At 41.3% G+C, this 55770-nt stretch carries 64 protein-coding genes, 1 tRNA gene, 2 riboswitches and 1 other annotated feature (2 of these 68 cut by a window edge); of the genes, 47 read left to right on the top strand and 18 right to left on the bottom strand.

What is annotated here, in order from left to right; genetic code table 11:
• Both QSJ46_RS16060 and QSJ46_RS16065 read left to right on the top strand, forming a co-directional pair.
• Nucleotides 1-376 carry the final stretch of a BMP family ABC transporter substrate-binding protein gene (locus QSJ46_RS16060; RefSeq protein WP_047201784.1) on the top strand. 587 nt of this gene lie to the left of the window's left edge, so the window shows 376 of its 963 coding nt (coding positions 588-963); its start codon lies off the left edge, out of view; it ends in the stop codon at nucleotides 374-376.
• Nucleotides 377-389: 13 nt separating this feature from the next.
• The gene (locus tag QSJ46_RS16065) at nucleotides 390-587 is read left to right on the top strand and encodes a ComZ family protein (RefSeq protein ID WP_024425054.1); all 198 of its coding nucleotides are present in this window, start codon (nucleotides 390-392) and stop codon (nucleotides 585-587) included.
• Nucleotides 588-597: 10 nt separating this feature from the next.
• Here QSJ46_RS16065 and QSJ46_RS16070 read toward each other — a convergent pair whose 3' ends face one another.
• The gene (locus tag QSJ46_RS16070) at nucleotides 598-831 is read right to left on the bottom strand and encodes a hypothetical protein (protein ID WP_285604998.1); all 234 of its coding nucleotides are present in this window, start codon (nucleotides 829-831) and stop codon (nucleotides 598-600) included.
• Between the two features lie 169 nt (nucleotides 832-1000).
• Between QSJ46_RS16070 and QSJ46_RS16075 the strand changes: the two genes are divergently transcribed.
• From QSJ46_RS16075 to QSJ46_RS16115, 9 genes are all read left to right on the top strand, one after another.
• Nucleotides 1001-1939: a beta-ketoacyl-ACP synthase III gene (locus tag QSJ46_RS16075; protein ID WP_024425052.1), complete on the top strand. Its 939-nt coding sequence runs from the start codon at nucleotides 1001-1003 to the stop codon at nucleotides 1937-1939.
• A gap of 21 nt (nucleotides 1940-1960) precedes the next feature.
• On the top strand, nucleotides 1961-3202 hold the full coding sequence (gene fabF, locus QSJ46_RS16080) for a beta-ketoacyl-ACP synthase II (RefSeq protein WP_047201786.1): 1242 nt from the start codon (nucleotides 1961-1963) through the stop codon (nucleotides 3200-3202).
• Nucleotides 3203-3279: 77 nt separating this feature from the next.
• Entirely contained in the window at nucleotides 3280-4083 is an 804-nt protein-coding gene (locus QSJ46_RS16085; protein ID WP_285604999.1) for a DUF2268 domain-containing putative Zn-dependent protease, read from the top strand.
• Nucleotides 4084-4232: 149 nt separating this feature from the next.
• Entirely contained in the window at nucleotides 4233-5213 is a 981-nt protein-coding gene (locus QSJ46_RS16090; RefSeq protein ID WP_285605000.1) for an ABC transporter ATP-binding protein, read from the top strand.
• Nucleotides 5210-6232: an ABC transporter ATP-binding protein gene (locus QSJ46_RS16095; RefSeq protein WP_041089820.1), complete on the top strand. Its 1023-nt coding sequence runs from the start codon at nucleotides 5210-5212 to the stop codon at nucleotides 6230-6232. Before QSJ46_RS16090 ends, QSJ46_RS16095 begins: the two co-directional genes overlap by 4 nt.
• Before the next feature lie 85 nt (nucleotides 6233-6317).
• Complete coding sequence (locus tag QSJ46_RS16100) at nucleotides 6318-7952, top strand: peptide-binding protein (protein ID WP_047201790.1); 1635 nt, start codon at nucleotides 6318-6320, stop codon at nucleotides 7950-7952.
• Between the two features lie 217 nt (nucleotides 7953-8169).
• Nucleotides 8170-9120, top strand: a complete 951-nt coding sequence (locus tag QSJ46_RS16105) for an ABC transporter permease (RefSeq protein WP_285605001.1) — start codon at nucleotides 8170-8172, stop codon at nucleotides 9118-9120.
• 33 nt (nucleotides 9121-9153) lie between these two features.
• Nucleotides 9154-10053, top strand: a complete 900-nt coding sequence (gene opp4C, locus QSJ46_RS16110; protein ID WP_080772319.1) for an oligopeptide ABC transporter permease — start codon at nucleotides 9154-9156, stop codon at nucleotides 10051-10053.
• A gap of 157 nt (nucleotides 10054-10210) precedes the next feature.
• Nucleotides 10211-10963, top strand: a complete 753-nt coding sequence (locus QSJ46_RS16115) for a YjbA family protein (protein WP_039177811.1) — start codon at nucleotides 10211-10213, stop codon at nucleotides 10961-10963.
• A 35-nt stretch (nucleotides 10964-10998) separates the two neighbouring features.
• Here QSJ46_RS16115 and trpS read toward each other — a convergent pair whose 3' ends face one another.
• Nucleotides 10999-11994 (bottom strand): tryptophan--tRNA ligase, encoded by a 996-nt coding sequence (gene trpS, locus QSJ46_RS16120; RefSeq protein ID WP_047201793.1) that lies wholly within the window; start codon nucleotides 11992-11994, stop codon nucleotides 10999-11001.
• 53 nt (nucleotides 11995-12047) lie between these two features.
• Nucleotides 12048-12268, bottom strand: a binding site (T-box leader).
• Between the two features lie 481 nt (nucleotides 12269-12749).
• Between trpS and QSJ46_RS16125 the strand changes: the two genes are divergently transcribed.
• From QSJ46_RS16125 to spxA, 8 genes are all read left to right on the top strand, one after another.
• On the top strand, nucleotides 12750-14387 hold the full coding sequence (locus QSJ46_RS16125; RefSeq protein WP_285605002.1) for a peptide ABC transporter substrate-binding protein: 1638 nt from the start codon (nucleotides 12750-12752) through the stop codon (nucleotides 14385-14387).
• Nucleotides 14388-14503: 116 nt separating this feature from the next.
• Entirely contained in the window at nucleotides 14504-15448 is a 945-nt protein-coding gene (locus tag QSJ46_RS16130) for an ABC transporter permease (RefSeq protein ID WP_047201795.1), read from the top strand.
• A gap of 3 nt (nucleotides 15449-15451) precedes the next feature.
• The gene (locus QSJ46_RS16135; protein WP_047201796.1) at nucleotides 15452-16369 is read left to right on the top strand and encodes an ABC transporter permease; all 918 of its coding nucleotides are present in this window, start codon (nucleotides 15452-15454) and stop codon (nucleotides 16367-16369) included.
• A gap of 12 nt (nucleotides 16370-16381) precedes the next feature.
• Nucleotides 16382-17461: an ABC transporter ATP-binding protein gene (locus tag QSJ46_RS16140; protein ID WP_024426479.1), complete on the top strand. Its 1080-nt coding sequence runs from the start codon at nucleotides 16382-16384 to the stop codon at nucleotides 17459-17461.
• Between the two features lies 1 nt (nucleotide 17462).
• Nucleotides 17463-18383, top strand: coding sequence for an ABC transporter ATP-binding protein (locus QSJ46_RS16145; protein WP_059374939.1), 921 nt, complete (start codon nucleotides 17463-17465; stop codon nucleotides 18381-18383).
• A gap of 104 nt (nucleotides 18384-18487) precedes the next feature.
• Nucleotides 18488-18775: a hypothetical protein gene (locus QSJ46_RS16150; RefSeq protein ID WP_285605003.1), complete on the top strand. Its 288-nt coding sequence runs from the start codon at nucleotides 18488-18490 to the stop codon at nucleotides 18773-18775.
• 137 nt (nucleotides 18776-18912) lie between these two features.
• Complete coding sequence (locus QSJ46_RS16155) at nucleotides 18913-19491, top strand: GNAT family N-acetyltransferase (RefSeq protein ID WP_024425040.1); 579 nt, start codon at nucleotides 18913-18915, stop codon at nucleotides 19489-19491.
• 193 nt (nucleotides 19492-19684) lie between these two features.
• Nucleotides 19685-20080, top strand: a complete 396-nt coding sequence (gene spxA, locus QSJ46_RS16160) for a transcriptional regulator SpxA (RefSeq protein WP_003211421.1) — start codon at nucleotides 19685-19687, stop codon at nucleotides 20078-20080.
• 39 nt (nucleotides 20081-20119) lie between these two features.
• Here the strand turns inward: spxA and QSJ46_RS16165 are convergent, their stop codons facing one another.
• Nucleotides 20120-20785: a TerC family protein gene (locus QSJ46_RS16165; RefSeq protein WP_047201799.1), complete on the bottom strand. Its 666-nt coding sequence runs from the start codon at nucleotides 20783-20785 to the stop codon at nucleotides 20120-20122.
• Between the two features lie 264 nt (nucleotides 20786-21049).
• Here QSJ46_RS16165 and mecA point away from each other — a divergent pair, with 264 nt between their 5' ends.
• The 4 genes from mecA to pepF all read left to right on the top strand — a co-directional run bounded on the left by mecA (nucleotide 21050) and on the right by pepF (nucleotide 26685).
• Nucleotides 21050-21715, top strand: a complete 666-nt coding sequence (mecA, locus tag QSJ46_RS16170; RefSeq protein WP_024425038.1) for an adaptor protein MecA — start codon at nucleotides 21050-21052, stop codon at nucleotides 21713-21715.
• An 85-nt stretch (nucleotides 21716-21800) separates the two neighbouring features.
• Nucleotides 21801-23321, top strand: a complete 1521-nt coding sequence (gene cls, locus QSJ46_RS16175) for a cardiolipin synthase (protein ID WP_224927966.1) — start codon at nucleotides 21801-21803, stop codon at nucleotides 23319-23321.
• Nucleotides 23322-23483: 162 nt separating this feature from the next.
• On the top strand, nucleotides 23484-24644 hold the full coding sequence (locus QSJ46_RS16180) for a competence protein CoiA (RefSeq protein WP_107163865.1): 1161 nt from the start codon (nucleotides 23484-23486) through the stop codon (nucleotides 24642-24644).
• Between the two features lie 214 nt (nucleotides 24645-24858).
• Complete coding sequence (pepF, locus tag QSJ46_RS16185) at nucleotides 24859-26685, top strand: oligoendopeptidase F (RefSeq protein WP_281733681.1); 1827 nt, start codon at nucleotides 24859-24861, stop codon at nucleotides 26683-26685.
• 106 nt (nucleotides 26686-26791) lie between these two features.
• On the opposite strand, the gene QSJ46_RS16190 is transcribed toward pepF, so the two are convergent.
• The 5 genes from QSJ46_RS16190 to QSJ46_RS16210 form a co-directional block, all read right to left on the bottom strand.
• Nucleotides 26792-26965, bottom strand: a complete 174-nt coding sequence (locus QSJ46_RS16190; protein ID WP_047201803.1) for a hypothetical protein — start codon at nucleotides 26963-26965, stop codon at nucleotides 26792-26794.
• Between the two features lie 295 nt (nucleotides 26966-27260).
• Entirely contained in the window at nucleotides 27261-28172 is a 912-nt protein-coding gene (locus QSJ46_RS16195) for a ClpXP adapter SpxH family protein (protein ID WP_041089848.1), read from the bottom strand.
• Nucleotides 28169-28567 (bottom strand): globin domain-containing protein, encoded by a 399-nt coding sequence (locus QSJ46_RS16200; protein WP_008355333.1) that lies wholly within the window; start codon nucleotides 28565-28567, stop codon nucleotides 28169-28171. The genes QSJ46_RS16195 and QSJ46_RS16200 overlap by 4 nt, the downstream gene beginning before the upstream one ends.
• A gap of 275 nt (nucleotides 28568-28842) precedes the next feature.
• Nucleotides 28843-29610 carry a lytic transglycosylase domain-containing protein gene (locus tag QSJ46_RS16205; protein WP_064498305.1) on the bottom strand — a complete coding sequence of 256 codons (768 nt, stop codon included), beginning with the start codon at nucleotides 29608-29610 and terminating at the stop codon, nucleotides 28843-28845.
• Nucleotides 29611-29631: 21 nt separating this feature from the next.
• Complete coding sequence (locus QSJ46_RS16210) at nucleotides 29632-30210, bottom strand: CYTH domain-containing protein (protein ID WP_099663159.1); 579 nt, start codon at nucleotides 30208-30210, stop codon at nucleotides 29632-29634.
• Between the two features lie 235 nt (nucleotides 30211-30445).
• Here QSJ46_RS16210 and QSJ46_RS16215 point away from each other — a divergent pair, with 235 nt between their 5' ends.
• From QSJ46_RS16215 to QSJ46_RS16230, 4 genes are all read left to right on the top strand, one after another.
• The gene (locus QSJ46_RS16215; RefSeq protein WP_024425029.1) at nucleotides 30446-30811 is read left to right on the top strand and encodes a UPF0738 family protein; all 366 of its coding nucleotides are present in this window, start codon (nucleotides 30446-30448) and stop codon (nucleotides 30809-30811) included.
• Nucleotides 30812-30844: 33 nt separating this feature from the next.
• A complete protein-coding gene (gene yjbM / locus QSJ46_RS16220) occupies nucleotides 30845-31474 on the top strand; it encodes a GTP diphosphokinase (RefSeq protein ID WP_039177834.1) in 630 nt (209 codons plus the stop codon).
• A 63-nt stretch (nucleotides 31475-31537) separates the two neighbouring features.
• On the top strand, nucleotides 31538-32338 hold the full coding sequence (locus QSJ46_RS16225) for an NAD kinase (RefSeq protein WP_039177835.1): 801 nt from the start codon (nucleotides 31538-31540) through the stop codon (nucleotides 32336-32338).
• 44 nt (nucleotides 32339-32382) lie between these two features.
• Nucleotides 32383-33249 (top strand): RluA family pseudouridine synthase, encoded by an 867-nt coding sequence (locus QSJ46_RS16230; protein WP_483298741.1) that lies wholly within the window; start codon nucleotides 32383-32385, stop codon nucleotides 33247-33249.
• 40 nt (nucleotides 33250-33289) lie between these two features.
• On the opposite strand, the gene prpE is transcribed toward QSJ46_RS16230, so the two are convergent.
• Nucleotides 33290-34033, bottom strand: a complete 744-nt coding sequence (gene prpE, locus QSJ46_RS16235) for a bis(5'-nucleosyl)-tetraphosphatase PrpE (RefSeq protein WP_058838852.1) — start codon at nucleotides 34031-34033, stop codon at nucleotides 33290-33292.
• A gap of 161 nt (nucleotides 34034-34194) precedes the next feature.
• Here prpE and QSJ46_RS16240 point away from each other — a divergent pair, with 161 nt between their 5' ends.
• The 10 genes from QSJ46_RS16240 to QSJ46_RS16285 all read left to right on the top strand — a co-directional run bounded on the left by QSJ46_RS16240 (nucleotide 34195) and on the right by QSJ46_RS16285 (nucleotide 43202).
• Nucleotides 34195-36036, top strand: a complete 1842-nt coding sequence (locus QSJ46_RS16240) for a monovalent cation:proton antiporter family protein (protein WP_047201806.1) — start codon at nucleotides 34195-34197, stop codon at nucleotides 36034-36036.
• Between the two features lie 59 nt (nucleotides 36037-36095).
• A riboswitch (TPP riboswitch) is annotated at nucleotides 36096-36205 on the top strand.
• A gap of 78 nt (nucleotides 36206-36283) precedes the next feature.
• Nucleotides 36284-36994 (top strand): thiaminase II, encoded by a 711-nt coding sequence (gene tenA, locus QSJ46_RS16245; protein ID WP_047201807.1) that lies wholly within the window; start codon nucleotides 36284-36286, stop codon nucleotides 36992-36994.
• Nucleotides 36969-37586, top strand: a complete 618-nt coding sequence (tenI, locus tag QSJ46_RS16250) for a thiazole tautomerase TenI (RefSeq protein WP_269103938.1) — start codon at nucleotides 36969-36971, stop codon at nucleotides 37584-37586. Before tenA ends, tenI begins: the two co-directional genes overlap by 26 nt.
• Nucleotides 37570-38682: a glycine oxidase ThiO gene (gene thiO, locus QSJ46_RS16255; RefSeq protein ID WP_285605005.1), complete on the top strand. Its 1113-nt coding sequence runs from the start codon at nucleotides 37570-37572 to the stop codon at nucleotides 38680-38682. The genes tenI and thiO overlap by 17 nt, the downstream gene beginning before the upstream one ends.
• On the top strand, nucleotides 38679-38882 hold the full coding sequence (gene thiS / locus QSJ46_RS16260) for a sulfur carrier protein ThiS (protein WP_039177840.1): 204 nt from the start codon (nucleotides 38679-38681) through the stop codon (nucleotides 38880-38882). Before thiO ends, thiS begins: the two co-directional genes overlap by 4 nt.
• 4 nt (nucleotides 38883-38886) lie before the next feature.
• Nucleotides 38887-39654, top strand: coding sequence for a thiazole synthase (locus QSJ46_RS16265; protein ID WP_107163870.1), 768 nt, complete (start codon nucleotides 38887-38889; stop codon nucleotides 39652-39654).
• On the top strand, nucleotides 39651-40664 hold the full coding sequence (locus QSJ46_RS16270) for a thiazole biosynthesis adenylyltransferase ThiF (protein ID WP_269773424.1): 1014 nt from the start codon (nucleotides 39651-39653) through the stop codon (nucleotides 40662-40664). The genes QSJ46_RS16265 and QSJ46_RS16270 overlap by 4 nt, the downstream gene beginning before the upstream one ends.
• Nucleotides 40665-40680: 16 nt before the next feature.
• The gene (gene thiD, locus QSJ46_RS16275) at nucleotides 40681-41487 is read left to right on the top strand and encodes a bifunctional hydroxymethylpyrimidine kinase/phosphomethylpyrimidine kinase (protein ID WP_107163872.1); all 807 of its coding nucleotides are present in this window, start codon (nucleotides 40681-40683) and stop codon (nucleotides 41485-41487) included.
• A 149-nt stretch (nucleotides 41488-41636) separates the two neighbouring features.
• Nucleotides 41637-42413, top strand: coding sequence for an enoyl-ACP reductase FabI (gene fabI, locus QSJ46_RS16280; RefSeq protein WP_039177844.1), 777 nt, complete (start codon nucleotides 41637-41639; stop codon nucleotides 42411-42413).
• A gap of 114 nt (nucleotides 42414-42527) precedes the next feature.
• Nucleotides 42528-43202 carry a CotO family spore coat protein gene (locus tag QSJ46_RS16285; RefSeq protein ID WP_047201812.1) on the top strand — a complete coding sequence of 225 codons (675 nt, stop codon included), beginning with the start codon at nucleotides 42528-42530 and terminating at the stop codon, nucleotides 43200-43202.
• A gap of 34 nt (nucleotides 43203-43236) precedes the next feature.
• On the opposite strand, the gene QSJ46_RS16290 is transcribed toward QSJ46_RS16285, so the two are convergent.
• The 5 genes from QSJ46_RS16290 to QSJ46_RS16310 form a co-directional block, all read right to left on the bottom strand.
• The gene (locus QSJ46_RS16290) at nucleotides 43237-43680 is read right to left on the bottom strand and encodes a CotY/CotZ family spore coat protein (RefSeq protein WP_047201813.1); all 444 of its coding nucleotides are present in this window, start codon (nucleotides 43678-43680) and stop codon (nucleotides 43237-43239) included.
• A 203-nt stretch (nucleotides 43681-43883) separates the two neighbouring features.
• Nucleotides 43884-44375 carry a CotY/CotZ family spore coat protein gene (locus tag QSJ46_RS16295; protein WP_003211658.1) on the bottom strand — a complete coding sequence of 164 codons (492 nt, stop codon included), beginning with the start codon at nucleotides 44373-44375 and terminating at the stop codon, nucleotides 43884-43886.
• A 146-nt stretch (nucleotides 44376-44521) separates the two neighbouring features.
• Nucleotides 44522-45025 (bottom strand): spore coat protein, encoded by a 504-nt coding sequence (locus tag QSJ46_RS16300; RefSeq protein ID WP_039177849.1) that lies wholly within the window; start codon nucleotides 45023-45025, stop codon nucleotides 44522-44524.
• A gap of 88 nt (nucleotides 45026-45113) precedes the next feature.
• Entirely contained in the window at nucleotides 45114-45449 is a 336-nt protein-coding gene (locus QSJ46_RS16305; protein ID WP_039183064.1) for a hypothetical protein, read from the bottom strand.
• Nucleotides 45450-45493: 44 nt separating this feature from the next.
• Nucleotides 45494-45889 carry a spore coat protein gene (locus QSJ46_RS16310; protein ID WP_224426357.1) on the bottom strand — a complete coding sequence of 132 codons (396 nt, stop codon included), beginning with the start codon at nucleotides 45887-45889 and terminating at the stop codon, nucleotides 45494-45496.
• 167 nt (nucleotides 45890-46056) lie between these two features.
• Between QSJ46_RS16310 and QSJ46_RS16315 the strand changes: the two genes are divergently transcribed.
• The 5 genes from QSJ46_RS16315 (at nucleotide 46057) to spoVIF (ending at nucleotide 47537) form a co-directional block, all read left to right on the top strand.
• Nucleotides 46057-46407, top strand: a complete 351-nt coding sequence (locus QSJ46_RS16315; protein ID WP_039177852.1) for a DUF1360 domain-containing protein — start codon at nucleotides 46057-46059, stop codon at nucleotides 46405-46407.
• A gap of 71 nt (nucleotides 46408-46478) precedes the next feature.
• The gene (locus QSJ46_RS16320) at nucleotides 46479-46607 is read left to right on the top strand and encodes a hypothetical protein (RefSeq protein ID WP_254967544.1); all 129 of its coding nucleotides are present in this window, start codon (nucleotides 46479-46481) and stop codon (nucleotides 46605-46607) included.
• A 90-nt stretch (nucleotides 46608-46697) separates the two neighbouring features.
• Entirely contained in the window at nucleotides 46698-46919 is a 222-nt protein-coding gene (locus tag QSJ46_RS16325; protein WP_047201815.1) for a hypothetical protein, read from the top strand.
• Nucleotides 46920-47003: 84 nt separating this feature from the next.
• Nucleotides 47004-47141 carry a YjcZ family sporulation protein gene (locus tag QSJ46_RS16330; RefSeq protein ID WP_024426457.1) on the top strand — a complete coding sequence of 46 codons (138 nt, stop codon included), beginning with the start codon at nucleotides 47004-47006 and terminating at the stop codon, nucleotides 47139-47141.
• A 138-nt stretch (nucleotides 47142-47279) separates the two neighbouring features.
• On the top strand, nucleotides 47280-47537 hold the full coding sequence (gene spoVIF, locus QSJ46_RS16335) for a sporulation-specific transcription regulator SpoVIF (protein ID WP_008348417.1): 258 nt from the start codon (nucleotides 47280-47282) through the stop codon (nucleotides 47535-47537).
• 16 nt (nucleotides 47538-47553) lie between these two features.
• Here spoVIF and QSJ46_RS16340 read toward each other — a convergent pair whose 3' ends face one another.
• Entirely contained in the window at nucleotides 47554-49866 is a 2313-nt protein-coding gene (locus QSJ46_RS16340; protein WP_285605006.1) for a UvrD-helicase domain-containing protein, read from the bottom strand.
• Nucleotides 49867-49992: 126 nt separating this feature from the next.
• Between QSJ46_RS16340 and QSJ46_RS16345 the strand changes: the two genes are divergently transcribed.
• On the top strand, nucleotides 49993-50250 hold the full coding sequence (locus QSJ46_RS16345; RefSeq protein WP_003210759.1) for a hypothetical protein: 258 nt from the start codon (nucleotides 49993-49995) through the stop codon (nucleotides 50248-50250).
• 82 nt (nucleotides 50251-50332) lie between these two features.
• On the opposite strand, the gene QSJ46_RS16350 is transcribed toward QSJ46_RS16345, so the two are convergent.
• From QSJ46_RS16350 to QSJ46_RS16360, 3 genes are read right to left on the bottom strand one after another with little or no spacing between them, the layout of a single operon-like run.
• Complete coding sequence (locus QSJ46_RS16350; RefSeq protein WP_039177857.1) at nucleotides 50333-50767, bottom strand: GNAT family N-acetyltransferase; 435 nt, start codon at nucleotides 50765-50767, stop codon at nucleotides 50333-50335.
• Nucleotides 50768-50773: 6 nt separating this feature from the next.
• Complete coding sequence (locus QSJ46_RS16355; protein ID WP_039177859.1) at nucleotides 50774-51289, bottom strand: YjcG family protein; 516 nt, start codon at nucleotides 51287-51289, stop codon at nucleotides 50774-50776.
• Nucleotides 51290-51341: 52 nt separating this feature from the next.
• Complete coding sequence (locus QSJ46_RS16360; protein WP_285605007.1) at nucleotides 51342-52082, bottom strand: alpha/beta hydrolase; 741 nt, start codon at nucleotides 52080-52082, stop codon at nucleotides 51342-51344.
• Nucleotides 52083-52303: 221 nt separating this feature from the next.
• Nucleotides 52304-52425: riboswitch (SAM riboswitch) on the top strand.
• 78 nt (nucleotides 52426-52503) lie between these two features.
• On the opposite strand from QSJ46_RS16360, the gene QSJ46_RS16365 reads away from it, so the two are divergent.
• From QSJ46_RS16365 to QSJ46_RS16380, 4 genes are all read left to right on the top strand, one after another.
• On the top strand, nucleotides 52504-53622 hold the full coding sequence (locus QSJ46_RS16365) for a methionine biosynthesis PLP-dependent protein (protein WP_058838862.1): 1119 nt from the start codon (nucleotides 52504-52506) through the stop codon (nucleotides 53620-53622).
• On the top strand, nucleotides 53619-54797 hold the full coding sequence (gene metC, locus QSJ46_RS16370) for a cystathionine beta-lyase (RefSeq protein ID WP_039177864.1): 1179 nt from the start codon (nucleotides 53619-53621) through the stop codon (nucleotides 54795-54797). The genes QSJ46_RS16365 and metC overlap by 4 nt, the downstream gene beginning before the upstream one ends.
• Nucleotides 54798-54929: 132 nt before the next feature.
• A tRNA-Val gene (locus tag QSJ46_RS16375) sits at nucleotides 54930-55002 on the top strand.
• A 158-nt stretch (nucleotides 55003-55160) separates the two neighbouring features.
• Nucleotides 55161-55770, top strand: the 5' portion of a protein-coding gene (locus QSJ46_RS16380) for a tyrosine-type recombinase/integrase (RefSeq protein ID WP_285605008.1). 434 nt of this gene lie beyond the right edge of the window; only the first 610 of its 1044 coding nucleotides appear in the window; the start codon lies at nucleotides 55161-55163; its stop codon lies beyond the right edge, outside the window.

Genomic DNA, 55770 nt, shown 5'->3' on the forward strand with positions numbered 1-55770 from the left:
GGAGCTCTATCAAAAATTAAAAAAGCAGGGTGTAGATGTTGTGTATCCAGCAGGTGATGGTTATAATATCCCTGTCATTGAACAAATCAAAACCGATAATTTATCAGCGATCGGGTACGTGACCGATCAATCCAACCTCGGAAGTCATACGGTTTTAACGAGCACTGTCCAGCATGTTGATAAAGCGTACAGCATCATTGCAAAGAAGTTTAATGAAGGCAAGCTAAATGAACAAGGTGAGTACTCCTTTGATTTTAAAGAAGGAGTGATCGAGATGGGGAAATTTAGCACCACCATTGACGACGCTTTTGTGAAAGACATTGAAAGTGATATTGCGTCTTACAAAAAAACTGGCAAACTGCCAAATGAAAAGTGAGGAGACGACGATCATGCAGCACGAAAAATCGATGGAATTTTTACAAATTGCCATGAAGTATTTTCCGCAGGCAAAGGAAGAATTAGATAAAGCAGGGATTCAGCTTGAGCCTGAAGCGCTTCAGCCGCTGCTAACATTATTTACATCTGTCATGCAGGAAGCATACGAGCTTGGAAAAGCAGATGCAGAATCAGAAAAAGCCACAGAATAGTGGCTTTTTTTTATGATAATTTTTTCTTGAAGGCACTGATCATAGGACCAACATCTTTAAACACAGGCTTCAGCTCATCAATGGAGTTCATAATGTTCCCAATTTGATTCATGACATGCATGTAGTCAATTGAGTCATCACTTGAAGATGTCTCCGCACGTTCCTCCTTTGCTTCTGTCTTTTTTTTCTCCTTTTCAAGCGGCTGCCTAAACATCATCGTTGAGAAAATATCTTTTTGCGCCATATCACATGTTCCTTTCTATTATTGGTATATCATTAATCTATGAAAAAAGTGAGAGGAAAGGTTAGACGTTTGTATTGCCAAGGAGAAAAAAATAAGGTAAAATTAGTACCAGATACTAATATAAGATCACAATATCACATGCTCGTATGAGTAAAAGGAGTCTTATTCAATGAATGCTGGAATTATTGGCCTTGGCCGCTATATACCTGAAAAAGTATTAACAAATCATGATTTAGAAAAAATGGTTGAAACTTCTGACGAGTGGATTCGTACTAGAACAGGTATAGAAGAAAGAAGAATTGCATCTGATGATGTCAATACATCTCATATGGCGCTTGCTGCTGCAAAAAAAGCATTAGCTGACGCAGATGTGGCTGCAGAAGATATCGATATGATTCTTGTGGCGACAGTCACGCCAGATCAAGCATTTCCGACAGTCGCTTGTATGATTCAAGAGCAGCTCGGTGCACATAAAGCATGTGCAATGGATATTAGCGCTGCGTGTGCTGGCTTTATGTATGGGCTTGTTACTGGAAAACAATTTATCGAATCAGGAACTTACAAACATGTGCTTGTTGTTGGCGTTGAAAAGCTTTCTCGCATTACCGACTGGGATGACCGCAATACAGCTGTATTGTTCGGAGATGGAGCTGGAGCTGCAGTGTTAGGAGAAGTCAGCGAAGGCAAAGGAATACTATCATTTGAACTAGGAGCCGATGGAAGCGGCGGGAAGCACTTGTACTTAGATGAAAAAGATCATACAATCATGAATGGAAGAGAAGTATTTAAATTTGCTGTAAGACAAATGGGCGAATCAAGCGTAAACGTCATTGAAAAAGCTGGGCTATCTAAAGAAGACGTTGACTTCTTGATTCCGCATCAAGCAAACATTCGCATTATGGAAGCAGCACGCGAACGCTTAGAGCTGCCAGTTGAAAAAATGTCGAAAACAGTCCATAAATATGGAAACACGTCAGCAGCATCCATTCCAATTTCACTATGTGAAGAAATCGAAGCCGGAAAAATTCATGACGGCGATGTGATTGTAATGGTTGGTTTTGGTGGCGGATTAACGTGGGGCGCAATCGCTATGCGATGGGGCCGATAAAAGAGTGGGGTGCACAAATTAATGGATAAGAAACGAGTAGTTGTTACAGGATTAGGTGCTTTGACACCACTTGGCAACGATGTAGAATCAACATGGAAAAATGCTTTAGCGGGTGTATCAGGGGTTGGACCGATCACACGTGTCGATTCAAGTGAATATACCGCAAAAGTAGCTGCAGAATTAAAGGATTTTAACATTGAAGATTACATGGAGAAAAAAGAAGCGCGAAAAATGGCACGCTTCACGCAATATGCAGTCGTTGCAGCTCAAAAGGCGCTAGAAGATTCACGTCTTGAAATCACAGATGAAATCGCACCTCGTGTTGGTGTATGGGTTGGATCTGGTATTGGCGGACTTGAAACATTTGAAGAGCAATTCGAAGTGTATTCAAATAAAGGGGCAAGACGCGTAAGTCCGTTCTTTGTTCCAATGATGATTCCAGATATGGCGACAGGCCAAATTTCAATTGCACTTGGCGCAAAAGGGGTTAACTCTTGTACAGTGACAGCATGTGCAACAGGTACAAACTCAATTGGTGATGCATTTAAAGTGATTCAGCGCGGAGATGCAGATGCAATGATCACAGGCGGTACGGAAGCGCCATTAACAAAAATGTCGTTTGCAGGTTTCTGTGCGAACAAGGCCCTTTCGACAAATCCTGATCCAAAGACAGCAAGCCGTCCGTTCGACAAAAACCGTGACGGATTTGTCATGGGTGAAGGAGCAGGGATTATTGTTCTTGAAGAACTTGAGCATGCGTTAGAACGTGGTGCGACCATTTATGCAGAAATCGTTGGTTATGGTTCAACTGGAGATGCATATCATATCACAGCACCAGCTCCAAATGGAGAAGGCGGCGTCCGCGCTATGAAAGAAGCGATTCGAGATGCAGGTTTGTCTGTGGAAGAAATTGATTATATCAATGCCCACGGAACAAGCACACCTTACAATGATAAATTTGAAACAATGGCGATTAAAGAAGTGTTCGGAGAGCATGCGAATCAGCTTGCGATCAGTTCGACAAAATCAATGACAGGTCACTTACTTGGCGCAGCAGGCGGAGTAGAAGCTATTTTCTCTGTTCTTGCGATTAAAGACAGCGTCATTCCTCCAACGATTAACCTTGAAACACCGGATGAAGAATGTGATCTTGATTATGTAGCAAATGAAGCACGTTCAAAAGAAGTACAAGTTGCTTTAAGTAACTCACTTGGTTTTGGCGGGCATAATGCGACAATTATTTTCAAAAAATACGAAGCGTAATACTTCATGAGAAAGCGGCGGTCGATAAACAGATCGCCGTTTTTTTGCATATGATGAAAATGGAGGTGTTCAGCGGTATGGGTCTGATCAATACACAATATCTCATTCATCAATCATCATCATTTCAGGAGCTTGCGCCGCGCTTTGTTCCTTATTTTAAAGGGGCAGAGGAAAAAGAATGGTCGTCTATCCTCGCTCACCTGCAGCATCACGGGATGGTTCGATCTTGGAGCTCGTGTAAAAACATGATCGACAAGCTCAAAGAAAAAGGGTACTTCAAGCTTGTCATGAAAGAATACCAAACGCTGCAAAAAGAGTGGGAAGGTCCTGACATTCCCGTATTTATTTTACCTGTCAACGAGAGCAGCAGAGAAATCAGAGAGCAATTTTATTATCAATCCGGTATGGCCTTTGATGACAAGGTCTTTCTCTTTTTGTCTCCAAATACCCCGAAGGAGCGAATCGGTACATTGCTGACTCATGAATATCACCATGTATGCAGGCTGCATTTTCTCTCAAAAGAAGAAAAAGACTTTACATTCCTCGATACAATCATGATGGAGGGGCTCGCTGAATATGCTGTGTATCATAGATATGGAGAAAGCTATACAGCGAAATGGACCACCTTCTATAGCGAATCCCAGCTTCAGCGCATGTACAAGAAATGGGTATCCAGTCATCTTAATCAAAAAGTCCAGGACGACGAAAGGCTGATACAGAATCTTCTTTATGGAAAAGGGAACTACCCTAAAATGCTTGGTTACGCCACTGGGTTTTATATCGTGAAAAAATATTTTAATGAGCACCGAATCAGCGAGGAGTCTATGATTGCAGAGCCGTCAGAAACTTTTTTAAAGGCGATAGAATCAAAAAGTGAGTAATTCACATAAAAAGAGTCATATTACAAATTTACTAAATAATCCTTGATTTAGTCATAGCGATGTAATAATATACAAATAATTCTTTTTATTTTAAAAAGACGGAATATTCAGGTTCAATTCTATTGATCTTTGGAGAAAGGGGCGAATGAATGAGCACGCTGCTTGAAGTGCAAAACTTAAAAACATATTTTTTTCGAAAAAAGGAACCGATACCTGCTGTTGATGGCGTTGATTTCAGCATCAACAGAGGAGAAACTGTCGCATTAGTCGGTGAGTCTGGATCTGGCAAAAGCATTACGTCCTTATCCATTATGGGTCTGATTCATGGAACTGGTGGGAAAATTATGGACGGTTCTATCAAACTTGATGGAAAGGACCTTGTTACATATAGTGAAAAGGAATTATGCAGCATCCGTGGTAATGAAGTATCTATGATCTTTCAGGAACCCATGACCTCACTTAATCCCGTCTTAACCATCGGAGAACAAATAACAGAAATCCTCATCTATCACAAAAAAATTTCAAAAAAAGAAGCGGTCAAAAAAGCGGTTGATCTGCTGAAGCTTGTTGGTTTTTCCCGTCCGGAGCAAATCATGAAAGATTATCCGCATCGATTATCAGGCGGCATGCGGCAAAGAGTAATGATTGCCATAGCGCTCAGCTGTGATCCGAAGCTTCTCATTGCAGATGAACCGACAACAGCCCTGGATGTGACCATTCAAGCACAGGTACTCACATTAATGAAAGATTTATGCTCTACCTTTGGTACTTCTATTCTTCTTATCACACATGATTTAGGTGTCGTGTCTGAAGTAGCAGATCGAGTGATTGTCATGTACTGCGGACAGGTTGTTGAAAATGGGACCGTCGAAGAGTTGTTTGAACAACCGCTTCATCCTTACACAGAAGGGCTGCTTGAATCAATTCCTGTTATTGACGGAGACATCCAGCCGTTAACAGCAATCAAAGGGAATGTTCCTGCGCCAGATCAGCTTCCAGCCGGCTGCCGCTTTGCTCCTAGATGTCCGCAAGTGAAGGAACGCTGCCTAGGTGAACTGCCTAAGCTGAGAACATTTGAAGGTGGCAGAAGCGTCAGATGTTTCTTATATGAGGAGGCAGATCAAACATGACCCTTGCTCAAAATCAAACACAAATAACGGAATTACCAGAGAAAGAAACGATCCTTGAACTGAAACAGATTCGAAAACATTTTCCGATTAAAGCGGGCGTCTTTCAGAAAAAAGTCGGTGCAGTAAAAGCTGTTGACGGCATAGACTTGAAGATTTATAAAGGTGAAACGTTAGGTATTGTCGGTGAGTCAGGATGCGGTAAATCCACATTAGGACGGACGATGATTCGTCTATATGAACCAACAGACGGTCAAATCTTTTTTAAAGGGCAAGACATCACGCGCGTATCAGAATCAAAGTTAAGACAATCTACACGAAAAAACATCCAAATGGTTTTTCAAGATCCCTTTGCATCACTCAACCCTAGAAAAACACTTCGAAGCATCATCAAAGAACCCTACAAAACACATCACTTATATTCCTTAAAAGAAAGAAATGAAAAAGTAGAACAGCTTTTATCAAAGGTAGGCCTTCATCCAAGCTTTGCGAACCGCTATCCCCATGAATTTTCAGGCGGGCAGAGGCAGCGAATCGGCATCGCTCGTGCGCTTGCCATGAATCCCGACATGATCATCGCAGATGAGCCTGTATCAGCACTTGATGTATCCATTCAGGCGCAGGTCATTAATCTAATGGAGGAACTTCAGGAGGAATTTGATCTTACCTATCTATTTATCTCTCACGATTTAAGTGTGGTCAGGCATATTAGCGATAGAGTCGGCGTCATGTATCTCGGCAAAATGATGGAGCTTGCCGATAAACATAGTCTGTACGATGAGCCGCTCCATCCATATACACAGGCCTTGCTTTCTTCCGTTCCTGTCACCCGTAAAAAAGGGCAGGTGAAAAGAGAACGCATTATGCTGCAAGGCGATCTACCGAGTCCTGCAAATCCACCAAAAGGTTGCGTATTTCACACAAGATGCCCGCATGCCAAAGAAATCTGTAAAGAAAAAGTACCAGCATTTCAGGAGTTAAAAACGAACCACTTTGTTGCCTGCCACCTCTACAACGCTTGATCAAGCTTGTATGATCTCATCTTTGAGAGGGGGGATGACACAGGATTCTGTCATTATTTTTAAAAAAGAATAGGGGGAATTGTCTATGAAAGTTAGAAATAGAAAGTCCATATTGGTCAGTTTACTGCTGATTTTCACATTAATCCTAGCTGCTTGTTCTGGTGGAAATAAGACGTCAGGAGACAGCGAAAAGAAATCCACAGGTAAACCGGTACAAGGCGGAGATCTTGTCATCGGTTCAATTGCAGAGCCAACACTATTTAACTCTCTGTATTCTACAGATGTGGCAAGCTCTGATATTGAGGAAAGAATCTACAGCTTCTTACTTCAAACAGACGGAAAGCTCAACCCTCAGCTATCGCTGGCAGAGGATATTAAAGAATCGGATGATGGCAAGCAGTTTGATGTCACCATTAAAAAAGGTGTGAAGTTTCATGATGGGGAAGAACTGACTGCTGATGATGTTGTGTTTACATACAGCATTCCAATCAATAAGGACTACAATGGGGAGCGCGGATCAGGCTTTGAAGTATTAGAGTCTGTTAAAAAGACAGGGGACTACTCGATCGAATTTAAGCTTAATAAAAAAGATCCCTATTTTTATAATGTCACATTAGGAAGCTATGGCATTTTACCTAAGCATATTTTAGGCGATGTGCCTATAAAGGATCTCGGTGAAAACGAATTTAACCGAAAAAAACCAATCGGTTCTGGTCCATTTAAATTTGCAGAGTGGAAAGAAGGAGACTACGTCAAACTAGAAGCCTTTGACGATTATTGGGATGGACGTCCATACCTTGATACCGTCACGATTAAAACGATTCCTGACCAAAATGCAGCCATTGCTCAGCTGTCAGCAGGCGATATTGATTTCTTTGCTGTACCAGGAGCGGAGCTGCAAACAGCTGAAAAAGTCAGCAACATTAAAATTGAATCTGACCTAGGCCTGAATTATTCATACATTGGCTGGAACCAGAAAAATGACCTTTTTAAAAGTAAAAAGGTCCGCCAAGCGCTGACACATGCCATTGATCGTCAAACAATTGTTGACCAAGTGCTAGATGGAGACGGCAAAGTAGCCAACATTCCAGAAAGTCCGCTGTCCTGGAATTATCCAAAGGATGAAAATGTTCCAGTGTTTGAATTTGATCAAGAAAAAGCGAAAAAAATGCTGAAAGAAGAGGGATGGGAGGATACAGATGGAGATGGCTATCTTGATAAGGATGGCAAGAAGTTCTCCTTTGTATTAAAGACCAACCAAGGTAATAAAGTTCGTGAAGATATCGCTGTCGTTGTCCAGCAGCAGCTTAAAGAGATTGGTGTAGAAGCAAAGCCGCAAATTGTGGAATTCAGTGCACTCATTGAGCAGACGACAGCACCTAAATGGGATTATGATGCACTGCTGCTCGGCTGGAGTCTTGCGACATTCCCTGATCAATTTAGCATCTTCCACTCGAGCCAATCAGAAAAAGGCTTAAATAACATCTGGTATAAAAATAAAGAGGTCGATAAGCTGTTAGTTGATGCTAAAAAATTAAGCGATCGAAAAGATTATTCAAAGGCATATGAAAAAATTTATAAACTGATTGCAGAGGATCAGCCGTATACGTTCCTTTACTATGCTAACTCACATCGCGCTATGCCATCTAATCTTCAAGGCTATTCTTACCACCCGAAAGATGAGTATTACAAAATCGAAAAATGGTGGCTTGAACAGTAGGCTGATAGTGAAGAGGGGGAGGATTCTCCCCTTTCACCGTGAGAACAATCCCTTGCATTTGGTGTCAGGTCTTTGCGTGGTGCTAATCGCGCTCCCGTATCAGCACGAGAATTCAAGGGGGTTCATATCACGCTGAAAAGAAGACAAAGGGCTAAAATAACATCATTTTAGCCTTTTTTTCACAGAATGGCGATCCGATGAAAAAGGAGTTGTGCATATGGTTACATATATCATTAGAAGGACATTGCTCTCTATTCCTATTTTATTAGGGATTACCATTTTGTCCTTTGCCATTATGAAAGCAGCACCAGGCGATCCGATGTCACTCATGATGGACCCTACCATTAGTGCGGCAGACCGGGAAGCCTTTATTGATAAGTACGGCTTGAATGATCCTGAATATGTGCAATATATGAAATGGCTTGGCAATATGCTTCAAGGTGACTTTGGCACATCCATTGTCAAAAAGGGAACGCCCGTGGCTGATTTGATTTTTGCCCGGCTGCCAAATACCCTCATCCTCATGATTTTTTCTACATTAGTTGCCCTGCTGATCGCCATCCCATCTGGTGTTCTTTCAGCAAAACGTCCGTATACAAAGCTTGACTATGGGATTACGGTTACATCTTTTATCGGACTGGCTATTCCAAACTTTTGGTTTGGTCTTATCCTCATTATGGTTTTATCCGTGAACCTAGGCTGGTTCCCAACTGGAGGAGTCTCTACCATGAATGCCGATTTTAATGTGTTTGACCGGCTCCATCACATTATTTTACCTGCCTTTGTTTTAGCAACGGCTGATATGGCAGGGCTGACCCGGTATACAAGGTCGAGTATGCTTGATGTCATGAGGCAGGATTACATTCGCACCGCAAGAGCGAAAGGCTTTAGAGAAAACAAAGTTATTTTTAAGCATGGTTTACGAAACGGTCTTATGCCTGTCATAACGATTTTCGGATTGATGATACCATCCTTTATTGGCGGCGCGGTTGTGGTGGAACAAATCTTCACCTGGCCTGGACTCGGAAAGCTGTTCATTGATTCTGCCTTTTCGAGAGATTATCCGGTCATTATGGCGATGACCGTTATTTCTGCAGTGCTCGTGGTGGTTGGAAATTTAATAGCGGATATTTTATATGCGATCGTTGATCCGCGTATTGAATATTAGAAGGGAGCTGAAGTACTATTGGCACAGCCTAATATGGGAACACCTCCTGTTGATATCAAATTAAAGGAGGGCCTTCCGCCAAAGCCAGAGACAATGCTGCGTTTATTTTGCGAGAAATTTTTCAAAAATAAATTGGCGGTTGCCGGCTCCGTGATCTTATTGGTCATTATTTTTTCTGCCATTTTTGCTCCAGTGATCGCTCCATATGCACCAGAGCATCAAGATTTATTGAAGCGGCTCCAGCCGCCAAGTGCTGAGCATTTTATGGGCACAGACAAGTTTGGCCGCGATATTTTCTCAAGGGTGCTATATGGCGCGCGCGTTTCTTTATTGGTCGGTTTCGTCTCGGTGGTTGGTGCAATCACTATTGGAACTGTCGTTGGCGCGGTCGCGGGGTATTTCAAAGGATTTGTTGATTCCTTGTTAATGAGGTTTGTTGATGTCGTGTTGTCGATTCCAGACATTTTTCTATTGATCACGCTCGTCACCATTTTCAAACCGGGCATTGATAAATTAATTTTAATCTTTGCTTTGACAGGCTGGACAACAACCGCCAGGCTCATCCGCAGTGAATTCTTATCACTTCGAACAAGAGAATTCGTACTTGCGGCAAGAACCATTGGAACGAAAAATCATGTCATTATCTTTTCGCATATTTTACCGAACTGTATCGGTCCTATTATTGTGTCAGCTACATTAAAAGTAGGCTCTGTCATTTTAGCTGAATCAACGCTCAGCTACCTTGGCTTTGGTATTCAGCCGCCAACGGCAAGCTGGGGCAACATGCTGCAAGATGCACAAAATTTCTCGATTATGGTGCAAGCGTGGTGGTACCCGCTTTTCCCAGGTTTACTCATTTTGCTGACTGTTTTATGCTTTAATTTTTTAGGAGATGGTCTGAGAGATGCGCTTGATCCTAAAAAGCTGAAGTAAGGTTTAAAGGGGCTCTGCGTGCGCTCTCCGTTTCCTGAATGAAATAAAGACACGAAGCCGTCATTCATCCAGTTTGAAGTTTTGATAAAGTTGGAATAATTTCTCTATCCCTTGCCCATACTGTGGACAACAGTTTTTATAAAGTGAGGGATTGGTTATGTTATTTCTTCATGACGTATGGGTGAATTGGTTTGAAGGGGAAGAAAATGGCTACAATGTGTGTCATTTTCATGAGTGGCGTAAGGAGGACAGTGTTGAACTGTTAGATCAAGTGCCTTTACTTAAGGTGCAGAGTCCTTTGTTTGATTACATAGAGAATGATCTTTCAGAGCTGCCAAAGACGCTGCTAGAGTCCGTATTTGAGAAATCATATATTCGAAAAAATCATGAGCGCCGAAAATTAGAGTATTGCTTTGTAGTCACAGACGGCATACGAATCATTGCCGTGGATACGATTGGGTATTCCATTCCTGTGAGAAAAAGCCGCTTGATCCCAAGGCAGGAGCAATTGGTCTATGAAATGGTGAAAGATGTGAAGGCAGAAGAATATGAATTCTCTAAGGACAGTCTTGAATCGACAAAGGAGTACCACATCCTATCATTGCCGCCGCAGCATATCAGCGGATTAACGAGAAAAGAAAGACAGCTGAAGCAGCTGATGTTTATGGCGCTCGATCAATTAAAGGGGCTCCAAAACAGGGCGGAGATTGCGTATTGGTATACGGAATGGAACCCACGCATGTACAACCAAATCAAACGAATGTCATTCGAAGAGATTTGGAACATGCTTTACAATGAAACGATTGATGGGTGGTCAGAGAATCATTTAGCCTTCTGTGAAAAAATGATTAAAGGACAGCCATTTTTCGAAAAACTTTGGGAAATGGAAAACGAATCAAAAGTAAATTAGAAAAAGCTTGCAGCGAGTAGTGCTGCAAGCTTTTTTTATTTGCGTTTTCTGCCAAGACCCATCGCATTCTCCATTTTTTTCAGCATTTTGTTTGCTGCGCGGTTTGCTTTTTCAGCACCTTCGTCTAGAATACGATCAAGCTCTTGTGATTCAATAAGTTCATAGTAACGATCTTGAATTGGTTTTAAAGCATCTACGACAACGTTCGCAAGATCTCCTTTAAACTCACCATATCCTTTGCCTTCGTACTTTTGCTCCAGCTCTGCAATCGATATGTTGCCTAATACAGAATAAATCGTCAGCAAGTTGGCAATTCCAGGCTTGTTCTCTTTGTCATACTTGACGATGCCTTCTGAATCCGTCACAGCACTTTTGATTTTCTTTTCAAGCTGCTTTGGTTCATCTAATAAGGTAATGAAGGATTTTTGGTTCGGATCGGATTTGCTCATTTTTTTCGTTGGATCTGTTAAAGACATTATCCGAGCGCCTTCTTTTGGAATTTTCACTTCAGGCACAGTGAAGATGTCATTGTATTTTCGGTTAAAGCGTTCAGCAAGCGTTCTAGTCAATTCAAGATGCTGCTTTTGGTCTTCTCCAACAGGGACTAAATCAGTACCATATAATAAGATATCGCCTGCCATTAATGGGGGATACGTTAATAGGCCTGAAACAACCGCTTCCTTACCAGCGGATTTGTCCTTAAATTGGGTCATTCTTTCTAATTCTCCAATATAAGCAACACATTGCAGCATCCATCCTGCCTGGGCGTGAGCAGGTACCTCTGATTGGATAAACAATGTCGCCTTCTCTGGATCAAGTCCAACAGCTAAATAAAGAGCTGCTAAGCTTCTAATATTTTGGCGGAGAGCTAATCGGTCCTGACTCACTGTAATCGCATGCTGATCTACGACACAAAAATAGCCATTATAGTCATGCTGCAAATCGACAAATTGCTTCATTGCTCCAATATAGTTCCCTAATGTGACAGAACCGCTCGGCTGAATGCCAGAAAAAATTGTCTTCTTTGTCATACTAAAACCTCTTTTCTTCAATATAAAAAGGCCCACCCATCACTTTTCAACAGAAAAGGGACGAATGAACCGTGGTACCACCCTTGTTATTTCACATAGAAATCACTCAAGACGTTGATAACGGAGACTGCTCCGTCTAAGCCTACTCACTTTTTTAGAAGTGTTCGGTTAGCTGCTCCAAAGCCCATTCCATACATGCCATTATCTGCTCACACCGGCCGCAGACTCTCTGTAAATGGTGAATATATGTACTCTTCTTTTTCATCGCAACAATATGCTATCTATTATAAAGGATGACCATGAAAAAGTCACGAAGCCATTATGTGACCTTCTCATCATGCCTATAGACACTTAAAATTTTAGATAAAATAACAAAAATCTGTCAGAATTTTTTAAAAAAGGATGATTAATTATATGTATAAAACATTATTCCTGCTGAATTTGTTAAATTATTTTAATCAATTTACGCTTTAATTTGTTGAAGTGATTGAGACTTTAGTTTATAAAAATCCCTCTTTATCCCCATTTACGTTTTTAAAAAATATATGAAATTGATATTGCAATAAATTATTCTATTCATTATAATGAATTTGTTCACACGTTTGTGCTAGGCTCTTTACATAGTGAAAATTCAGAAAAAACAAAAGAAATAGAAAGTGGACTATTTAGGGACTTTTTTACGCTATTTCTTAAATCTGAATCTCATCTTCTATCGAGACCTTTGAACTAAAAACATATTATAAGGGGGAATACAGTTGAAAAAGCGTTGGTCTGTTGTTACTTTAATGCTTATTTTCACACTTGTATTAAGCGCTTGTGGTTTCAGCGGAAACAAATCAGGCGACAGCACGAGCAGTTCTGGAGAGGCTAAAACAACATTAAATGTGAATATCTCCACTGAGCCTTTTTCTCTACATCCGGGATTGGCAAATGATTCAACTTCAGGTAGTGTCATCCGTCAGACTTTTGAAGGATTAACAAGAATTAACGCTGAAGGAAAGCCAGAAAATGCAATGGCTTCTGATATTAAAACAAGTGCTGATGGTAAAACATACACATTCACACTACGTGATGCAAAATGGTCTAATGGTGACCCTGTTACAGCTAAAGATTTCGAATATGCTTGGAAATGGGTATTAGATCCTAAAAATGAATCTCAATATGCTTACCAGCTCTACTATATTAAAGGTGCTGAAGCAGCGAACAAAGGGAAAGCGAAAGTTGCTGATGTTGGCATTAAAGCTAAAGACGACAAAACGCTTGTAGTTGAGCTAGAGAACCCAACACCGTTCTTTACTGAACTAACTGCATTCTATACGTATATGCCAGTCAACAAAAAAGTGGCTGAAAAGAATAAAAACTGGTACACAAATGCTGGTGAAAACTACGTATCTAACGGACCATTCGTTCTTTCTAAATGGAAACATGGCGGTTCTATCACGCTTGAAAAGAACAATGAATACTGGGATAAAGATACTGTGAAATTGAAAAAAATCAACATGTCTATGATCAAAGATACAAACACTGAGCTTAGCATGTTCAAAAAAGGCGAGCTTGACTGGGCTGGTATGCCAACTGGAAGCCTTCCAACTGAGTCTTTAAAAACATTGAAAAAAGAAGGCGGTCTGAAAATCCAAACGATCGCTGGTATCTATAACTACAAATTCAATACAAAAGTAAAACCTTTAAACAATGTAAACATCCGTAAGGCCCTGACATACTCAATCAACCGTCAAGCGATCGTTGACAAAATTACGCAAGGTGAACAAGTTCCAGCAATGGCAATTGTTCCACCAACAATGGATGGTTTCGAGGGCAACAAAACTGGCTACTTCAAAGATCATGATGTAGACACAGCTAAAAAACTTCTTGAAAAAGGTGCGAAAGAATTAGGTTATAAGTCTGTTTCTGATCTTCCAACATTGAAACTTTCTTACAACACAGATGAAGGCCACCAAAAGATTGCACAAGCAATTCAAGAAATGTGGAAAAAAGATTTAGGTGTGAAAGTGGAACTTGATAACTCTGAGTGGAACGTATACATCGATAAAATCCACAGCGGAGACTACCAAATCGGACGTATGGGCTGGTTAGGTGACTTCAACGATCCAGTGAACTTCCTTGAGCTTTACAAAGATAAAGACGGTGGAAACAACGATACTGGATGGGAAAGCAAAGTGTACAAACAATTGTTGAATGATTCTGCAAAAGAAACAGATAAAACAAAGCGTGAAGAAATGCTGAAAAAAGCAGAAGAAATTCTCATCAATGATATGCCTGTAGCACCAATTTACTTCTACACTCAGCCTTGGGTACAAGATCCAAAACTTAAAGGTGTAGTTGTATCTGGACTAGGTGATGTTCAATACAAATGGGCACATTTCGAAAAGTAAGAGTTATAGTGTAAGAGATCTACGGCAAGGATCTTAAGGTATATGGAGGATGTCTCTCCATATACCTTTCTTGCTGATTAGAGAATTTGTTGTAAAATCATGGAGGTGCAATTCCGTTGCTTAAATATATCGGTAAGCGATTAATATATATTTTAATCACACTGTTTGTTATTGTAACTGCAACTTTCTTTCTCATGCAGGCAGCACCTGGTGGTCCATTCTCTGGAGAGAAGAAACTTCCTGCTGAAATTGAAGCAAACCTAAACGAGCACTACGGATTGGACAAGCCCTTATTTGTTCAATATGTAAGCTACTTAGGTTCAGTTGCAAAATTAGATTTTGGTCCCTCATTTAAATATAAAGGACAAACCGTAAATGACTTAATCAGTTCTGGATTCCCCGTTTCCTTTACCCTCGGAATTGAGGCAATTCTCCTCGCATTAGCATTTGGTGTATTGTTTGGGGTCCTTGCAGCGCTCTATCATAACAAGTGGCAAGACTATACGATTGCCATTTTAACGATCTTTGGAATCTCAGTTCCAAGTTTCATTTTAGCGGCGCTACTACAATATGTATTTGCATCTGAGGCAAGCATTATAGCGATCTTCCCAGTTGCAGGATGGGAGTCTTGGGCCAGCACCGTACTACCTTCTATTGCACTTTCCTTCATGCCAATGGCATTTATCGCTAGACTTGCACGGTCAAGTATGCTTGAAGTACTAAATAGTGACTACATTAGAACGGCTAGAGCGAAAGGATTAACAAAATCAGCTGTGACGATCAAACACGCCATCCGAAACGCATTGTTGCCTGTTATCACATACATGGGACCAATGGCTGCTTCAGTTTTAACAGGTAGTTTTGTCGTTGAGAAGATATTTGGTATCCCTGGCTTAGGCTCTCACTTTGTCACAAGCATTACAAACCGTGATTACACTGTCATCATGGGTGTAACAGTCTTCTACAGTATTATTCTATTAGTCAGTATTCTAGTCGTTGACGTTCTCTACGGTATTATCGATCCTAGAATTAAACTGACGAAGGCGAAGAAAGGGGTCTAACACATGGAAGAGATGAGAAAAGATTTATTTGTGCCTGCGACAGCTGACGCAGCAGAATCTGAAAAAATTTCTAAACCTAGTCTATCTTTATGGAAGGATGCTATGCTTCGCTTCCGTGCCAATAAACTTGCAATGGTTGGACTCACAATCATTTTTATTATTGTGATGCTGGCCATCTTTGTTCCGATTTTTTCTAAATATGATTACTCTACGACCGATTTATTGAATGCTGACCAGCCGCCTTCAAAAGAGCACTGGTTCGGTACAGATGATTTAGGACGTGACATGTTTGTCCGTACATGGGTCGGGGCAAGAATTTCGATCTTCATCGGTCTTGCTGCAGCGCTCCTTGACGTAATCATCGGTATTATCTGGGGAAGTATTGCTGCGTTCAAAGGCGGCCGTACAGATGAAGTGATGATGCGTATTGCAGACGTTTTATGGGCAATTCCAACACTATTAATGGTTATCTTAATGATGGTTGTTCTGCCAAAAGGATTATTAACGATTATCCTCGCCATGACAGTCGTAGGCTGGATTAACATGGCACGGATTGTTCGGGGACAGGTTTTACAATTAAAGAGTCAAGAATACGTTCTTGCAGCACAAACATTAGGTGCGAAAACATCTAGACTTTTATTTAAACACTTAATTCCAAACTCAATGGGACCAATTCTTGTGACGATGACATTAACGATTCCTTCTGCTATCTTCACAGAGGCATTCCTAAGCTATTTAGGGCTTGGTGTACCTCAGCCATTAGCAAGCTGGGGAACAATGGCGTCTGACGGCATTCCAGCCATGACGTACTACCCTTGGAGATTATGGTTCCCAGCCGCATTTATCTGTATTACAATGTTTGGTTTTAACGTGGTTGGAGACGGACTAAGAGACGCTTTAGATCCGAAGTTGCGTAAATAAGGAGTGATTAGGATGGAACGTGAACGTATTCTAGAGGTGAAAGACCTTGCAATCTCATTTAAAACATATGGTGGAGAAGTTCAAGCCATTCGTGGTGTGAACTTCCACTTAAATAAAGGCGAGACACTGGCTATTGTAGGTGAATCTGGCTCTGGTAAAAGTGTGACATCACAAGCTATCATGAGACTAATTCCGATGCCGCCGGGTTATTTCAAGCGCGGACAGATCCTGTTTGATGGCCAAGATATTGTCAAGAAAACCGAGAAACAAATGCAAACCATTCGAGGAAAAGATATCTCAATGATCTTCCAAGATCCGATGACGTCTTTGAATCCAACGATGAAAGTCGGGAAGCAAATTACAGAAGTGCTGTTCAAGCATGAACAAATTTCAAAAGAAGCGGCTGAAAAAAGAGCCATTGAACTATTAGAACTTGTTGGAATTCCAATGCCTGAAAAAAGAATTAAACAATATCCGCACGAATTTAGTGGCGGGATGAGACAAAGGGTTGTCATCGCCATGGCGCTTGCAGCAGATCCAAAGCTGTTGATTGCCGATGAGCCGACGACTGCACTTGATGTAACAATTCAAGCACAAATTTTAGAATTAATGAAAGAAATTCAGAAAAAGGTTGACACTTCGATTATTTTTATTACGCATGATCTAGGTGTTGTTGCAAACGTTGCTGATCGTGTAGCTGTTATGTATGCAGGACAGATTGTGGAGACAGGGACTGTTGATGAAATTTTCTACAATCCAAAGCATCCGTATACATGGGGACTTTTAGCATCAATGCCGAGCCTTGACACTGATGGCGGAGATGAAGGAAAGCTGACTGCTATTCCAGGAACACCGCCAGATCTGACAAACCCGCCGAAAGGAGATGCATTTGCACTCCGCAGCGATTATGCAATGAAAATTGACTTCGAACAAGAACCACCAATGTTCAAAGTATCAGATACGCATTATGTGAAATCATGGCTACTTCATCCGAATGCACCTAAAGTTGAACCGCCTGCTTCTGTAAAGGCGAGAATGCGTGAACTAGAAGGTAGCTACGAAAAACCTGTATTAGTAAAAGAGGGTGAATAGCATGGCAGAAAAACTGTTAGAAATCAAAAATTTGAAGCAGCATTTCCATACAGCAAGAGGAACTGTGAAAGCAGTAGATGGGGTTTCATTTGATATTTACAAAGGTGAAACGCTTGGTCTTGTAGGTGAGTCTGGTTGTGGTAAATCCACTACGGGCCGTTCGATTATTAGACTTTATGATGCGACAGACGGTGAAGTTCTTTATAAAGGGGAAAATGTACACGGGAAGAAATCAAGACAAAAAATGCTTGAATTCAACCGTCAAATGCAGATGATCTTCCAAGATCCATATGCTTCACTCAACCCTAGAATGACAGTGCTTGATATCATTGCAGAGGGCATCGATATTCATGGTCTTGCGAAAACAAAAAAGGCGCGTAAAGAGCGTGTGATCCAATTACTTGAAACGGTTGGCTTGAACAAAGAGCATGCGAACAGATATCCGCATGAATTCTCAGGTGGTCAAAGGCAGCGTATCGGAATTGCACGTGCATTAGCAGTAGAGCCAGATTTCATCATCGCCGATGAACCAATCTCTGCATTAGACGTGTCGATCCAAGCGCAGGTCGTCAACTTATTGAAAGAGCTTCAAGAGGAAAAAGGCTTAACGTATTTATTCATTGCGCATGACCTGTCCATGGTAAAATACATCAGCGATCGTATCGGCGTGATGTATTTCGGAAAATTGGTTGAGCTGGCACCAGCGAATGAATTATACGAAAACCCACTGCATCCATATACAAAATCATTGCTGTCTGCGATTCCGCTTCCAGATCCTGATTATGAGCGTAACCGCAAACGAATCAAGTATGATCCATCTGTTCACAAAGGAACAAACACCGAGTTCCGTGAAGTGAAGCCAGGTCACTTTGTGAGCTGCACAGAGGAAGAATTCAAAGAGCTTCAGGCGAAACAATCATAAGAAGAGAGAAGTACTGCTAATGCAGTACTTCTTTTTTTATTTTACAAAAAAACAAGATGATGGTAATTTTTAGTTAAGTACAAGCAAATACCGGAGGAAATCAAATGTACAATTGGAAAACCTATCGTTATTCATTGCTTCATGTTCTCATTGTATTCATACTATTTTCAACGTCTTTTTTCAGGAAACCAAACGGAGGAAAGTGGATGCTCTTGTTTATGGTGCTCATTGGGATTGTGTCTTTTTCAGTGGAATATATGCTTAACCGAAAGACAAGGGGGCAGAAGCAAGAAGCACGGCGTGTAAAATATCTTTATTTCATCATGTTGCAAATCACGATGACACTGATCTTGTTTGTCTGTATTCAACTAGTCATGAATCGTTCGTTATAAAACTTTTTTTACGTTAATTGAAAAAAAGTGAAACTACTGAAGACTTTGCTGCGTCTTACTAGTACAGGCGTTTAAATAGCAGGAAATCGGGAATATCTAAGGAAGTGGTTCTTAACTATAGCATAAGGAGCAGATCCATGAATTGGTATGAAAAGCTCAGTGAATACTTCCCGATAGAAGAAATGAAGTCAAAAGAGCATATGGAAGCTTTATTAAAGGAAAGAAGTGATATTTATCATAAGGAGGAAGGACCTCATCATGTGATGATGTACGCCGAATTTGATTCTTTCATCTTTATTGATTATTTATTTGTTTCCAAAGATGCAAGAGGTGAAGGCCTCGGATCAAAGCTGATCCATAAACTGAAGGAAAAAAAGAAACCGATCTTGCTTGAAGTCGAGCCTGTAGATGAAGATGATGCAGATACTGCAAAACGCCTAAAGTTTTACCAAAGAGAGCACTTCAAGCATGCAGAATCAATCGGTTATAAACGCAGGTCACTTGCAACAAATGAAGTGAACCGCATGGAAATTCTTTATTGGTCGCCTCTTACAAATCACGAGGAAGAGATCATGGAAGCCATGAGGAAGACCTATGAACGAATCCATACGTATAAAGATGAAGAATGGTATGGACAATCGTATGAGGATGTTGATGATGTATTGAAGATCATTGAAAATAGAAAGCAAAAAAATATTTTCGATCATCTCGACTAAATGAGAATGTTCTGACATCAAGCAGCACCACAAAATGAATGAAATTGTCTAGTTTTTGTCACAAAAATTGCAAGAAAATCTGTTCACACTTACTTTTTTATAGTATAATCACTATAAAGATTACTTATTTAGAACAATTTTAATTTAAGAATACAGATCAATATTCATTCTACAAATTGAGGAGTGAAGATTTATGGTAACATTATACACATCACCAAGCTGTACATCATGTAGAAAAGCAAGAGCGTGGTTAGAAGAGCACAATATCCCGTATCAAGAGAGAAACATTTTTTCTGAGCCTCTTTCAATCGATGAAATCAAAGAAATTCTTCGAATGACAGAAGACGGTACAGACGAAATTATCTCAACACGTTCAAAAGTATTCCAAAAACTAAATGTCAATGTTGAGACAATGCCGCTTCAACAATTGTATAAACTAATCAATGAGCATCCAGGTCTTTTACGTCGCCCAATTATCTTGGATGAAAAAAGATTACAAGTTGGATACAATGAAGATGAAATTAGACGTTTCTTACCAAGAACGGTTCGTACATTCCAACTAAGAGAAGCTCAACGACTTGCTAACTAATATAAACACGAAAAGCTGCCGATCATTTGGCAGCTTTTTTTATTTGTTTTCAGCCGTTTGTTCGTAAAAGAGGCTGGCTAATATGACTACTATGACGGTTAAAAACGGAAGCAACAATTCAAGTGCTGCATGCTGTGACATAAATTCAGTCAATTTCACATCACGCACAATCATTTCTCCGCCAGTAAAGGCCAAAAGCGCACTTCCTCCGTATAAAAGAAACGGAAATTTGGTCAAAGCTGCATGAATCAGCTTACTTCCCCAAATAATAATCGGTACAGAAATCATGAGGCCAAAAGCGGTCAGAAGCATGTTGCCTTTTGCCGCACCTGCAACTGCGATGACATTATCAAGTGACATAAAGAGGTCAGCAATCACAATGGTTTGCACCGCACGCCAAAGGGAGCCGCTGCTCTTAATCCGAATCGATTCCTTCTTTTGTTCAATTAACAAATTGTATCCTATATAAAGGAGAAAAAGACCACCAATAAACTGCAAATAAGGGATTGTCAATAAATAAACGGCGGCACCAGTCATTGTAATTCTCATCAGTACGGCTAAAAGTGTGCCGATCCAAATGGCCTTATTGCGTTTATCATGTGATAAACTTCGACTGGCCATTGCAATGATGAGCGCATTATCTCCGCCTAAAATCAGGTCTATGCCAATAATCATCAGTAAGGATACGATCCACTCTGTTTCCATCCAATTCACCTCATGTCCCAAATAGAGCTCGTACAACCAATATATGAAGACAATTCAAATATATGTTTCTGCAAGTTTTCTCTGCAAAAAATGCGTTTTTATTTCTTTTATTCATGTTTTATCATAAAATAGACAGTACGAAGCAATACCTCAATTCTTTAAACGGTTAACATGTAGACGGAACGGGTAAAGTGTAGTAAAGTACTATTAATTGGGAGCTTGTATGTCCCTTCAACATCTTATATAGAAGGGAAGGTTGGCAAAATGGAAATCGAAAGAATAAATGAACATACAGTAAAATTTTATATTTCCTACGGTGATATTGAAGATCGCGGATTTGACCGTGAAGAGATTTGGTATAATCGTGAGCGCAGTGAAGAGTTGTTTTGGGAAGTAATGGACGAAGTGCACGAAGAAGAAGAATTTGCAGTAGAGGGACCGCTATGGATTCAAGTGCAGGCACTTGACAAAGGTCTTGAAATTGTCGTGACAAAAGCCCAACTTTCTAAAGATGGACAAAAGCTCGAATTGCCGATTCCAGAAGATAAAAAAGATCAAACAGATGAAGAAAGCTTAGACGCACTGCTTGATGATTTTCATAAAGAAGAGCAAGATCAAGAAGACCATAATGAGAAGGACAAAAAACTTCAACTTCAATTCGTGTTGAAAATGGATGATTTTGAAGATTTGATTGCACTTTCTCAATTAAATATGCAGGATTTTACCACAAGTTTATATTCGTTTGAAAACCGTTATTATCTATATGTTGACTTCCACGAGGATTTGTCAGATGAGCAAGTGGAGAATAAGCTCAGCATTTTGCTTGAATATGCTCATGAATCAGTTGTCAGCATCTACAGACTGAAAGAATACGGTCAGCTGATTATCGAAGGGAATGCCCTTGAAACGATTCAACAGCACTTCTCGTAACTACAAAAAGTCGATTTCTATAGAGGAATCGGCTTTTTTATCTGAATGAATAGGTAAATAAAGAGATCGGCAAGGAGAAAATGAAATGAGAAATGTAGTCAAAGTTCTATTTTTTCTAATCATTACGATAGGTGCTTATTTAATCGTCCAATTGATTGCCGGTGATTTAGCGGTAAGTGTATTAAGTTCAGTCAGTGTTCTATTTACTTTATCGATTATTTTCATCGGATTTGTTATTTTCTTGGAGAACCGGAATCCGTCTCACACGATTACATGGCTTGTCCTGCTGGGCAGCTTTCCGTTATTCGGCTTTTTGTTCTACATTTTCTTTGGACGCAATATCAAAAAGCGCCGGCTATTTGAAAAGAAAGCGGTATTGGATGAGCAGTTAATCCAGGAAGATGAACGTATTCATAGAGAAGCGATTGAAAAAATGACGCATATGGGTGATCATCAGCAGCTTTTATTTAAGCTGGCCCACAGACTTGGACATACCCCTATTACATATCGCACGTCCTCTAAAGTCCTAACCAATGGTGAAGAAACATTCTCTCATATTTTTGAAGAGATCAAAAAAGCAACACATCACATTCATTTAGAATATTACATTCTCCGCCACGATGAACTTGGCCAAGAATTAAAGGACATTCTAATTGAAAAAGCGAAAAATGGCGTGATTGTCCGCTTTTTATATGACGATGTAGGAAGTTTAAAGCTTTCTCGTCAATATATTGCTGACCTAGAAAAGGCTGGCGTTCAGATCGTTCCATTTTTACCAGTAAGGCTCCCCCTTTTAAATAATAAAATTAACTTCCGAAATCATAGAAAAATTGTTGTCATCGATGGAGAAGTGGGATTTGTCGGCGGGCTTAATATCGGTGACGAATACATGGGCAAAAGCAGACAATATGGATTCTGGCGTGATACACATCTGATGATTAAGGGTGAAGCTGTTCGTGACCTCCAGCAGATTTTCATGCAGGATTGGTATTATATGACGAATGAAAGATGCTCAGGTGTGGACTATTTCAAAGATTTCAGCCACCTTGAGAGTACAACAGAAGGCGTACAAATGATTGCTGGCGGGCCTGACAAGCAGTGGGAGGTCATTAAAAATCTCTTTTTCTCTATGATCATCTCCGCTAAAAAGTCCATTTGGATCGCTTCACCGTATTTTGTTCCGGATGATGATATTTTGTCCGCATTGAAAATTGCCGCATTGAGCGGAGTAGATGTCCGGATTATTGCTCCAAAGAATCCAGATAAACGGATTGTGTTCCATGCGTCTCGTTCATACTTCCCGGAGCTTCTTGACGCAGGGGCGAAGGTGTACGAGTATGATCAAGGCTTTATGCATAGTAAATTTATTATTGTGGATAATGAACTGGCTTCGATTGGAACGGCAAACATGGATATGAGAAGCTTTCATTTGAACTTTGAAGTGAATGCCTTCCTCTATAAAACGAAAAGCACAGAGAAGCTTGTCAACGATTTCTTAGGTGATTTAGAGCAGTCACATGAAATTGTGTCAGAAGAGTTCGCAAAGAGACCTTTGAGGGTCAGACTGTTTGAATCAACTGCAAGATTATTATCACCACTTTTATAAAGATTGTATTTTCCCTCTTTTCTATAAGGGGGATTTTTTATTTTACGGAAGTTATGATCAGTAAAATCATTTTTTGACACGGTAAAAATTCATTTTCCCTTTTCGCTTTCTTATAGACGAACAAGCTATAATACGGGCATCAAAGAGCGAGGGGCGAACTGAATGAATGCAGCAATGATGGATAACGGTAAGCTTATCCGAATTACACATCATCTATCGAAAAGCCGGCTGGAGCATGTAAGAACGACGTGCAAATTTTATTGTCCTGAATGTAGGGAAGAGGTGCAATTAAAGCTAGGGGAGCATCGTGTCTATCATTTTGCGCATAAACAGCTGACAGCATGTTCGTTAGCCTCAGGCGAAACGGCTTATCATCAGGCGGGAAAGGAAGCCATTATGAATTGGCTGAAGCGGCTTGGACATAACCCGGCGCTGGAAAAGTATATGTCAAAGGTTCATCAGCGTCCTGATGTGACCGTCTCTATAGGAAATGAAACCTATGCATTCGAATTTCAATGTGCTAATATTTCCCGGCAGGAGCTGCGCAGAAGAACAGCAGGTCTCCGTGAAGCAGGTCTCTTTCCTATATGGATAATAGGGGCAAATCGTTTGAAACGAAAATCTGCCCAGCTTTTTTCTTTCTCCTCCATTCATTGGGGAATTTTAAGGGAATCAGAGAAAAGGCGGTTGCTTTTTTTCTGCCCGCTTCAAAATAGGTTCATCCATCTTGAGCAATTTCTCGTGTTTCAACCAACGAAAATATGTGCGGCAATGACTGTCAGACCACCTTCAGCATACAGCAAAATACCGGCACTCCTATCTCCGCCCTCAAGCAAGCGTCAAGTAAACCAACAATGGCTTAAATGTATACAGCAATTTAGGCAGCGTCCTCCTCGCATTTTATCAAATGAAAGCAAACGTTTGAGAGATATTTTTTATGAGCATCATCAAACAGCATTTCCTTTTTTGCCGACTGTATTATTTATCCCGGTGCAAGAAGCGTATATCTTTACAAGTCCCGTATATGTTTGGCAGGGATGTCTCTATGATTGGATGATGAGGAAAAAAGGAAGCAGGCGAGTAACGATTCAACAGCTGATGAAAGAAATCAACCGGTGTGTGCAGATGAAAGAAGTGAAACTCCGATATAGTGATGTGTCAAGAGAAGAAATAAAAGTGGTGGTCACTGCATATGTAAAGGCGCTTGTAAGACAAGGGTTTTTACATATGACGAAAGAGGGTAATTATGAAGTATCGTCCAATCAAATGCCAATACAAACACTTGATGAAGTGCTAAAACGAGATGCTTTCTTATTTCATTAGCATGTTTCATGACCACTTTGATCATGATAAGAAAAAGGTGGTGCTGCTATTGAATCGAAAGAAACGCTTTTTTCTCATTTTTTTAGTCTGTTTGGTATTTATTTCTGCATATGATTTGACAAATATAGTTCAAAACAAAGAAGATAAATACAACACCAATTTCTTTCACTTTCCGAAAGGTTGGTTCAACACAACTCATGCAAGGGGGATTCATATGACTTCACAAAACAAAAACAATCATCTACCAGACAGAAGCGAAGTAAAAGAAGAAAACAAATGGCGCCTTGAAGATATTTTTGAAAGCGTCGATGCATGGAACAAGGAATTCGAAGCGGTCAAAAAAGAAATTCCGAAGCTGGCACAATTTAAAGGCAAGCTGGCCCATTCTGCTGATGTCCTGTATGAAGCCCTAACCTTTCAGGATCAACTTTCTGAAAAGCTTGGCAAGCTTTATACATATGCTCACATGAAATACGATGAAGATACAACGAATTCATCCTTTCAGGCGTTAAATGATAAAGCGTCGAATCTATTTACACAGCTGTCTAGTACATCTGCTTATATTGTTCCAGAGATTTTATCAATTCAAGAAGATAAATTGCAGCAATTTATTCTGGAAAAAGAAGAATTAAAACTGTATTCACATGCTCTCGAAGAAATTAATAAAGAGCGTCCACATATTTTAAGTGAGGAACAAGAAGCTTTATTAGCTGAGGCCTCTGAACCACTTTCATCTTCATCTACTACTTTTAGTATGTTTAACAACGCCGATATTTCGTTTCCTTCTGTAAAGGATGAGAATGGGGAGGAAAAGAAAATTACCCACGGCAACTTTATCACATTTTTAAATAGTGATGATCGTGAAGTGAGAAAGAATGCCTTTAAAGCTGTGTATAAAACGTATGATCAGTATAAGAATACACTTGCTTCTACACTAAGCGGTTCAATTAAAAAGGATAATTTTTATGCAAAAGTACGAAATTACAAATCGGCAAGAGAAGCAGCACTATCACGAAACAGCATCCCAGAAGAAGTGTATGACAATCTAATTGATACAGTTCATCAATATTTACCGTTATTACACCGCTATATTGAATTACGCAAAAAGGTATTAAAGCTTGATGAAGTGCACAATTACGACTTGTATACACCACTTGTGAAAGATGCTGGCATGAAACTCACCTACGATGAAGCAAAGGATTATATGCTGAAAGGGTTAGCGCCTTTAGGAGAAGAATATGTGTCCGTGTTAAAAGAAGGACTCGAAAATCGCTGGGTAGACGTTTATGAGAATAAAGGGAAACGAAGCGGTGCTTATTCATCTGGCAGCTATGGTACAAATCCATATATCCTCATGAACTGGCAAAATAACATTGATAATTTGTTTACGCTGGCTCATGAATTTGGGCACTCTGTCCACAGCTACTACACAAGAAAACACCAGCCATATCCGTATGGAAACTATAGTATCTTTGTAGCTGAAGTGGCTTCCACTACAAATGAAGCGTTACTAGGCGAATACCTGCTGAATCATTTAGACGATAAAAAACAGCGCTTGTATGTATTAAACCACTTGTTAGAAGGATTTAGAGGAACAGTATTCAGACAAACGATGTTTGCTGAGTTTGAGCATCTTATTCATGTGAAAGCACAAGAAGGAGAGGCTTTAACGCCAGAATTTATGACGAACCTTTATTATGACCTGAACAAGAAGTATTTTGGTGACGGCATGGTGGTTGATAAGGAAATTGGATTAGAGTGGACGAGAATTCCTCATTTCTATTACAACTATTATGTGTATCAATATGCGACAGGCTATAGTGCGGCGCAGGCATTAAGCAAGCAAATCTTACAAGAAGGAAAACCAGCGGTAGAGCGCTATACAGATTTCCTTAAAGCAGGAAGCTCTGATTATCCAATCAATGTGCTGAAAAAAGCTGGGGTTGATATGGCTTCTAAAGAACCAATTGAAGCAGCATGCCAATTGTTTGAAGAAAAACTGAAAGAAATGGAAGAGCTCATCTCCAAAACAGGTGAGTAATGAAAAGACTTCTGTCAGACGTGTGAGTGCCAGCTCATCTTTTGACAGGAGTTTTTTTCTCATAAAAAAGACCTCTTCAGATACAGAGGCCAATCCTTTTTAATGATCAACCTTTAAAACCTCTAAAGGTCTTACGGTGATTCATTCGGTAAAGCGTAAAAAGAATCGCAGCAAATAAGAGTGGAGACGTCACATAAAGAGGAAGCATTTTCATTAAGCCTAATATATTTAAAAAGAAACATAAGCCAATGGCAACAAGTCCAATGGTTGTGCTGCGCATGTAAATCCCCCCATTTTTTGTTACTTTCACTATATGAAAGTGACAACCCTCTTATGTTTTGTGACAAAAATATGAACATCTAGCATATCTGTTGTCATAAGTCGACAAAATTTGATATACTACAGATGTGAAATTAATCACATACAAACATTACCCCTTTGTTTGACCGTGAAAAATTTCTCCCATCCCCTTTGTTGTCGTTAAGACATAGTGAAACCGCGCTTATCCCGGCGCGGTTTCTTCGTGTCTATAAATGGAACAAACGTTCCTTTTTAGAGTAAAGAAAAAACATGGGTCAGCACCCATGTTCATTTTCACAGCGATATACATCAAGATCTGTATGGTGGTCATTCTCTTTATAACGCCAAAACATTTCTTGCTGCACTTGTACACGTTCTACCTTTTGAGCGAAAGCCAGCTTCTTCATTTCTCGTTCAACTTCTTCAAGCGTCAGGTCATAAACAACGGCTATCTCTTTTGCGGATGCAAATTGAAAGTATGCAATAAACCATTCAATTGGAGGCCGTTCAGATGGTGTTGGTTTTTCACCAATCATTTCAAAAAGGATTTCCTCGTATATATCATAAGAGTAGGCACCTGAAATTTTTAATCCTTCATCTCCATTTACGGTATTAAAAAAGGCGAAGGTCGGAAGCTCAGATACGTCCATTTCAGCTGCAATTTTCATATCACATTGTAGTGCTTTCACCGCACTTTGAGAATGAATGTCGCGCTGGAATTCCTCGATGTCCAGACCAGCACTTTTTGCATTTTCTATCAGCACTTGCTCACTTGTGACATCTTGCTGATGGCAAAAAAGCGATTCTTGAATGAGACGCAAAAATTTCATTCCGCATTTTCTTCCTTGAAGCTCCGCTGCTTTTAATGCGAGTGAGGCGAGGTAGGGTGATGTCACAATTTGTTCAGACAGCATTTGTTCTTTTTTGGTCTGCGTTTTAGTGGCAAATTTCCCCCATGCTTCAGTCAGTAAATGTTTCTTTCTTTTCCGATTCAATGCATTAATACTAGAACTTGTTACCGTTCGTAAAGTGAAAAAACGGCCATATTTCATTTTTAATTTTTTAATGGATGGCTCTAATAACCAGCAGTCTGGGCTTAGAGGATCAATGAATACATAGATTTCAATCGGCTTTTGAGGATGTCCGTGACAGTGTGAGAAATATTGATCGTGCGAATTGCAGCTCAAGATCGTCCATCCTTTTCAGGTGTTTGGTTGACCATATGACGAGCCGTCAGAGAAAGCCGTTCAAATAAAAAGTCACGAATATCGCCGGTTAGTCCTACTTGATCCATTGCATCCTCCATGCATTCAAGCCATGCGTCCGCCCGCTCCTCAGTAATCGGAAAAGGGAGATGTCTCGCCCGCAGCATTGGGTGGCCATGCTCCTCTGTATAAAGCGGTGGTCCGCCTAAATATTGCGTTAAAAACTGTTTTTGTTTTCTTGCTGTTTCTTTTAAGTCATCCGGGAAAATAGGATGAAGCAAAGGATGACACTTTACATTTTCATAAAAAGTATCAACAAGTTGCGATAGAAGTTCCTCTCCAACCGCTTCGTAAGGTGCGTTAAACGATTGTACCATGTTGACTACTCCTTTTACTCGTAGTTAATAGGATGACTCACCCTATTGCGCATTTCATTTATTTCAAAAGTGATATTCAGTTTGTTCTATTTTATTGTTTCTATTCTTGTACTTATTTTAACAACCTCATCTCAATTCCACAAACAAACAGCTTTGGTCTGCTCGAAATAAAGAGTGGGGCGGGTTCCGTGATCAATTGACCATATCATAACACATTCAGTCAAAAAAGGGGGAAAAGCGACATACAAAAAACCGAAGAGGTTATTCTCTTCGGTTTAAGCGAAATATTGGGCTGTGATTTTCTTTACATAATTTTGTGTTTCTTTAAATGGAGGGATGCCCCCGTATTTATCTACATTTCCTGAACCTGCATTATAGGCAGCTAAGGCGAGTGAGATATTTCCGTTATATTTCTGAAGCATTTGTTTTATATACTTCGTACCGCCTTCAATGTTTTGTGCAGCATCAAAGGCATTGTTGACGCCAAGTGACTTAGCCGTAGATGGCATGAGCTGCATGAGACCAAGCGCACCTGCATGGCTGACAGCATTCGTGCGATAGCCGGATTCCTGCTTAATGACTGCGTGAATAAGCTTTTCAGGAACGCCATGCTTTTGAGCCATTTGTGACACGATTTGATTAATCTCTTTTGATGATGAGCCGCTGGAGACAGCCTTTTGAAGCGGCGGTGTGTAGCTGTTGTTTAAGACATTTCCAATGCCATTCGCTGTATTTAATTGACTGTCATTTGCATACAAAGATTGAGCCTCAAGCTGATCACTGCTGGCAATCGCAGATAAATATGGGTTTGTACGCGCATATTGCGTGTTCGGAGCCGTTGATGGGTCCGTGCCCATAAAAGCAGAGATGGAAAGCGGGAGACGTGATAATTCTGATCCGCCTAAAAAATCTTGCAGCAGCGACTGAAATGAAGCTTGGGCATTCGATTCTTGACCCGCAGACATTTGCGTTTGTGCTGGATCTGTTTGTAACGTTTTAAGCGCTTGAAGCTGCATAAAGGATTGAAGTTGATTAACGTTCATCATGTTCCTCCTTCAAGGAATTCATCTATTCTGTGTTTTCATTTTTTCTTCATAAAAACGAACGACTTTGTTTTTCGTGTTTCGTACTGGGATATGAAATTTGCGGAGCAATGCGGAGAAAGCGGCTTGTCCGATTTCCAGGTCGCTCACTTCAAATTCAAGTTCATAGTCCTCTACTGTTAAATATCGGCTGTGATCCAAAACAATTAAGCCTTCTTTGATCATTTTTTCTGCTCTTGACGTTTCAAGTGAACCAAAGTACACAATTTGATCCTTTTGAATGTTCAGGTGGGCTAATCTGTCCGCAACTTCACCTTCTGGCAGCTCAAAATCGTTAAGTTGTGATGGGGGATCGATCGTTTGATGGGTTTCAAGCAAGCCTATTTCGTGCGGTTCTTTTAATGTGAGCACCCATTGACCGTTTTTTTCTCTCATTCTTAATGCAGCCAATTGAGATTTTATATCAAATTGAGGTGTATCAAAATAATAGTTGGTTTGCGTGTGGAAATCCGCATCCTTCAATTGAAAATGCAGTTTCAGCTGTTCAAATTCTTCTTTCATTAATAATTGTTTTAGTTCTATTTCAATTTCCTGTGCCATTTTGACATCAACCTTTCATTTAGAGGAAATATGATTATTGTACATGAAGTGTGTTCACCATGTAAAAGACTGTTTTTTCTCTTTATTTTCTTTAGGCGTGGACCAAATTGAATGAAGAATCGTGGGAAAGGATCATTTAAAAGAGAAAAACAGGATTTTCTCCAAAAGTTCGGTTTATCAATATTGAACTTGATATGATAAAATAAAGCTGTACTTTGTTGTAAAGGAGATCATGATGCAAAACAGAATTGAAATCACAGAAGCAACTTTAAAAGAAGACAGGCTGATTTTGACAATCCAGTCAGAAGAGCAAATCCAAAAAGCAAAAGCATCAGGACAAATGCTTGTTGATTCTGATCACTTTGCGTTCGTTTACATACTTGAAACCGAGGAGTCCTTTTCGTATCTTATTTTAGGGGAACATACATGGGCTCCATTAAAAGAAGCAATGAATCGTGACATCCCTGTCTATTTGGCATCGGATGAATATTCGCTGGAACTCATTCAGCTTCAACAGGAATTACATTATTTAATCGACAATATTAAAGACAATGCCAATTACGGAGATATGGAAGAGAAAGTGAAAAGCACATTCCTCTGAAATAATTAGGTATATGGAATTGGGGGAAGTTTCATGGACAAAAAACAATGGGATCAATTCCTCGCACCGTATAAACAAGCAGTCGAAGAATTAAAAGTGAAACTAAAAGGCATTCGAAAGCTGTATGAATTCGAGGATGACCATTCACCAGTAGAATTTGTCACAGGCCGAGTGAAACCCGTTGCCAGCATATTAGAAAAGGCAAAGCGTAAAAACATCCCGATGCATGAGATTGAAACGATGCAGGATATTGCTGGGCTTCGCATTATGTGCCAGTTTGTAGAAGATATACAAGTCGTGAAAAAAATGCTCCAGTCACGTAAAGATTTTGTGGTTGTAGATAAACGCGACTATATTGCAGAACATAAAGAAAGCGGATACCGCTCTTACCACCTTGTTGTGTTATATCCGCTGCAAACGATCAACGGAGAGAAGCAGCTCCTTGTCGAAATCCAAATTCGTACGCTTGCGATGAACTTTTGGGCGACCATTGAGCATTCTCTGAATTATAAATATAGTGGGAATATCCCGGAGAAGGTCAAGCTGCGCCTTCAAAGAGCATCTGAGGCAGCATCTCGTCTCGATGAAGAAATGTCCGAAATTAGAGGGGAAATTCAAGAAGCACAAGTGGCATTTTCCCGGAAAAAGAAAAACGACAGCTGAGCCAGTTTGATCAAATATGATGCTGCCCTCTCATAGCAGCAAGGTGAAAAAGGAGAAGAATTCATGAAATTTGCAGTTTCTTCAAAAGGGAATTCTGTATCTGACACGCTCAAAAGTAAAATTCAGACCTACTTATTGGATTTTGGCATGGAACTAAATGAAGAGGAACCGGATCTTGTCATTACGGTTGGTGGAGACGGCACCCTTCTTTATGCCTTTCACCGCTACAGCAACCGTCTGAATGAAACAGCCTTTGTCGGTGTTCATACAGGTCATCTTGGCTTCTATGCTGACTGGGTGCCGAGTGAGATTGAAAAACTCGTCTTAGCCATTGCGAAAACGCCTTATCATATTGTGGAATATCCGATCTTAGAGGTCATTGTCAGATACAACGACGGCGGCAGAGAAGAGAAATATTTAGCAATGAATGAATGTACGATTAAAAGCATGGAAGGGACACTTGTGGCAGATGTTGAAATCAGAGGCCAGCTGTTTGAAACATTCAGAGGTGACGGCCTTTGTTTGTCTACTCCATCAGGCAGTACGGCCTATAATAAGGCACTTGGAGGCGCCATTATTCATCCTTCCATTAGAGCCATTCAGCTGGCAGAAATGGCTTCAATCAACAACAGAGTGTTTCGGACGGTCGGTTCACCGCTTATTTTGCCTGACCACCATACTTGTGTGATTAAGCCGAGGAATGATGTCGATTTTCAGGTGACGATTGATCATTTGACGCTGCTTCATAAAGACGTCAAATCCATTCAATGCCGGGTGGCAGATGAGAATGTCCGTTTTGCTAGATTTAGACCGTTTCCGTTTTGGAAAAGGGTGCAAGATTCCTTTATCGGAAAAGGAGAATAAGAAAGAGGTTGTTCCCGCTGGAATACTTTACGTTAAACAAAACCATGACAGCCAAAGAAGAAGGGCTGCTTTTAAAGGAATATTTAATTGATCTTGGCATTTCGAAAAGAATGTTGACGGATATTAAGTTTGATGGCGGTGACCTCCTCATTAATGGAGAGCATGTTACCGTGAGATATGAGCTGTATGAAGGGGACAGGCTCACCATTTTATTTCCCGAGGAAAAAGTGAGTGAAGGGCTGAAGCCTGCAACGATTCCGCTTGATATTATATTTGAGGACGAGCATGTCCTTGTGCTGAATAAAAGGCCGTATATTCCTTCGATCCCTTCTCGGGAGCACCCCGAGCACAGTATTGCGAATGGATTACTGCACCATTATGCCAAGCAGTCTGTTCGGCATACGGTTCATTTAGTGAACCGTCTTGATCGTGATACATCTGGCGTTATGCTTGTGGCGAAGCATCGCTTTGCCCATAGCCTTTTATCTAAGGCGCAAAAGAGTGGAGCGGTTAAGCGAACATACAGAGCGTTTACACATGGCATGATCACAGAAAAACATGGAACCATCGCTGCAAACATTGCCCGAAAAGGGGATAGTATCATCGAGCGGATGGTTGATGATACTGGGCAGGAGGCAGTGACGCATTATACCGTGCGAGCGGTAATCGCTGAGTTGAACATGTCGGATGTGTCTCTCTCGCTTGAAACCGGGAGAACACATCAAATTCGTGTGCATATGCAATTTCTTGGGCATCCGCTCATCGGAGATACGCTGTATGGCGGAAGAGCCGAGTGGATAGACAGGCAGGCACTGCATAGTGAAACCCTTGTATTTCCTCATCCGATGACAGGTGAGCAAATGACATTTTCAGCTCCACTTCCTGATGATATGAAATCCTTGCTTTTTTAAATAGGAAACCCGGTCACCTGCAGCGCAGGGCCGGGTTTTTTTATAATGTGAAATGCTGAAATCTTGAATCGTCATAAGGCATAGATGAGGGAACGGAGACCGTTTTAAGCTCAGGGTATGTGAGGGCAGACAGTTTGTTGCCAAATACGCAGCCTGTATCAATATTGACGGTTCTGCCAACGAATCGAGGCTCTTTCACAGGTGTATGGCCGTACACAATCCACGGTTTTCCATGATATTCCTTTGCCCAGTCCTTGCGAACAGGCCGTCCATCTGGCCAAGTTTCTCCTGTGACGGCACCAAATAATAAATAGGACCGCATCTGTTTATTCGGCTTTTTTCCAATATCCTTTTCCTTCATCGCTGCGTGTGCAATGATCAGCTCATCAGGAATGAGTACATCATAAAGTGGAGCCTTCTCGAATAACTGCTTAAATTCATGTGACAATTTGTTTTGTTCATGAGTTGGCAGTTTTTTTATTTCGTTCACTGTCGTTTCGATGCCATGAAGTAATTTGACGGGATTCCCTTTTAAATAGCGATAAAGCTTAAAGCAATGGTTGCCAGGTACATAGCGGATTGCACCGTGTGAATAGGCATGAATGACAAATCGCATGACGTCTACTGACTGAGGCCCTCGATCTGTTAAATCACCAACAAGGGCTAGCGTTCTCTTATCAGGATGGACGGGTAATCCATGTTTGAGTTCGTATCCTAGTTTGTGTATGAGGGTAAGCAGCTCTTCGTAGCAGCCGTGGATATCGCCAATGATATCGAATTTCATAAGGTTTCCTCCTGATTTTTTCATCCATTCGTCGGATATAAAGAAGTTTGAATTTTAGAAAATATAACGAATGGCTTTCATTTCATTTGGGCAATTGTTAGAATCAATCCTTTAACGTAAGACTTATAAAATTAAACATGAATGTTAGGAGGCTTTAGCCAATGGAGCATACATCTGTTTCATCACTCGTTGTCGTTATTATTGTCGCCTTTTTCACCCCTATTTTATTGCACCGATTTAAGCTAACCATTCCGGTCGTTGTAGCTGAAATCATTATGGGGCTCATCATTGGAAAAAGCGGTCTTCAACTGGTTGTCGAACATGATGCGTGGTTAGATACATTATCCATGCTCGGTTTTATTTTTCTGATGTTTTTAAGTGGACTTGAAATAGATTTTTCTTCTTTTGAGTCAAAGAAGAAAGCACGAGAACTTCCAAATGGTTTAAAAGAACCAAATACATTTAAAGCAGCCACCATTATTTTTCTTGGGGTATTTTGTATTTCTTTTATCCTGTCCTATGCGTTTGTACTCGCAGGGTTTATCCAAAATGCCTTTTTAATGACGCTCATTATCTCTACCATCTCATTAGGCGTAGTGGTTCCAACCTTAAAAGAGGAAAAGTTGATGCAGACGAATATCGGTCAAATCATTCTGCTTGTAGCTGTCATTGCTGATTTGGTCACGATGATTTTACTTGCAGTGTTTTCCTCCATTTATGGAGATGGAACAGGGAACATGTGGCTTCTGCTCTTATTATTTGCTGCAGGCATTCTTCTTTATTTATTTGGCCGCGTATTTAAGACAAAGTCAATTTTTCAGTCGATGTCAAAAGGAACCGTGCAAATTGGGACAAGGGCAATCTTTACTCTCATTATAGTCTTAGTTGCCTTATCTGAATCACTCGGGGCTGAAAATATTCTTGGGGCGTTTTTAGCTGGCGTGCTTGTGTCCCTTCTTTCGCCAAATAAAGAGCTCGTTCAGCAGCTGGACTCATTTGGCTACGGCTTTTTAATTCCGATCTTTTTTGTGATGGTCGGAGTGGATCTGAATATATGGGCACTGTTTAAGGACCCGACGATTATGATCATGATTCCGCTGCTGTTTATTGCGTTGCTTATAAGTAAGCTCATTCCAATTCTTTATTTGAAAAAATGGTATGACATGAATAAGGTCATCGGCTCCGGCTTTTTATTAACTTCAACGTTATCTCTCGTCATTGCAGCTGCGACGATTGGTGAGCGGCTCGGTGTCATTGATCATAAAATGTCTGGAGCGCTGATTTTAGTTGCTGTGCTAACGAGTATTTTAACACCTGTTTGGTTTAAAGCGCTCTTTAAAAAAGAACAAGCGGCGAGCCATAAGAAGCGTGTGACCTTTATTGGTGCAAATCAGCTGACCTTACCCGTCACACTTGATTTGCATCAGGATGAATATGACATTCGGATTTTGCATGTGTTTCAAGAAAATAAGGAAGTACTGCTGGCAGACTCTATCTTTGAAGTCGAATCAATTGAACAATACGACGATGAGACGCTGAGAAAGGCAGGCGTCGGCCAAGAGGATGTCCTTGTCGTCGCAACAGGCAGTGAGACAAAAAATAAGGAAATTGCTTTATTTGCAAAAGAAGAAGGTTCAAAACAAGTCATTGCAAGTGTCAACAAAGCTGAGGCGGAGCTGACATTGAAAGAAGCAGGCATTGATACGTTTTCTACTTTCCTTTCATCTAAAACAGTGCTAAGAGCTTTGATTGAAGCACCTGATGCGATTCGTTTGTTAACAAATGAGGATTCTTCTTTGTATCAAATTCAAATGAACAATCATCGTTATCATAATGTCATGCTGAGAGAATTTCCTTTCACCGGTGATTTGGTATTTGTCCGGATTTTCAGAGGGGTAGACAGCTTAGTACCGCATGGAGATACGACCCTTAGAAGCGGCGACCGTGTGCTTGTATCGGGCTCCCGGGAGTATGTAGCAGGACTAAGAGCCCAATTAGAATGACAATGAACCCTTGACCAATGAACAATTCCTGATTAAGATAGAGGTACAACATCATATATTTGATCCACTAGGGGAGTCCTTTAAAAGGGCTGAGATAAAAGTGTCGACTTTTAGACCCTCATTACCTGAACAGGTTCATACCTGCGTAGGGAAGTGGTGCGGTTTTTGACTATGCTTTTTACAAATTCCAAGCCACTTTCCACGCGGAAAGTGGCTTTTTTATATGGAAAAACAGGAGGAGAGGAACATGACGTTTTCAACAGAATGTAAAAAGGCTGCAGCAACATGGTGGAATGGAAGCTTTACGCATCCTTTTGTCAAAGGGATTGGGGATGGCACACTTTCACTCGATCGTTTCACCTATTACGTGATGCAGGATTCGTATTATTTAACTCATTTTGCAAAGGTGCAGGCATATGGAGCGGCGATTAGTGAGGACTTACATACGACGGGCAGAATGGCGTATCATGCCCAGGGCACGTACGAAGCAGAGCTGTCGCTGCATAGGAAATTTACAGAGCTTCTGCAAATTTCTGATGAAGCCATTGAGAACTTTAAGCCTTCCCCGACTGCTTATGCGTATACCTCTCATATGTATCGATCTGTAAAAAGCGGACGGTTTGAAGAGATTTTAGCCGCGTTATTACCGTGTTACTGGCTCTATTATGAGGTAGGTGAAAAGCTGAAACAAACAACACCTGACCATCCAATTTACCAAGAATGGATTTTGACATATGGAGGCGATTGGTTTAAGGAACTCGTTTTCGAACAGGTGAACCGCTTTGATGAACTAGCAGAAAAAGCACCAGAACATGTACGCGCCAATATGAAAGAAAATTTTGTGATTTCAAGCTACTACGAATATCACTTTTGGGAGATGGCGTATCAAAAAGAATTGTGGCAAACAGCATGCTTAGATGGGGTTGGTGCAAATGGAACTCCACGCAGTGACAAATGATTCGCTTCCTGCGGGTGAATTGATCAAACAAATAAAAGCTATTGCGTCTGAAGTGGATTTTATCCATATTCGGGAACGGTCTAAAACAGCAGGTGAGCTTGTTGATCTCGTGAAGAATCTCCTTTTAGAAGGTGTACCGAAAGAAAAGCTCGTGATCAATGACCGAGTGGACGTGGCGCTGCTAACCAATATTCACAGGGTGCATCTTCCGGGCCATAGCTTTTCGCCGAAGGAGCTGCGAAGAAAATTCCCTCACCTTCATGCAGGGGTGTCCGTCCATTCGATAGAAGAAGCGAAAGCAGCAGAGAAAAATGGAGCAGAGTATGTCATGTTTGGGCACGTATATGCCACCTCTTGTAAACCAGGACTTCAGGCAAGAGGTGTACAGCTTGTGAAAGAACTGACTACTGCACTAACAATTCCAGTGGTGGCCATCGGCGGGATGACCCCAGAACGAGTTTCAGAATTGAAACACGCTCATGTGAAAGGAATCGCTGTCATGTCTGGGATTTTTGCTCATCATCAGCCGCGTATGATGGCACAAGCATTTTCTGAAAAGGTAAAGGAGAATCCTTATGAAAAAGCATTATGACGTTGCAATCATTGGTGGTGGAATCATAGGGATGTCAATCGCCTATCACCTTGCAAAAGCAGGAAAACAGGTGGTCTTATTTGAAGCGAATGAGATAGGGAAGCAAACGACAAGTGCGGCTGCCGGGATGCTCGGTGCACATGCTGAAGGAGAGGGGCATGAGGATATTTTCTTTCAGACAGGCAGAGCAAGCCAGGCATTATACGAAAAATTAAAGGTCGATCTTTTGCATGAATCAGGTATTGATATTCGGACTTCAGCAGGCGGCATCATGAAGGTCGCTTTTACAGAAGAAGAGAAGCAGGCCCTTTGCCGGATGCAGCATTTGTCTACGTTTAAGTGGCTTGACGCAAGCAACGTAAAAAAATACATGCCTCAAGTAACAGATCACATGCTGGGAGCAGGTTTGATTGAAGAGGATGTGCATGTGGAGCCTTACGCTGTATGCAGGGCTTTGTGGCAGGCAGCGGTCCGCTACGGAGCAGATGTGAAAGAGTGTACACCTGTGATCGAAGTGAAGCGGGGCAAAGAAGTGTTAACTGTCAGAACACCGAAGGGCACATTCACATGTGATGACCTGACAGTCGCAAGTGGTGTATGGTCTGGCCGTTTTTTTGAAGAGCTCGGATTATCGCATTCTCTTTATCCAGTAAAAGGGGAATGTGTGTCTGTATGGAATAATGGTCCGGCGCTCGCACACACCATTTATCATGATCATTGTTATATCGTTCAGCGAGATAGTGGAAAGCTTGTTATCGGTGCAACGATGAAGCCAAACGAGTGGCAGGCTGTTCCAACGCTTGGTGGCATGGAAGCTGTGATTCAAAAGGCGTCTCAGCTGATGCCTTCTATTAAAGAGATGCCGATTGAAGAGTGCTGGGCAGGCCTTCGTCCGGCGACAAACGATCGGCACCCCTATATCGGAAGACATCCCGAAGACAAGCGTATTCTTTTTGCTGCAGGGCATTACAGGAATGGCATTTTACTTGCGCCGATTACTGGAGAAATCATTCGTGATCTCATATTAGACAAACCGGTCAAAGAAGAATGGCTTCACGCATTTCGTATTGGACGAAAGGAGGCACTATTCGTATGAAGATTCAATTGAATGGCAGAATCGTTGACTTCGATCAAGAGAATGGAACGATCTATGATCTTCTATCAGCCTATCAACTTGAAAACCGTGTGGTGATCGTTGAAAAGAACCAAGAAATCATTGATAAAGAAGCGTTTCAACAAGTAGTCATTCAACCAAATGACACGATTGAAATCGTTCATTTTGTAGGAGGAGGATGATCCAATGCTGCACATTGGCGGAAAAACATTCACATCAAGACTATTACTCGGAACAGGGAAGTACCCATCATTTGAGGTTCAAAAAGAAGCGGTGAACGTATCGGAAGCCGAAATTTTAACCTTTGCTGTCAGAAGAATGAACATATTCGAACCATCTCAGCCTAATTTTCTGGAGCAGCTTGATTTATCAAGATATACACTGCTTCCGAATACAGCTGGTGCAAGTACAGCAGAAGAGGCAGTGCGTATTGCCCGTTTAGCAAAGGCTTCTGGTCTGTGTGACATGATCAAGGTAGAAGTCATTGGCTGTTCAAGGTCTCTTTTGCCAGATCCAGTTGAAACATTAAAAGCATCTGAAATGCTGCTCGAAGAAGGATTTATTGTGCTGCCATATACTTCTGATGATGTGGTGCTCGCAAGAAAATTAGAAGAACTCGGTGTCCACGCCATCATGCCAGGTGCTTCTCCGATTGGTTCAGGCCAAGGCTTACTAAACCCTCTGAATCTCTCATTTATTATCGAGCAGGCGAAGGTGCCGGTCATTATTGATGCTGGCGTAGGTTCTCCCAAAGATGCAGCTTATGCGATGGAGCTTGGAGCTGACGCAGTATTACTAAATACCGCAGTCTCTGGTGCAAAGGATCCTGTGAAAATGGCAAAAGCAATGAAACTGGCGATTGAATCAGGAAGACTAGGCTATGAGGCAGGACGTATTCCGCTGAAAAACTATGGGACAGCGAGCAGTCCACAGGAAGGAATGCCTTCATTTTGAGCACTCGTTATTCACGCCAAGAGCTTTTTCAGCCAATTGGAACAGAGGGACAAAAGCGGCTAAATGACTCAAAGACGGTCATTATTGGAGCGGGGGCACTTGGAACGGCTAGTGCAGAAATGCTTGTTCGTGCCGGCGTTGGATCTGTCACCATTTTGGACCGAGATTATATTGAATGGAGCAACCTTCAGCGCCAGCAGCTTTACACGGAGCAAGACGTGAAGGATCGGCTGCCAAAAGCTGTGGCGGCTGAAAAAAGACTCAAGCAAGTAAACAGTGACGTTGACGTCAAAGGAATCGTGATTGATGTGACTGCTCACAATATTGACGAACTGGTCAGCGGGGCTTCGATCATTGTCGATGCAGCGGATAATTTTGAGGTAAGAATGATTGCAAATGATGCTGCTGTCAAACATCAAATTCCGTTCCTTTATGGGGCCTGTGTAGCCAGTTATGGCATTCAATTTACTGTGATTCCTGGTGAGACGCCGTGTTTACACTGTCTGCTTGAACATTTACCTGCACAAGGTATGACTTGTGATACAGCAGGTATCATTAGTCCAGTTGTGCAGCAGGTGGCCGCATATCAAGTGGCAGATGCACTTAAATATTTAACAGGACATCAAGTGACGCCAATATTAAAATCCTTCGATTTATGGAAAAATGAACGATCTGACATTCGGTCGGCTACATCTTTAAAGAAGAAGCAATGTCCAAGCTGTGGACTGAAGACTTATCCATTTCTTTCATATGACAAGAGAGCGAAGGCAGATGTACTATGCGGCCGCAATACGGTACAAATCCGCAGTGCAGCAGAAACACCGCCACCTTTACATGAAGTAGCTCTTCGGTTAAAGAAAGCAGGGATGGATGTGCTTGAAAATCCATATTTGCTTTCATGTCAAAAGGATGAATTTAAGCTTGTCTTATTTAAAGATGGCAGAGCGCTTGTTCATGGAACCAATGATATTGCCAAAGCAAGAACGATTTATCATCAATGGATTGGCTAATGAGAGGTGTGAAGAAATGACGATCAAAAAAGCATTCACAATCGCAGGTTCTGATTCTGGCGGCGGAGCAGGCATTCAGGCCGATTTGAAAACTTTTCAGGAGCTCGGTGTGTATGGAATGTCTGCAATCACAGCGATAACTGCGCAAAACACACTAGGTGTTCATGGGATATATCCGCTTTCAATTGAGGCGTTAGAGCGTCAAATAGATGCAGTGGCAGAAGATTTACTGCCAGATGCCGTCAAAACAGGGATGCTGTGGAGTGCAGACATGATCAAGATCGTAGCTGAAAAAACGGTTCAATATAATATGAAGCTGATTGTAGATCCAGTCATGATCGCAAAAGGAGGAGCCTCTTTATTAAATGAAGATGCGGTCGCTGCGATGAAAACACACTTGCTGCCTGTGAGCTATGCTGTAACGCCGAATCTTCCTGAGGCAGAAGTACTATCAGGTTTACGTATTCAGACGAAAGAGGATCGCTATCTGGCTGCAGAGCGCCTTTATGAGCTCGGAACGAAACATGTTGTGATCAAAGGCGGCCATGGTCCATCTGATGGGATGATTACCGACCTGCTGTATGATGGAAAAGGCTTTATTGAAATCACAAATGAACATATTGATACACCACATACACATGGCACAGGCTGCACGTTTGCAGCAGCATTAACAGCTGAAATTGCGAAAGGTTATTCGATAAAGGAAGCCTTTGAAACAGCAGAAACCTTTGTCCATGAAGCGATCAAATTCCCTTTACGAATTGGATCTGGACACGGGCCTACGAACCATTTTGCTTATCAGCAAAACAGAATCAAACGTTAAGGGAATCGAACCGTCTTCCTTGTGAAGGCGGTTTTTTTGCGAAAATGAAACTTTCTTTCAGAGGAAATTGTCATTCTCTTATGATCTGTGATAATATTATGATCAGGTACTAATACTATGTCTTGAAAAAATAGGAGGCTTTATTACATATGAACTTTTCTTTAGAAGGCCGTAATATCGTGGTGATGGGTGTTGCCAATAAACGAAGCATCGCATGGGGAATTGCCCGCTCACTTCATGAAGCTGGAGCTCGTTTGATTTTTACTTATGTTGGAGATCGCCTTGCTGAATCGGTAAAAGAGCTTGCAAGCACACTTGAGCGTGATGATTCAATTATTCTTCCGTGTGATGTGACAAGTGATGAAGAAATCGAAAAATGTTTTGCTGAAATTAAAGAAAAAGTACAAGTCATTCATGGCGTTGCGCATGCCATTGCATTTGCAAACAAGGAAGAGCTTGTTGGCGAATACTTGAACACGAATCGTGAAGGTTTCCTTTTGGCGCACAACATTAGTGCATACTCATTAACTGCTGTAGCAAAAGCAGCACGTCCATTAATGACAGAGGGTGGAAGCATTGTGACGCTTACATACCTAGGCGGAGAGCGTGTTGTATCTAACTACAACGTAATGGGTGTAGCGAAAGCATCACTTGAAGCAAGTGTGAAATATTTAGCAGCTGATTTAGGCGCAGAAGGCATCCGCGTGAACAGTATTTCTGCTGGTCCAATTCGTACGTTATCTGCAAAAGGCATCAGCGGCTTTAATACCATTCTGAAAGATATTGAAGAGCGTGCACCGCTTCGCCGTACAACGACTCCTGAAGAAGTTGGCGATACAGCTCTATTCTTATTCAGTGATCTATCTCGCGGCATGACAGGTGAGAATCTGCATGTTGATTCTGGCTTCCATATCATTGCCCGCTAAACGAATACATGACTTGCAGCATACCGATGAAGGGTATGCTGTTTTTTTATTTTTCTTCTGATTTGAGCCCTCCGTTCATATATATAAGGAATGAATCATTCGGGAGGGATTAGTATGTCAAATAAAGGTGATGAGAATCAAAAGCCGCTGATGTATATTGTTCAGCCGAGCTATCATGAATCAAAGCCGGCCATGCAAAATATTGTGAGAAAGCGAAAAAAATCAGAAAAACAGTCAGAAAGTGATCACAATGCAAAAGGCGAGATCGAAGAAAGCACGCAGCAGGAGCCTGCGGTTCAAGAAATAGAGCAGAAAAAAGAAGCCGAGCCGCCTGCACTTCAGCAAGATCGAGATATAAAACAAGAAGCCGAATTTACAGAAGAACGAGATATCGCACAAGAGGCTGAGCATGCACAGGAACAACAGAATACACAAGAAACCGAGCTTACACAGGAACAAGAGAACATACAGGAACCAGAGCTCATACAAAAGCAAGAAGAGGGGAACCAGCCAGAAGGTGTCTTTCATGAAACAAAAGAAGAACCAAGAAGAAAACGAGTGAAAAAGCCTTTAAGTCAGATGAGTATTGATGAAAAAGTCGATTTTCTCACAAGGCTGCCTCATAATATGCCAAGAGCTCTTTGTCTGATTGAAGCTGATGGTAAAACATATAGAGGAATCATCATGGATCGAAAAGATGATACTGTGATCATTCGTACAGCAGGCGGGGGAAATCCAGTCGAATTAGTGATTGCTGAGATTTCTTCCATCCACCCGCTTGGTTTTTAACAAAGAAAAAAGTCCCATATAGGGACTTTTTTTGTTAGCAGTTACGGTTGATGAGTCTTGGGTTTAGGCACTCGATAGCGCAGAAGCAGTCAAGGTCTACTTCAACGCAATACTTCGATTTTTCTAATCGGAACACATCACATAAGGAATCTTTATCTGTAAAATCTAAAATATGACGGTCTTTGTCAAATGCGATAAGCAAGCTGAGTGTTGCACAGTGATCACAGATATGTTCGACTCTGAAAAATGCAGTGCTGAAGCAAGGGCCTGGATCTACTTCTCCGACATTTCCGAATGCGACGAATGGTTTTGATTTGGATGTAAAGAGAACAAACGGGACAGTGTCACCTAATGAATGTGATGGAGAAAGGAGATTGCTGTAACAGCTGGTCGGGCAATCTTCTTTGACAGCATTTTGTAAGTCGCTAATGTTTTCAACAGCCTCTGTTACACAGTTCCATGAATGTTTGCGGCTCATATTCAACCCTCCTATACTAGGAAATTTGTTTGAGTGTTTGAGCACTGTTATCATCTACAAGCTATCTTTGCCGGTTCGTGCATCTACTTTTAACCAATGCGGAAGCGGTCGCTACTTATGCCGACTGCTCCGCATAATTGGCTGTCATTCATAAGGAAGGGGATGCTTTGACTCATGACAAGTTAGATGAGCGGCCTGTTGATTTAGCCGTGGTGATGATGCTTTTTATCTTTCGATGGCATGACTCTGTCGACAAGCTCTGGGTTTAAGCATTGGATTGCGCAGAAGCAGTTTAAATCAACCTCAATACAAAAGTCCGTTTTTTCTAGACCAAAGAAGTCAGGGTCACAAGGGTGACACACGCTTAGCGTATGTCCGTGTACATCAACAGGTCTTAATACAGATAACGTAGCACAGCAGTCGTGTAATTTTTCAACCCGGAAGAAAATAGATTCGAAGCATTGGCAATCGTCAACGAATCCTCCAATGTTTCCGAAAGTAGAGAACAACCCGCCCTTTTTATCAAAAAGTAAAAACGGAATCGTATCTTTTCCAGAAACTGTTGGGCTTAATAAATTACTGTAGCAGCTCGTAGGACATTTATCTTCTACAGCTTCCTGCTCTGCTAAAATCTTATCAACCGCATCGCATACACAGTTTTCATCATGTCGGCCATGGTGTTTTCCGCAGCTCATGGATTTCAGCTCCTTTAACAAGGTATTTGACTTTAGTCCTTAACAACATATGTATGCGCCCTCTAGTTGGTGTGGGTAAATGACCATTTATATTTGCTGTATTTTTATAAAAGGAAAAGCAGAGCTTTTCGCTCTGCTTTTGGACATTAGAGGATACCGATTGCAACGATTGTCGCAACAAGAGTTTGTGTAAGTGTTTGGATTGCGATAGAGATGTCCGCATCGATTGTAGATACTGTAACGTTTCTTGAATTTTCGATGACAAGTTTTTGGCGGTTTGTTTGTTTGTGAGTAGCAGCTTGTAAGAGATCCTGCGTGACGCGGTCTGCCAAATCACCGTCTGCGATTGAGATGTTTGTAATGGTGATGATCGCTGTTTGAATCGCTACCTGGATAGATGCTGCAACCTGTGCATCGACAGAAGATACGTTAATGTCACAAGAGTCCCTAACGATAATGACCTCTTCAGATGTCTGCTTTGTGAAGCTTACTTGATCCAAATCTTGTAAGACATCTTCGTCATCATAATAATCGTCACAAAGTGCTTTTCTTTCATAGTTGCAATCGTCGTGGTGTTCGTGGTATCTGTGGTGTCCGTGGTGTGAACAGTTACGATCTAGAGCGACCCAAGAATATGGTTTAGAATCCATTTCTATTCCTCCTTCCGTTTACTTTATTAAATGCTGGAATGCGTTGTTTTGTCTCGGGCATTTACCCTAGCAGGCAACCCATTTTTATTTAATCGTTATTACGCTGCGCATTACGACGCTGCTGAATACGATTTCGAAGTGAATTTCGATTTGGACGTACTTTTGGTTCAGGCACTACTTCTTCTGGCTGTTTTGCTGCCTCAGCCTGCCTTTTTTTCTCCTGCTGCTGTTCTACGAAATCATTTGCTTTCTTTTGTAAGTCCTCGACTAATTTCAAAATCATTTTTCTTTGATCATCTGAAATTTTTGCTTTCTGATCATCAGTGATATTGTTTTTGTTTAACACATCACTGACAAGAAGACTTGTTAATGGATCAATATCCGTATTGATTTGAAACTCCTTTTTTTCGTTCTCTTCAGCCACGATGATTTCACCTCTTTCATACGTCATGTTAGAAAAAGAAAGGGTCAAAGAATGCCGGCTTCAACTAAGAGCACATTCAATGTTTGAGTGAGAATTTGGACGGAGTTCATAATGGATGCATCTGATAATGTAATCGTAATGTTATAACAGTTGATGATTTGAATCACAGTTTTCTTTTGGACTTCCACTTGTTGCACAGCTAAAAGCTGATCTGTGATGTCAGCAGCCAATTCATCGTCTGGTACAAGAATTTGGATTAAAAGAGTAATGATTGTCGTTACGGTCGCTTGAAGGGAGAGTGCAGCTGTTACATCTGTTTTATGAATTGTGACATTTTCGGAATCTTTGATCTCAATGAAATCATCATAATTACTGATTAATTCGTTTAACAGTTGTGTATATAATATTTCAGCACTTTCTTCAATAGACAATACTTTCACTCCTTTCTTATCTATACATTATTTAATGCAGCAAGGACTCAAGGTGGAATCGGAAAGTGTGAAAAAGTACAACCCAATTTTATTTCCGCTCGATTCATCATGACGGTCTTTTTTCTTGCATATATAAAGAAAGGACGGAAAAAGAAGAAAGAAGGAGGTGGAGGCTTCTGAGCGGTGCTTTGTCATTTGTCGTGTTTGCCCTCGCATCCTTTAGACTGACGAGACTGATTGTGTTTGATACCATTACTGCGCCATTCCGCCGTCTATTTCATGAAGAACAGGAAGAGGTAAATGAACAAGGTGAGGTTGAAACATATATCATCATTAAAGGAGAAGGACTGCGATCTTGGGTTGGAGAACTGTTAAGCTGTTATTGGTGTACTGGCATGTGGTGCACTGCTGCCTTACTTCTGATATACATACTTTTTCCTGTCATCAGCATGTGGCTTAATTTACTATTAGCGATTGCCGCAGCAGCAGGCATCATTGAAGCGGTCGTCTCGAAGCTTGTGAAATAAACAGGCATTCTGATCAGACACGCTTTCAATAAATGCATATACTATCATGGAACAGGAAAGGAAGGGTTGCGATGAAACCAACTGAAACGCCGTCACATATGCTTCAAGGTTATCCAGCGCAGTCAAATCAACAATCTGTATATACGAAAAAAATCAAGAAAACTGGCTGCGGCTGTGGAAACAAAAAGAAACCTCAATAATAGAAGAGAAAAACAAAAGCCGGATTTATCCGGTTTTTTTGTTGCCCTTTTTTTGAGTGGTGCATATGTAAGAGAGAAGGGGTGACCAGAATGGATGCATTCGAACAATTAATCGGTTCCTTGTTCACTAAACCCCATGATGGGAAAGAACAAGCGCACGAAAAGGCTGAAATGGATCTAACGGATAAAGCGCATGATCTTGAGGAGCACTTAAAAGCATTTGGCGTGAAGATGGAGGCTTTTGCGAAAGAAACAGAAGCATTCATGATGCGTCATACAGAGGCAGATTACGTCTTTAAACAGCAGAAATAAAAATTCCGCACTTTTTTATGTGATCGTCCAAACCATTTCTTGCATTTTTCATACTTTGTAAGGGAGAAGAGGAGGTGCTTAAATATGAGTTACGGTTACGGTGGCGGTTCTTGCGGCGGCTACGGTGGTGGCTACGGCGGCGGATATGGATCAACATTTGTTCTTGTTGTCGTGCTTTTCATCCTTCTAATCATCGTTGGTGCTTCTTTCTTTAACTACTAAAAAGTAAGAAGGTGAGGGAAGCAAGGGGGAAGCCTTTTGCTTTCCTTTCTCTTTGGTCAAACAAGGTTTTAGGATAGGCACATATCCCGCCTATTTTCATATAGTAAGGTGATTACTCCACAAAGAGGAGGCAAATGAATGGATAATAAATTCTTTAAAAGCGTAGAAAACAAAACCGGTGTGAATATGAATGATGTGTTTAAACTTGCAGGTTCTTTGCAAAATGCCAACTTTAAAGATGAGAATACCGTTCGAGGTGTCATTAAAAAAGTAGCGCAGCTTGCGAACAAACGTGTACCTAAAGAAATGGAAGACAAAATCGTTCAATCGATTACAAGTGGAAAAGAAAAGCTTGATTTCAATACAATCGCTAAAATGATGAATAACAAAAAATAAACAACAGGCTCTCCGTTTAAAGGGGGGCCTGTTGTTTTTGCGTAAATAATTCACGGTTTTTCTTTAGAAGAGGATACAAAAAGCGAGAACGATGAGCCGTTTTTCCTCGTCTAAATGAAGGAACAGACAGATAAAGAGATTGCTCAGCTCTTGTCATGGCCACGTATAATAAACGGCGCTCTTCTTCCAGCGCTTCTTCATCACCGTTTCTGAGTTCATCCAGTGAGAAATCATGAGGCAGTGCTCCGTCGACCACACAAGTGATGTATACTGTCTGGAATTCAAGTCCCTTTGCACGGTGGATCGTCATGAGCTGAACACCGGGTTCATCTGTTTTTTCCTTTTCGGCAGATTTCATATGTTCGGCATGTGCGAGAAAGGCTTCAATCGTTTCAAAGCGTCTGGCAGCTGTTTTCACATCACGTACATCATCTGTCCCTTTTTCAAGTACATTCGTATCGTTCACCCGTTTTTTTAAGTAATCACCGAGTCCCATCTTTTGTTCAATAAATGTCACCGCGTCCGATGGCTTTAATGTTCGTAACGTTCGGAACAAAGGAACGATTGATTGCAGCTTTTTCCGTTGAAACGGCTGTATATCTGTCAGCTTTCCGAGCGCATCTACCATTGAACAATCCTCTGTGATAGTCAGTGCCTTTAGTGTATTCAGCGTTTGCTGCTTTAAAAAGAAAACCGGCAGCAGCTGTTTCATGGCGGTCACATCATCTGCATCCTGACTTAAGGAAAGAAAGGCGAGGAGTACCCGAACAATTCGTCTGCTGTAGAAGGCTTTGACGCCAGCATCCGTTTCATACGGAATGGCCGACTGATGCAGCCGTTCATAAATCGCACGGCCGCCTGTATTCGTTCGAAACAGCACGCAGAAGTCATTCGGCTTTGCACCATTTTTAATTTTCTCCTGAATATCTGCGACAATCATCGTCGCTTCCTCTTCTTCGTCATATGGATAGAAGAGCGTCGGAGGAATTTTCTCCTCGCGCACGGCTTTTAACGTCTTCTCATAACGATGCTGATTTTTCTTAATAATCGCATCTGCACTTGCGACAATTGTATGATGAGAGCGGTAATTCGCATGTAAATGGACGATCTGAGCCGAAGGATAATCCTGTTTGAACTCAAGGATGAAAGCAGGATTGCTACCCCTAAATGCGTAAATGGCTTGATCATCATCACCTACACAAAATAACTGCTCTGATTCTCCGGCTAAAAGTTGAATCAAGCGGTATTGCACTGGATTAATATCCTGAAATTCATCCACTAAAATATACTGGAATCGTTCTTGATACCGTTTTAACAGTTTAGGCTGTTCTGTCAGCATATGTAAGCAGGCAATCGCCATATCATCAAAGTCAAATTGCTGATTGTCTCGTTTTTGCTGTTCATATGATTGATAGATCGTCCACATGTGTTTTTCCTTTTCATCCTTCAAATCAGGAAGTTCACCTGGTAAAAAGGCATTTTTCCAATAGCCGATGGATTGCAGCACTTGATCAGTAGGGTAGTCTTTCTCATCAAGCCCTTCATTCATTATGGCTTTTCGAATGTATTGCTCCTTTTGCCAGTCAAACTTGATCAGATGCTGGCCGTTCCATTTATTTGCGTCATCGTGAAGCAGCATTTTATAAAAAAGACTGTGGAAGGTGCCTGTCACCACTTGGCTGGCTTGTGAAGGATGAAGCTGGTATTGCTTGCGCAGTCTTTCTTTCATCTCATTGCTCGCTTTTGTAGTAAAAGTTACGAGTAAAATATGGTGAGCAGGAATATGATGATGGGACATGAGATAAGCCGCTCTAGCCGTCAGGACTCTTGTTTTCCCGCTGCCGGCCCCAGCTAGCACAAGCATCGGACCATCTAAATGTGTGACAGCTTGAAGCTGCGGTGTGCTAAAGGTGATATGCGGGAAGAGGTCGATCGTATGAACTTGTTCATTCTCTTCTAAATGTAAGGCGTCGCTAAATTGAATCGACTTTGGTTCCTGCCAGTCATATGATTCGCTAGTTTGCGAGATGATCTGTTTGCCGGTTGGAAAACGGAAGCCGCCAAGTTCTTTATAGGAAGTCTTTTCCTCTTGTTCAGCCGTTTGATTATGATCTGCTTGATCTTCAGCTTGTTCACAAATCTCTTGTTGAGACATGTGCTTATGAATAAAGGCAGGTTCATCATGTATATTTAATCTAAAAAAGACCGGTTGTCCGCAATATGGGCAGAATAATTGTCCTTTTTTTCCCTCGTCATGGAGGAATTGATAATGTTCTCTCGAATACGTATGTAATGAGATCGTTCGATCATGTCGTCGTGCGCATTTCAAAGCTAGTCCTCCAATAGTCAATCAATCTTAAAATGAAACACATCTAATCATATCAAATGAGGCGTGTTTCAAACAGTCATAATTAGGGAATAGTAGAGTAAGAGAGAAGCAAAGGAGGCGTTCTTGATGGGATATATAGCCCCGATTCAGCCGGATCTGTATTTTCAATATATCAATCGTCCAGCTCCTCAGGATAAAGAAGACTACGCGAAAGTAACAAAGGTTACTCGCACCTTTCATGACAAGATTTACAGAGAGCTGGAGAAAAAAGAGGACTTAGTGACAGAAGCGGAAACGAAAGTACAGCAAAAAAAGCGGGAACGCTTTGTACGAGATATGTTTATGGAGGAAGGAAAAGGCGTTCATATCAATACGTATATATAAATGATTGCGCTTTCTTCCATTGGCGAACGATAATGAAAAAGAAAAAGCCAGGGCATCTTGAATGCTCTGGCTTTTCTTTTGGTCAAACAGACAGTGTTTTTGTCATTTTGACATGGGTGATTCCCGCTTCTTCAAACGGTTCAGAAACCGCTTTGTAGCCTTTCTTTTCGTAGAAAGGAAGCGCATGGACTTGGGCATGCATCACCGCTTCTTTTGCTCCATTAGCAATTGCTTCTGTTTCTAACGCCTCTAATAGCTTAAGGCCAAGGCCGAAGGAGCGCGCCTCTTTTAACACACAAATTCTTTCTAGCTTTGCCTTTGATCCCTCAATGATCCGCAGTCTAGCGGCCGCCTGAGGCTTTTTGTCATCATTGTAAATGACAAAATGGGTGGCTTTGTCCTCTAGTTCATCTATTTCGATCTCTACTGGAACTTCTTGTTCTTTGACGAATACTTCTTTTCGAACGTAATATGCATCTTCTCGTTGTGTTTGTTCTGTTGCGATGACTGTTTTCAAATGTCTTTAACCCTCTTCTCCTAAAATAAATGTTTCATAGACGGTCCAAGATCCGTTTTCTAATTGATATAAAAGGTGGAAGCGATCCACTGTTTCTTCATGGTCAATCTTTCTCAGCTTTAATGTGCCAAGTACGTCTGAATGCTCATCATCTGATAGTTTTTGAGCCACTGTGACATGCGGAACAAAGGCATATTCAGGTGTACCAGCCAGTGGCTCTGCGTACAATCTTTCATTGAGCGCCATGATGTCCTCGTTCGGTTCTACTTTCATATAAATGACGTTGTTTACAGGAGCGAATGAACTGAATTTTTTAATACGTAACGTAATAGGAGAAGCATTTTTTGCATAATCTCTTAACGTTGAGACGACCTCAGCCGCTTCTAGATCCGTTAATTCAAAAGGTGTTCTTAATGTTAAATGAGGCGGTATGAGTGCATAGTTCGGATCATAACGCTTCCGGTAAGAGTTCGCAATATCTTGCAATTTTTTCGATGGAAATATAACAACTCCGTATTTCATCATGTTCCCTCCTGAATAAGAAAGTATTTATTATTGTTTATTATAACAAAATTCAGTTGATTAACGAATATGGGAGCATTCTTTTTAACGAAGGCGCAATGAGCGGCTGCCAAAACGTCCATTTATGATCCCCTTCGAATGTCTCAAATAAATAATCCGCTCCAGATTGTTCAAGAAGGCCCTTTAAATCATCATTCGGCTGAACAAAATCAAGCACCTGGCCATCTGTTGTTTTCACAGCGGTTTCCTCCAGCCCAATTTGATGGATAATCGCATAATGAGAAAGGGCTGTCGACTGTTTGACGGCTTCTAGAACCGACTCGTCAACATAAGGGGACTGCAAAATCAGCCCGCCAAATAAAGAAGGATAATCAATGGCTGTCATGAGGGAAATCGTCGCACCCAGTGAATCACCAATAAACGTACGTCCTGATCCAATTTGATAGGTTGGATAGTGTTCATCAATATAAGGAACCAGTTCATTGGCTAAAAAGCGTTTATACGCTTCAAACTTTGTGCCGTCTGGATGATACGTGTTCCGTCTTTCCGTAACATTTTCATAAGGGACACCAATGATAATCGAGCGTTCCATTTCTTTGTTCTGCATCAATTCTTCTGCCTGTCTGCCTATTTTGCCTAGGCGGAAATAATCATGACCATCCTGGGCAATGATGACATGATATGTATAAAGGGGGGAGTAATTGACTGGCAAATAGATCAAAATGGTCATGTCCGCCCCAAGTTCTTTTGACTGTAAGGTTTCTTCTTGAATGATTCCTGTTTTCTTCACCATAATCCATTCCTCCAGCTAACCAAATTCATCATAAAGTGAAACGTTTCCATTCATTGTAACACGAAAAACAGCGTTGTTCCTATATGCTAACATGCAATCAAACCGTATAACATCGATTCTGTTATAAAATACAGAAAATTTTAATTAATCATGACATTTCCCCTTGAAAAATGAGATTTAATGGGTTACAGTATTAAGAATTAGAACAGACAGACAACACATTCTTATCGTGAGAGGTGGAGGGACTGGCCCTTTGAAACCTCAGCAACCGGTATGCATCACTTCATGTGATGTACCAAGGTGCTAAATCCAGCAAGCAGCTTTTTTGCTTGGAAGATAAGAGGAAGCGATTAAACCCCTTCTTCTTATGAAGAAGGGGTTTTCTGTTTTGAAATCAGATTTTTACTTAGGATGGTGTCAAATGACAGAACATGTGGAAACGAAATTAGCGCAGATTGGAAACCGTAGCGAAGAGGTGACTGGCACTGTCAGTCCTCCCGTTTACCTTTCGACAGCATACAGACATAGAGGTATCGGGGAATCTACAGGATTTGATTACATTCGAACGAAAAACCCAACAAGACAGCTCGTAGAGGATGCAATTGCTTCACTCGAAGAAGGGACGGCCGGTTTTGCCTTCAGTTCGGGAATGGCGGCGATTCAAACGATCATGGCTCTATTTGAAAGCGGAGATGAACTCATCGTCTCATCAGACCTATATGGCGGTACATACCGTTTGTTTGAAAACGAATGGAAAAAGTACGGCTTACGTTTTCTTTATGATGATTTTGCAGATGAAGACTGTTTACGCTCTAAAATTACGCCAAACACAAAAGCGGTCTTTATTGAGACACCGACAAATCCATTGATGCAGGAAGCAGATATTCAAAAAATAGCGAAGATTGCAAAAGAGCATGGCGCTTTGGTCATTGTCGATAATACCTTTTACACACCAGTCTTGCAAAAGCCGATTACGCTTGGAGCAGACATTGTCATTCATAGCGCAACCAAATATTTAGGCGGACATAATGATGTTCTTGCAGGGCTTGTGGTGACAAAAGGAGAGCAACTGTCTGAAGACATGTTCCAGCATCAAAACGCGATTGGAGCGGTTCTATCACCATTTGACTCATGGCTTTTAATGAGAGGAATGAAAACACTGGCTCTTAGAATGCGCCAGCACGAGGCAAATGCGAAGGAGCTGGCACAGTTTTTAGAAAAGCAGCCAGAAATTCAAGATGTCCTTTATCCAGGAAAGGGAGGCATGCTGTCATTTCGAGTAGCCAAAGAGGACTGGGTCAATCCATTTTTAAAGCAGCTAAAAACGATTTGTTTTGCTGAAAGCCTTGGCGGAGTCGAAAGCTTCATTACGTATCCTGCAACGCAAACGCACATGGATATCCCAGAAGAAATTCGCATTGCAAACGGTGTATGTAACAAGCTGCTCCGTTTCTCTGTTGGCATCGAGCATGTAGATGACCTGAAAGCAGATTTGAAACAGGCACTATCACAAGTAAAAGAGGAGGTACACGCCAAATGACCACACACGATTGGACACTCGAAACACAACTCGTTCATAATGCGTTTAAAACCGACCGTTCAACAGGTGCAGTCAGTGTACCGATTCAGCATGCATCCACCTTTCATCAAAGCAGCTTCGATGAATTTGGTCAATATGACTACTCGAGATCAGGCACTCCGACACGTCAAGCATTAGAGGATACGATTGCGGCGCTAGAAGGAGGAACGAGAGGGCTTGCCTTTGCATCAGGCATGGCAGCCATTTCGACCGCTTTTCTTCTCTTATCAAAGGGAGATCACGTGCTTGTCACAAGAGATGTGTATGGCGGGACTTTCCGAATGATCACTCAAGTTCTGTCGAGATTTGGAATTGAGCATACCTTTGTGGATATGACGGATTTGAATGAAGTCAAAAGAGGCATTCAATCAAATACAAAGGTCATTTACATGGAAACACCGTCAAATCCAACACTAGGCATTACAGATATTGAAGGTGTCGTACAGATTGCGAAAGAGCATGACTGTTTGACTTTCTTAGATAATACGTTTTTAACGCCTGCCCTTCAGCGTCCGCTGGACCTTGGTGTGGATGTTGTTCTGCACAGCGCAACGAAATTTTTAAGCGGCCACAGTGATGTGCTGTCAGGCTTAGCTGTGGTAAAAGATGAGAAGCTGGGAGAGGAACTCTATTCACTGCAAAACTCCTTCGGTGCGGTCCTTGGCGTGCAGGATTGCTGGCTCGTGTTAAGAGGGTTAAAAACCCTTCAGGTCAGATTAGAGAAAGCTAGTCAAACGGCCTTCGAGCTAGCTTCATTTCTTAAAGAACATCCTGCGGTCAAAAAAGTATACTACCCAGGCTTAGATGATCACCCGGGTGCAGATATTCAGCGAAAGCAGGCAAGCGGAGCAGGGGCTGTTCTCTCATTTGAACTAGAAAACCAAGCGGCAGTCAAAGAATTGGTGGATGCCGTCACATTACCTGTATTCGCCGTCAGCCTCGGCGCAGTCGAATCGATTCTGTCATATCCAGCCAAAATGTCACATGCAGCTATGCCAAAAGAAGAAAGAGAAAAAAGAGGGATTACAGATGGGTTGCTTCGTTTAAGTGTAGGTGTTGAAAACGGAGAAGACCTCAAACGCGACTTCAAACAAGCACTTGATCAACTAAAGCCCGTCCTTGTGAACCAATCATAAAGAAGGAGAGAAAAAAGCCGGCACAGCCGCCGGCTTTTTGACCTTTTTTAAACAAAACCATTGACGCTTTATTATTATGGTTATATAATAGAGACTGTCAGTAACAGAAAGCCCAGAACTGATACATAACCCGATTCCGTAGCTCAGCTGGGAGAGCGCTACCTTGACAGGGTAGAGGTCGCTGGTTCGAGCCCAGTCGGAATCATCGTTGAAACCCTTGCGGTAGAAAATCGTTATTATAACGGTATTTCTGCCGCTTTTTTATTTGCGCTGACTTATCGGTGACTTACCCGTAATTTTTACACAGGGTAGTTCCCCACGTTATCGACTCTCGTTCTGAAAAGAAAGGGGGTCGTTTTTTTAATGGTTAATATTCGTAGCGGAAAGAAAGTTAAAAACAAACGCAAGAGGGGCGCACGTCATTCCGATGACTTATCCGTACTGTTCGAAACGTTTATGACGATAAAAGAAGCCGAGGGGCGTGCGCCTGGTACTTTGCAGCAGTATCGCAATAATTTTAAGTCGTTAATAACGTTTTTAGACGAATTTGGAATACCGCATTCTAATAAAGAAATTGATCGTGATTTGATACGGCATTACATAAATTTTATGCGACTGAATTGGCGGCAATTTAAAGGAAACGAGTACATACCGGATGAGAACAGAAAGGTCGGGCTCGCGGATAGTACAATTAATACGAGACTAAAGACGTTGCGTGTCATGTATAGTACGTTGAAAAGTGAAGGAATCGTATTTGAAAACGTTATGAAAGGAATCAAAAACGTAAAGGAAATCGAAGAGCCTATTGTCGTACTAGAACCGGACGAACTCGGTAGATTACTGAAGGCGCCCAGTCGTGAAAGTTACGTAGGTTTCCGAGATTATGTGTTAATGAATGTTTTACTAGACGGGATGATGCGTATAGGGGAAGTAACTCACGTCAAAAAAAGTGACTTCGATTTTAATACGAATG

It is taken from the genome of Bacillus sp. YKCMOAS1 (assembly GCF_030268125.1).
Taxonomy (GTDB): Bacteria; Bacillota; Bacilli; order Bacillales; family Bacillaceae; genus Bacillus; species Bacillus safensis.

What these genes read in the sequence shown, in the direction of transcription:
- QSJ46_RS16330 (WP_024426457.1), top strand. Translation starts at nt 47,004, where the DNA reads ATGAGTTACGGTTACGGTGGCGGTTCTTGCGGCGGCTACGGTGGTGGC.
- tenI (WP_269103938.1), top strand. Translation starts at nt 36,969, where the DNA reads ATGGAACTCCACGCAGTGACAAATGATTCGCTTCCTGCGGGTGAATTG.
- QSJ46_RS16115 (WP_039177811.1), top strand. Translation starts at nt 10,211, where the DNA reads ATGTTATTTCTTCATGACGTATGGGTGAATTGGTTTGAAGGGGAAGAA.
- QSJ46_RS16085 (WP_285604999.1), top strand. Translation starts at nt 3,280, where the DNA reads ATGGGTCTGATCAATACACAATATCTCATTCATCAATCATCATCATTT.
- QSJ46_RS16095 (WP_041089820.1), top strand. Translation starts at nt 5,210, where the DNA reads ATGACCCTTGCTCAAAATCAAACACAAATAACGGAATTACCAGAGAAA.
- mecA (WP_024425038.1), top strand. Translation starts at nt 21,050, where the DNA reads ATGGAAATCGAAAGAATAAATGAACATACAGTAAAATTTTATATTTCC.
- QSJ46_RS16150 (WP_285605003.1), top strand. Translation starts at nt 18,488, where the DNA reads ATGTACAATTGGAAAACCTATCGTTATTCATTGCTTCATGTTCTCATT.
- QSJ46_RS16190 (WP_047201803.1), bottom strand. Translation starts at nt 26,965, where the DNA reads ATGCGCAGCACAACCATTGGACTTGTTGCCATTGGCTTATGTTTCTTT.
- QSJ46_RS16210 (WP_099663159.1), bottom strand. Translation starts at nt 30,210, where the DNA reads ATGGCACAGGAAATTGAAATAGAACTAAAACAATTATTAATGAAAGAA.
- QSJ46_RS16230 (WP_483298741.1), top strand. Translation starts at nt 32,383, where the DNA reads ATGACAGCCAAAGAAGAAGGGCTGCTTTTAAAGGAATATTTAATTGAT.
- QSJ46_RS16225 (WP_039177835.1), top strand. Translation starts at nt 31,538, where the DNA reads ATGAAATTTGCAGTTTCTTCAAAAGGGAATTCTGTATCTGACACGCTC.
- QSJ46_RS16205 (WP_064498305.1), bottom strand. Translation starts at nt 29,610, where the DNA reads ATGAACGTTAATCAACTTCAATCCTTTATGCAGCTTCAAGCGCTTAAA.
- QSJ46_RS16300 (WP_039177849.1), bottom strand. Translation starts at nt 45,025, where the DNA reads ATGGATTCTAAACCATATTCTTGGGTCGCTCTAGATCGTAACTGTTCA.
- QSJ46_RS16135 (WP_047201796.1), top strand. Translation starts at nt 15,452, where the DNA reads ATGGAAGAGATGAGAAAAGATTTATTTGTGCCTGCGACAGCTGACGCA.
- fabI (WP_039177844.1), top strand. Translation starts at nt 41,637, where the DNA reads ATGAACTTTTCTTTAGAAGGCCGTAATATCGTGGTGATGGGTGTTGCC.
- yjbM (WP_039177834.1), top strand. Translation starts at nt 30,845, where the DNA reads ATGGACAAAAAACAATGGGATCAATTCCTCGCACCGTATAAACAAGCA.
- thiD (WP_107163872.1), top strand. Translation starts at nt 40,681, where the DNA reads ATGACGATCAAAAAAGCATTCACAATCGCAGGTTCTGATTCTGGCGGC.
- QSJ46_RS16145 (WP_059374939.1), top strand. Translation starts at nt 17,463, where the DNA reads ATGGCAGAAAAACTGTTAGAAATCAAAAATTTGAAGCAGCATTTCCAT.
- QSJ46_RS16320 (WP_254967544.1), top strand. Translation starts at nt 46,479, where the DNA reads ATGAAACCAACTGAAACGCCGTCACATATGCTTCAAGGTTATCCAGCG.
- QSJ46_RS16070 (WP_285604998.1), bottom strand. Translation starts at nt 831, where the DNA reads ATGGCGCAAAAAGATATTTTCTCAACGATGATGTTTAGGCAGCCGCTT.
- metC (WP_039177864.1), top strand. Translation starts at nt 53,619, where the DNA reads ATGACCACACACGATTGGACACTCGAAACACAACTCGTTCATAATGCG.
- QSJ46_RS16155 (WP_024425040.1), top strand. Translation starts at nt 18,913, where the DNA reads ATGAATTGGTATGAAAAGCTCAGTGAATACTTCCCGATAGAAGAAATG.
- QSJ46_RS16065 (WP_024425054.1), top strand. Translation starts at nt 390, where the DNA reads ATGCAGCACGAAAAATCGATGGAATTTTTACAAATTGCCATGAAGTAT.
- thiO (WP_285605005.1), top strand. Translation starts at nt 37,570, where the DNA reads ATGAAAAAGCATTATGACGTTGCAATCATTGGTGGTGGAATCATAGGG.
- opp4C (WP_080772319.1), top strand. Translation starts at nt 9,154, where the DNA reads ATGGGAACACCTCCTGTTGATATCAAATTAAAGGAGGGCCTTCCGCCA.
- QSJ46_RS16285 (WP_047201812.1), top strand. Translation starts at nt 42,528, where the DNA reads ATGTCAAATAAAGGTGATGAGAATCAAAAGCCGCTGATGTATATTGTT.
- QSJ46_RS16100 (WP_047201790.1), top strand. Translation starts at nt 6,318, where the DNA reads ATGAAAGTTAGAAATAGAAAGTCCATATTGGTCAGTTTACTGCTGATT.
- QSJ46_RS16140 (WP_024426479.1), top strand. Translation starts at nt 16,382, where the DNA reads ATGGAACGTGAACGTATTCTAGAGGTGAAAGACCTTGCAATCTCATTT.
- pepF (WP_281733681.1), top strand. Translation starts at nt 24,859, where the DNA reads ATGACTTCACAAAACAAAAACAATCATCTACCAGACAGAAGCGAAGTA.
- tenA (WP_047201807.1), top strand. Translation starts at nt 36,284, where the DNA reads ATGACGTTTTCAACAGAATGTAAAAAGGCTGCAGCAACATGGTGGAAT.
- cls (WP_224927966.1), top strand. Translation starts at nt 21,801, where the DNA reads ATGAGAAATGTAGTCAAAGTTCTATTTTTTCTAATCATTACGATAGGT.
- fabF (WP_047201786.1), top strand. Translation starts at nt 1,961, where the DNA reads ATGGATAAGAAACGAGTAGTTGTTACAGGATTAGGTGCTTTGACACCA.
- QSJ46_RS16345 (WP_003210759.1), top strand. Translation starts at nt 49,993, where the DNA reads ATGGGATATATAGCCCCGATTCAGCCGGATCTGTATTTTCAATATATC.
- QSJ46_RS16200 (WP_008355333.1), bottom strand. Translation starts at nt 28,567, where the DNA reads ATGGTACAATCGTTTAACGCACCTTACGAAGCGGTTGGAGAGGAACTT.
- QSJ46_RS16165 (WP_047201799.1), bottom strand. Translation starts at nt 20,785, where the DNA reads ATGGAAACAGAGTGGATCGTATCCTTACTGATGATTATTGGCATAGAC.
- spoVIF (WP_008348417.1), top strand. Translation starts at nt 47,280, where the DNA reads ATGGATAATAAATTCTTTAAAAGCGTAGAAAACAAAACCGGTGTGAAT.
- QSJ46_RS16105 (WP_285605001.1), top strand. Translation starts at nt 8,170, where the DNA reads ATGGTTACATATATCATTAGAAGGACATTGCTCTCTATTCCTATTTTA.
- thiS (WP_039177840.1), top strand. Translation starts at nt 38,679, where the DNA reads ATGAAGATTCAATTGAATGGCAGAATCGTTGACTTCGATCAAGAGAAT.
- QSJ46_RS16240 (WP_047201806.1), top strand. Translation starts at nt 34,195, where the DNA reads ATGGAGCATACATCTGTTTCATCACTCGTTGTCGTTATTATTGTCGCC.
- QSJ46_RS16295 (WP_003211658.1), bottom strand. Translation starts at nt 44,375, where the DNA reads ATGAGCTGCGGAAAACACCATGGCCGACATGATGAAAACTGTGTATGC.
- QSJ46_RS16365 (WP_058838862.1), top strand. Translation starts at nt 52,504, where the DNA reads ATGACAGAACATGTGGAAACGAAATTAGCGCAGATTGGAAACCGTAGC.
- QSJ46_RS16090 (WP_285605000.1), top strand. Translation starts at nt 4,233, where the DNA reads ATGAGCACGCTGCTTGAAGTGCAAAACTTAAAAACATATTTTTTTCGA.
- trpS (WP_047201793.1), bottom strand. Translation starts at nt 11,994, where the DNA reads ATGACAAAGAAGACAATTTTTTCTGGCATTCAGCCGAGCGGTTCTGTC.
- QSJ46_RS16360 (WP_285605007.1), bottom strand. Translation starts at nt 52,082, where the DNA reads ATGGTGAAGAAAACAGGAATCATTCAAGAAGAAACCTTACAGTCAAAA.
- prpE (WP_058838852.1), bottom strand. Translation starts at nt 34,033, where the DNA reads ATGAAATTCGATATCATTGGCGATATCCACGGCTGCTACGAAGAGCTG.
- QSJ46_RS16215 (WP_024425029.1), top strand. Translation starts at nt 30,446, where the DNA reads ATGCAAAACAGAATTGAAATCACAGAAGCAACTTTAAAAGAAGACAGG.
- QSJ46_RS16355 (WP_039177859.1), bottom strand. Translation starts at nt 51,289, where the DNA reads ATGAAATACGGAGTTGTTATATTTCCATCGAAAAAATTGCAAGATATT.
- QSJ46_RS16325 (WP_047201815.1), top strand. Translation starts at nt 46,698, where the DNA reads ATGGATGCATTCGAACAATTAATCGGTTCCTTGTTCACTAAACCCCAT.
- QSJ46_RS16075 (WP_024425052.1), top strand. Translation starts at nt 1,001, where the DNA reads ATGAATGCTGGAATTATTGGCCTTGGCCGCTATATACCTGAAAAAGTA.
- QSJ46_RS16180 (WP_107163865.1), top strand. Translation starts at nt 23,484, where the DNA reads ATGAATGCAGCAATGATGGATAACGGTAAGCTTATCCGAATTACACAT.
- QSJ46_RS16290 (WP_047201813.1), bottom strand. Translation starts at nt 43,680, where the DNA reads ATGAGCCGCAAACATTCATGGAACTGTGTAACAGAGGCTGTTGAAAAC.
- spxA (WP_003211421.1), top strand. Translation starts at nt 19,685, where the DNA reads ATGGTAACATTATACACATCACCAAGCTGTACATCATGTAGAAAAGCA.
- QSJ46_RS16265 (WP_107163870.1), top strand. Translation starts at nt 38,887, where the DNA reads ATGCTGCACATTGGCGGAAAAACATTCACATCAAGACTATTACTCGGA.